This window comes from Halonotius pteroides (assembly GCF_003605635.1).
In the GTDB taxonomy this organism is placed as follows: domain Archaea; phylum Halobacteriota; class Halobacteria; order Halobacteriales; family Haloferacaceae; genus Halonotius; species Halonotius pteroides.
On the sequence record NZ_QMDW01000009.1, the window covers coordinates 1 to 55,126 of the forward strand.

At 62.5% G+C, this 55,126-nt stretch carries 60 protein-coding genes; 19 read left to right on the forward strand and 41 right to left on the reverse strand.

The features are described 5' to 3' along the window. Positions 1 to 225: 225 nt before the first annotated feature. Positions 226 to 408: an HVO_2922 family protein gene (locus DP106_RS07680; RefSeq protein WP_120084491.1), complete on the reverse strand. Its 183-nt coding sequence runs from the start codon at positions 406 to 408 to the stop codon at positions 226 to 228. A 40-nt stretch (positions 409 to 448) separates the two neighbouring features. Further along, complete coding sequence (locus tag DP106_RS07685) at positions 449 to 796, reverse strand: hypothetical protein (RefSeq protein ID WP_120084492.1); 348 nt, start codon at positions 794 to 796, stop codon at positions 449 to 451. A 119-nt stretch (positions 797 to 915) separates the two neighbouring features. On the opposite strand from DP106_RS07685, the gene DP106_RS07690 reads away from it, so the two are divergent. Continuing rightward, positions 916 to 2,106: a redox-regulated ATPase YchF gene (locus DP106_RS07690; RefSeq protein WP_120084493.1), complete on the forward strand. Its 1,191-nt coding sequence runs from the start codon at positions 916 to 918 to the stop codon at positions 2,104 to 2,106. Positions 2,107 to 2,112: 6 nt separating this feature from the next. On the opposite strand, the gene DP106_RS07695 is transcribed toward DP106_RS07690, so the two are convergent. From DP106_RS07695 to DP106_RS07705, 3 genes are all read right to left on the reverse strand, one after another. Continuing rightward, positions 2,113 to 2,637, reverse strand: coding sequence for a CinA family protein (locus tag DP106_RS07695; RefSeq protein ID WP_120084633.1), 525 nt, complete (start codon positions 2,635 to 2,637; stop codon positions 2,113 to 2,115). Positions 2,638 to 2,707: 70 nt separating this feature from the next. Continuing rightward, positions 2,708 to 2,980 (reverse strand): DUF7521 family protein, encoded by a 273-nt coding sequence (locus DP106_RS07700; RefSeq protein WP_120084494.1) that lies wholly within the window; start codon positions 2,978 to 2,980, stop codon positions 2,708 to 2,710. After that, positions 2,980 to 3,363: a winged helix-turn-helix domain-containing protein gene (locus DP106_RS07705; protein WP_120084495.1), complete on the reverse strand. Its 384-nt coding sequence runs from the start codon at positions 3,361 to 3,363 to the stop codon at positions 2,980 to 2,982. The genes DP106_RS07700 and DP106_RS07705 overlap by 1 nt, the downstream gene beginning before the upstream one ends. 265 nt (positions 3,364 to 3,628) lie before the next feature. On the opposite strand from DP106_RS07705, the gene DP106_RS07710 reads away from it, so the two are divergent. Next, complete coding sequence (locus DP106_RS07710; RefSeq protein WP_120084497.1) at positions 3,629 to 3,967, forward strand: ArsR/SmtB family transcription factor; 339 nt, start codon at positions 3,629 to 3,631, stop codon at positions 3,965 to 3,967. After that, positions 3,964 to 4,260: a PadR family transcriptional regulator gene (locus tag DP106_RS07715; protein ID WP_120084498.1), complete on the forward strand. Its 297-nt coding sequence runs from the start codon at positions 3,964 to 3,966 to the stop codon at positions 4,258 to 4,260. The genes DP106_RS07710 and DP106_RS07715 overlap by 4 nt, the downstream gene beginning before the upstream one ends. On the opposite strand, the gene DP106_RS07720 is transcribed toward DP106_RS07715, so the two are convergent. Next, complete coding sequence (locus tag DP106_RS07720; RefSeq protein ID WP_021038327.1) at positions 4,261 to 4,821, reverse strand: TATA-box-binding protein; 561 nt, start codon at positions 4,819 to 4,821, stop codon at positions 4,261 to 4,263. 332 nt (positions 4,822 to 5,153) lie between these two features. Between DP106_RS07720 and DP106_RS16390 the strand changes: the two genes are divergently transcribed. The 4 genes from DP106_RS16390 to DP106_RS07735 all read left to right on the forward strand — a co-directional run bounded on the left by DP106_RS16390 (position 5,154) and on the right by DP106_RS07735 (position 8,036). After that, positions 5,154 to 5,288: a hypothetical protein gene (locus DP106_RS16390; RefSeq protein ID WP_276310069.1), complete on the forward strand. Its 135-nt coding sequence runs from the start codon at positions 5,154 to 5,156 to the stop codon at positions 5,286 to 5,288. Positions 5,289 to 5,464: 176 nt separating this feature from the next. Further along, positions 5,465 to 6,472 (forward strand): ABC transporter substrate-binding protein, encoded by a 1,008-nt coding sequence (locus tag DP106_RS07725; protein WP_120084499.1) that lies wholly within the window; start codon positions 5,465 to 5,467, stop codon positions 6,470 to 6,472. Further along, positions 6,472 to 7,278, forward strand: coding sequence for an ABC transporter permease (locus DP106_RS07730; protein WP_120084500.1), 807 nt, complete (start codon positions 6,472 to 6,474; stop codon positions 7,276 to 7,278). The genes DP106_RS07725 and DP106_RS07730 overlap by 1 nt, the downstream gene beginning before the upstream one ends. Then, positions 7,269 to 8,036 (forward strand): ABC transporter ATP-binding protein, encoded by a 768-nt coding sequence (locus tag DP106_RS07735; RefSeq protein WP_205738904.1) that lies wholly within the window; start codon positions 7,269 to 7,271, stop codon positions 8,034 to 8,036. Before DP106_RS07730 ends, DP106_RS07735 begins: the two co-directional genes overlap by 10 nt. Before the next feature lie 8 nt (positions 8,037 to 8,044). Here DP106_RS07735 and DP106_RS07740 read toward each other — a convergent pair whose 3' ends face one another. Together DP106_RS07740 and DP106_RS07745 are read right to left on the reverse strand one after the other, a co-directional pair. Then, a complete protein-coding gene (locus tag DP106_RS07740; RefSeq protein ID WP_120084501.1) occupies positions 8,045 to 9,196 on the reverse strand; it encodes a DUF63 family protein in 1,152 nt (383 codons plus the stop codon). Positions 9,197 to 9,275: 79 nt separating this feature from the next. After that, positions 9,276 to 10,079 carry an inositol monophosphatase family protein gene (locus tag DP106_RS07745; RefSeq protein WP_120084503.1) on the reverse strand — a complete coding sequence of 268 codons (804 nt, stop codon included), beginning with the start codon at positions 10,077 to 10,079 and terminating at the stop codon, positions 9,276 to 9,278. 65 nt (positions 10,080 to 10,144) lie between these two features. Here DP106_RS07745 and DP106_RS07750 point away from each other — a divergent pair, with 65 nt between their 5' ends. Continuing rightward, a complete protein-coding gene (locus DP106_RS07750) occupies positions 10,145 to 10,357 on the forward strand; it encodes a hypothetical protein (protein WP_133305115.1) in 213 nt (70 codons plus the stop codon). A 24-nt stretch (positions 10,358 to 10,381) separates the two neighbouring features. On the opposite strand, the gene npdG is transcribed toward DP106_RS07750, so the two are convergent. Together npdG and DP106_RS07760 are read right to left on the reverse strand one after the other, a co-directional pair. Continuing rightward, the gene (gene npdG, locus DP106_RS07755) at positions 10,382 to 11,050 is read right to left on the reverse strand and encodes an NADPH-dependent F420 reductase (protein ID WP_120084505.1); all 669 of its coding nucleotides are present in this window, start codon (positions 11,048 to 11,050) and stop codon (positions 10,382 to 10,384) included. Between the two features lie 59 nt (positions 11,051 to 11,109). Next, entirely contained in the window at positions 11,110 to 11,982 is an 873-nt protein-coding gene (locus DP106_RS07760) for a TIGR01548 family HAD-type hydrolase (protein WP_120084507.1), read from the reverse strand. 162 nt (positions 11,983 to 12,144) lie between these two features. Here DP106_RS07760 and DP106_RS07765 point away from each other — a divergent pair, with 162 nt between their 5' ends. After that, positions 12,145 to 12,666 (forward strand): archaemetzincin family Zn-dependent metalloprotease, encoded by a 522-nt coding sequence (locus DP106_RS07765; RefSeq protein ID WP_120084508.1) that lies wholly within the window; start codon positions 12,145 to 12,147, stop codon positions 12,664 to 12,666. Between the two features lie 18 nt (positions 12,667 to 12,684). Here DP106_RS07765 and DP106_RS07770 read toward each other — a convergent pair whose 3' ends face one another. The 15 genes from DP106_RS07770 to cbiT all read right to left on the reverse strand — a co-directional run bounded on the left by DP106_RS07770 (position 12,685) and on the right by cbiT (position 25,490). Further along, positions 12,685 to 13,482, reverse strand: a complete 798-nt coding sequence (locus DP106_RS07770) for a DUF2797 domain-containing protein (protein ID WP_120084509.1) — start codon at positions 13,480 to 13,482, stop codon at positions 12,685 to 12,687. Positions 13,483 to 13,555: 73 nt separating this feature from the next. Then, a complete protein-coding gene (locus DP106_RS07775; RefSeq protein ID WP_120084511.1) occupies positions 13,556 to 14,482 on the reverse strand; it encodes a cation diffusion facilitator family transporter in 927 nt (308 codons plus the stop codon). 114 nt (positions 14,483 to 14,596) lie between these two features. Continuing rightward, positions 14,597 to 15,793, reverse strand: coding sequence for a mechanosensitive ion channel family protein (locus DP106_RS07780; protein WP_120084512.1), 1,197 nt, complete (start codon positions 15,791 to 15,793; stop codon positions 14,597 to 14,599). 93 nt (positions 15,794 to 15,886) lie between these two features. After that, entirely contained in the window at positions 15,887 to 16,753 is an 867-nt protein-coding gene (locus DP106_RS07785) for a class 1 fructose-bisphosphatase (RefSeq protein ID WP_120084514.1), read from the reverse strand. Then, the gene (locus DP106_RS07790) at positions 16,753 to 17,574 is read right to left on the reverse strand and encodes a class I fructose-bisphosphate aldolase (RefSeq protein ID WP_120084635.1); all 822 of its coding nucleotides are present in this window, start codon (positions 17,572 to 17,574) and stop codon (positions 16,753 to 16,755) included. Before DP106_RS07790 ends, DP106_RS07785 begins: the two co-directional genes overlap by 1 nt. Positions 17,575 to 17,817: 243 nt before the next feature. Next, positions 17,818 to 18,189 carry a DUF3209 family protein gene (locus DP106_RS07795; protein WP_120084515.1) on the reverse strand — a complete coding sequence of 124 codons (372 nt, stop codon included), beginning with the start codon at positions 18,187 to 18,189 and terminating at the stop codon, positions 17,818 to 17,820. A 5-nt stretch (positions 18,190 to 18,194) separates the two neighbouring features. After that, on the reverse strand, positions 18,195 to 19,415 hold the full coding sequence (locus tag DP106_RS07800) for a CbiX/SirB N-terminal domain-containing protein (protein WP_120084517.1): 1,221 nt from the start codon (positions 19,413 to 19,415) through the stop codon (positions 18,195 to 18,197). Then, positions 19,412 to 20,134, reverse strand: coding sequence for a cobalamin biosynthesis protein (locus tag DP106_RS07805; protein ID WP_120084518.1), 723 nt, complete (start codon positions 20,132 to 20,134; stop codon positions 19,412 to 19,414). The genes DP106_RS07800 and DP106_RS07805 overlap by 4 nt, the downstream gene beginning before the upstream one ends. Then, on the reverse strand, positions 20,131 to 20,397 hold the full coding sequence (locus DP106_RS07810; protein WP_120084519.1) for a ferredoxin: 267 nt from the start codon (positions 20,395 to 20,397) through the stop codon (positions 20,131 to 20,133). Before DP106_RS07810 ends, DP106_RS07805 begins: the two co-directional genes overlap by 4 nt. A gap of 1 nt (position 20,398) precedes the next feature. After that, positions 20,399 to 21,334 carry a precorrin-3B C(17)-methyltransferase gene (gene cobJ / locus DP106_RS07815; protein ID WP_120084520.1) on the reverse strand — a complete coding sequence of 312 codons (936 nt, stop codon included), beginning with the start codon at positions 21,332 to 21,334 and terminating at the stop codon, positions 20,399 to 20,401. 2 nt (positions 21,335 to 21,336) lie between these two features. After that, a complete protein-coding gene (locus DP106_RS07820; RefSeq protein ID WP_120084522.1) occupies positions 21,337 to 22,230 on the reverse strand; it encodes a precorrin-3B C(17)-methyltransferase in 894 nt (297 codons plus the stop codon). Beyond that, positions 22,227 to 23,228, reverse strand: a complete 1,002-nt coding sequence (gene cbiG, locus DP106_RS07825; protein WP_120084524.1) for a cobalt-precorrin 5A hydrolase — start codon at positions 23,226 to 23,228, stop codon at positions 22,227 to 22,229. Before cbiG ends, DP106_RS07820 begins: the two co-directional genes overlap by 4 nt. Beyond that, positions 23,225 to 24,175, reverse strand: coding sequence for a cobalt-precorrin-4/precorrin-4 C(11)-methyltransferase (locus tag DP106_RS07830; protein WP_120084525.1), 951 nt, complete (start codon positions 24,173 to 24,175; stop codon positions 23,225 to 23,227). The genes cbiG and DP106_RS07830 overlap by 4 nt, the downstream gene beginning before the upstream one ends. Further along, the gene (locus tag DP106_RS07835) at positions 24,172 to 24,891 is read right to left on the reverse strand and encodes a cobalt-factor II C(20)-methyltransferase (protein ID WP_120084527.1); all 720 of its coding nucleotides are present in this window, start codon (positions 24,889 to 24,891) and stop codon (positions 24,172 to 24,174) included. The genes DP106_RS07830 and DP106_RS07835 overlap by 4 nt, the downstream gene beginning before the upstream one ends. Continuing rightward, positions 24,888 to 25,490: a precorrin-6Y C5,15-methyltransferase (decarboxylating) subunit CbiT gene (cbiT, locus tag DP106_RS07840; protein ID WP_120084528.1), complete on the reverse strand. Its 603-nt coding sequence runs from the start codon at positions 25,488 to 25,490 to the stop codon at positions 24,888 to 24,890. Before cbiT ends, DP106_RS07835 begins: the two co-directional genes overlap by 4 nt. 199 nt (positions 25,491 to 25,689) lie before the next feature. On the opposite strand from cbiT, the gene DP106_RS07845 reads away from it, so the two are divergent. Beyond that, positions 25,690 to 26,007 (forward strand): RPA12/RPB9/RPC11 RNA polymerase family protein, encoded by a 318-nt coding sequence (locus DP106_RS07845; protein WP_120084529.1) that lies wholly within the window; start codon positions 25,690 to 25,692, stop codon positions 26,005 to 26,007. Between the two features lie 165 nt (positions 26,008 to 26,172). Here DP106_RS07845 and DP106_RS07850 read toward each other — a convergent pair whose 3' ends face one another. From DP106_RS07850 to cobN, 6 genes are all read right to left on the reverse strand, one after another. Then, positions 26,173 to 27,495: a cobyrinic acid a,c-diamide synthase gene (locus DP106_RS07850; RefSeq protein WP_120084531.1), complete on the reverse strand. Its 1,323-nt coding sequence runs from the start codon at positions 27,493 to 27,495 to the stop codon at positions 26,173 to 26,175. Between the two features lie 87 nt (positions 27,496 to 27,582). After that, the gene (locus DP106_RS07855; RefSeq protein WP_120084533.1) at positions 27,583 to 27,987 is read right to left on the reverse strand and encodes a PIN domain-containing protein; all 405 of its coding nucleotides are present in this window, start codon (positions 27,985 to 27,987) and stop codon (positions 27,583 to 27,585) included. After that, complete coding sequence (locus tag DP106_RS07860; protein WP_120084534.1) at positions 27,984 to 28,235, reverse strand: antitoxin VapB family protein; 252 nt, start codon at positions 28,233 to 28,235, stop codon at positions 27,984 to 27,986. Before DP106_RS07860 ends, DP106_RS07855 begins: the two co-directional genes overlap by 4 nt. Positions 28,236 to 28,276: 41 nt before the next feature. Then, on the reverse strand, positions 28,277 to 29,041 hold the full coding sequence (locus DP106_RS07865) for a cobalt-precorrin-7 (C(5))-methyltransferase (RefSeq protein ID WP_120084535.1): 765 nt from the start codon (positions 29,039 to 29,041) through the stop codon (positions 28,277 to 28,279). After that, on the reverse strand, positions 29,038 to 29,781 hold the full coding sequence (locus DP106_RS07870; RefSeq protein ID WP_120084537.1) for a precorrin-8X methylmutase: 744 nt from the start codon (positions 29,779 to 29,781) through the stop codon (positions 29,038 to 29,040). The genes DP106_RS07865 and DP106_RS07870 overlap by 4 nt, the downstream gene beginning before the upstream one ends. Then, positions 29,774 to 33,655: a cobaltochelatase subunit CobN gene (gene cobN, locus DP106_RS07875; RefSeq protein ID WP_120084538.1), complete on the reverse strand. Its 3,882-nt coding sequence runs from the start codon at positions 33,653 to 33,655 to the stop codon at positions 29,774 to 29,776. Before cobN ends, DP106_RS07870 begins: the two co-directional genes overlap by 8 nt. Positions 33,656 to 33,686: 31 nt before the next feature. Here cobN and DP106_RS07880 point away from each other — a divergent pair, with 31 nt between their 5' ends. Together DP106_RS07880 and DP106_RS07885 are read left to right on the forward strand one after the other, a co-directional pair. After that, positions 33,687 to 35,894: a VWA domain-containing protein gene (locus tag DP106_RS07880; RefSeq protein WP_120084539.1), complete on the forward strand. Its 2,208-nt coding sequence runs from the start codon at positions 33,687 to 33,689 to the stop codon at positions 35,892 to 35,894. Between the two features lie 85 nt (positions 35,895 to 35,979). Continuing rightward, positions 35,980 to 37,233, forward strand: a complete 1,254-nt coding sequence (locus DP106_RS07885; protein ID WP_120084541.1) for a Glu/Leu/Phe/Val family dehydrogenase — start codon at positions 35,980 to 35,982, stop codon at positions 37,231 to 37,233. Positions 37,234 to 37,241: 8 nt separating this feature from the next. Here the strand turns inward: DP106_RS07885 and DP106_RS07890 are convergent, their stop codons facing one another. Continuing rightward, positions 37,242 to 37,646, reverse strand: a complete 405-nt coding sequence (locus DP106_RS07890) for a thioredoxin family protein (protein ID WP_205738905.1) — start codon at positions 37,644 to 37,646, stop codon at positions 37,242 to 37,244. A 105-nt stretch (positions 37,647 to 37,751) separates the two neighbouring features. On the opposite strand from DP106_RS07890, the gene DP106_RS07895 reads away from it, so the two are divergent. Further along, positions 37,752 to 38,663 (forward strand): PLP-dependent cysteine synthase family protein, encoded by a 912-nt coding sequence (locus DP106_RS07895; protein ID WP_120084543.1) that lies wholly within the window; start codon positions 37,752 to 37,754, stop codon positions 38,661 to 38,663. A gap of 29 nt (positions 38,664 to 38,692) precedes the next feature. Here the strand turns inward: DP106_RS07895 and DP106_RS07900 are convergent, their stop codons facing one another. From DP106_RS07900 to cyaB, 4 genes are all read right to left on the reverse strand, one after another. Next, positions 38,693 to 39,139, reverse strand: a complete 447-nt coding sequence (locus DP106_RS07900; RefSeq protein ID WP_120084544.1) for a DUF5804 family protein — start codon at positions 39,137 to 39,139, stop codon at positions 38,693 to 38,695. Between the two features lie 38 nt (positions 39,140 to 39,177). Then, entirely contained in the window at positions 39,178 to 40,308 is a 1,131-nt protein-coding gene (locus DP106_RS07905) for a sensor histidine kinase (protein ID WP_120084545.1), read from the reverse strand. 41 nt (positions 40,309 to 40,349) lie between these two features. After that, positions 40,350 to 41,552: a methionine adenosyltransferase gene (locus tag DP106_RS07910; RefSeq protein ID WP_120084546.1), complete on the reverse strand. Its 1,203-nt coding sequence runs from the start codon at positions 41,550 to 41,552 to the stop codon at positions 40,350 to 40,352. Positions 41,553 to 41,624: 72 nt separating this feature from the next. Beyond that, a complete protein-coding gene (gene cyaB, locus DP106_RS07915) occupies positions 41,625 to 42,170 on the reverse strand; it encodes a class IV adenylate cyclase (protein WP_120084547.1) in 546 nt (181 codons plus the stop codon). 133 nt (positions 42,171 to 42,303) lie between these two features. Here cyaB and DP106_RS07920 point away from each other — a divergent pair, with 133 nt between their 5' ends. Next, positions 42,304 to 43,284 carry an FKBP-type peptidyl-prolyl cis-trans isomerase gene (locus DP106_RS07920; protein ID WP_120084549.1) on the forward strand — a complete coding sequence of 327 codons (981 nt, stop codon included), beginning with the start codon at positions 42,304 to 42,306 and terminating at the stop codon, positions 43,282 to 43,284. A 136-nt stretch (positions 43,285 to 43,420) separates the two neighbouring features. Beyond that, positions 43,421 to 43,549 carry a hypothetical protein gene (locus tag DP106_RS16395; protein WP_276310070.1) on the forward strand — a complete coding sequence of 43 codons (129 nt, stop codon included), beginning with the start codon at positions 43,421 to 43,423 and terminating at the stop codon, positions 43,547 to 43,549. A gap of 307 nt (positions 43,550 to 43,856) precedes the next feature. Here the strand turns inward: DP106_RS16395 and DP106_RS07930 are convergent, their stop codons facing one another. The 3 genes from DP106_RS07930 to DP106_RS07940 all read right to left on the reverse strand — a co-directional run bounded on the left by DP106_RS07930 (position 43,857) and on the right by DP106_RS07940 (position 45,889). Next, positions 43,857 to 44,231, reverse strand: a complete 375-nt coding sequence (locus tag DP106_RS07930) for a YlbF family regulator (protein ID WP_120084551.1) — start codon at positions 44,229 to 44,231, stop codon at positions 43,857 to 43,859. Between the two features lie 76 nt (positions 44,232 to 44,307). Continuing rightward, positions 44,308 to 45,090, reverse strand: coding sequence for a TSUP family transporter (locus tag DP106_RS07935; RefSeq protein WP_120084552.1), 783 nt, complete (start codon positions 45,088 to 45,090; stop codon positions 44,308 to 44,310). A gap of 142 nt (positions 45,091 to 45,232) precedes the next feature. After that, positions 45,233 to 45,889, reverse strand: a complete 657-nt coding sequence (locus tag DP106_RS07940; protein ID WP_120084553.1) for an alpha/beta hydrolase — start codon at positions 45,887 to 45,889, stop codon at positions 45,233 to 45,235. A gap of 126 nt (positions 45,890 to 46,015) precedes the next feature. Between DP106_RS07940 and DP106_RS07945 the strand changes: the two genes are divergently transcribed. After that, positions 46,016 to 46,480, forward strand: coding sequence for an Lrp/AsnC family transcriptional regulator (locus DP106_RS07945; RefSeq protein WP_120084555.1), 465 nt, complete (start codon positions 46,016 to 46,018; stop codon positions 46,478 to 46,480). Positions 46,481 to 46,507: 27 nt separating this feature from the next. Here DP106_RS07945 and DP106_RS07950 read toward each other — a convergent pair whose 3' ends face one another. Further along, a complete protein-coding gene (locus DP106_RS07950; protein ID WP_120084556.1) occupies positions 46,508 to 47,524 on the reverse strand; it encodes an amidohydrolase family protein in 1,017 nt (338 codons plus the stop codon). Positions 47,525 to 47,993: 469 nt separating this feature from the next. Here DP106_RS07950 and DP106_RS07955 point away from each other — a divergent pair, with 469 nt between their 5' ends. From DP106_RS07955 to dph2, 3 genes are all read left to right on the forward strand, one after another. Beyond that, a complete protein-coding gene (locus DP106_RS07955) occupies positions 47,994 to 49,487 on the forward strand; it encodes a proton-conducting transporter transmembrane domain-containing protein (RefSeq protein ID WP_120084557.1) in 1,494 nt (497 codons plus the stop codon). Continuing rightward, a complete protein-coding gene (locus DP106_RS07960; protein ID WP_120084558.1) occupies positions 49,477 to 51,954 on the forward strand; it encodes a DUF2309 domain-containing protein in 2,478 nt (825 codons plus the stop codon). The genes DP106_RS07955 and DP106_RS07960 overlap by 11 nt, the downstream gene beginning before the upstream one ends. 102 nt (positions 51,955 to 52,056) lie before the next feature. Beyond that, positions 52,057 to 53,115, forward strand: a complete 1,059-nt coding sequence (dph2, locus tag DP106_RS07965; protein ID WP_120084559.1) for a diphthamide biosynthesis enzyme Dph2 — start codon at positions 52,057 to 52,059, stop codon at positions 53,113 to 53,115. A gap of 26 nt (positions 53,116 to 53,141) precedes the next feature. Here the strand turns inward: dph2 and DP106_RS07970 are convergent, their stop codons facing one another. After that, on the reverse strand, positions 53,142 to 54,923 hold the full coding sequence (locus DP106_RS07970) for a sensor histidine kinase (protein WP_120084561.1): 1,782 nt from the start codon (positions 54,921 to 54,923) through the stop codon (positions 53,142 to 53,144). Positions 54,924 to 55,126 lie beyond the last annotated feature (203 nt).

Genomic DNA, 55,126 nt, shown 5'->3' on the forward strand with positions numbered 1-55,126 from the left:
GTGGTTCGCCGCCACCCATTCATAGGTTCATTCACCATGGCGAGTCACTCCCATGACTTGTCGACACATTTCGACCGGGTAGCGGTAGCCCTCGCGATCATGACTGGGTAGAACGAGTAGTATTGAACCCAAAAGCTGTCGCTGCCGCACCATTTTGGCCGCGATACCGGCGTACGTCGAATAACGTGAGTAGGAGACGCTGCAAACGGCGGTATCGCTGTCGACTTATTCGGCGTTAGCAACGTCGGCGTTGGCGGCGTTTTGTTTGACACTTTTGAGTCCTTGCGTGCACTTCTGGCGGCTAGCATAGCCCTCACCGCTGTCGGCGATGATGTTGCCGTTTGTGTGGGCAAGTCGCCATTGCCACTGATCCGCGCTGTCGACGAAGAGTTCAAATGTTGCTGTCACGGTGTGGTACTAGATCACACACATATGACTCTACCGGTGGTCAGGACTGTTCGTCTGACCTCGGTGCTGTCAACTCGGCGTCAACAACGGTTCCGTCCGGTTGTAGCGTCACATACCCAAGCGTGACCGTCTCGCCGGGCTCGCCGGTGGCGGCGATCGTTTGCAGCGTAGCCTCTTGATCAAGGTGTTCCCACGTCACATCTGCGACCAGCTGTTGAAACGCCTCTGGATCACGCCAGCCTGAATCGATCTCACTTGGCACGTGGACAACGAACCTGAGTTGGTCATCGGTGACCTGTACGCCGACGACAAACCGATCGCCGTCGTCAGCGGCAGCCGTGTCAGCGTCAGGTTGTCCCGCCGTGTCGTCACGTCCAGCATCATCCATGGGTCTCCGTTCGCCAAGCGACAGCAAAACCGCTGTGGGTTGGCCCTGTCATACGCTACCAGCCGGCGACGCGCCGACGGGTAGAACGGTTTTTGCCCGTCGGTCGACCACCACGGACAATGAGTTATCGCATCGGCTTGGTTGGCAAGCCATCGGTCGGCAAATCCAGTTTCTTCAATGCGGCGACGATGAATGATGTGCCGGAAGGGGCCTACCCGTTTACGACGATCGACCCCAGCGTCGGCGAGGCCTACGTCCGCGTCGACTGTGCGGCCCCAGAGTTCGACGAGAGCTGCAGCCCAAACGTCGGCGTTTGTCGGGACGGCACCCGCTTTGTGCCAACAAAACTCGTCGATGTCGCCGGGCTGATCCCTGGCGCCCACGAGGGCAACGGGCTCGGCAATCAGTTTCTGACCGATCTCAACGAGACCGATGTCCTGATTCATATTGTCGACTTCTCGGGGACGACCGACAGCGAGGGTGAACCCACCGAGGGCCACGACCCACGCGAGGATATCGATTTCCTCGAAACCGAACTCGACATGTGGTATCTTGATATCCTCGAAAAAGGCATTGAGAGCCACGAAACGACATATGAGGGCGCGGATGCAAAGATCGAGGTCGACCTCGCCGAGCAGATGAGCGCGTTTAAAACCAACAAGGATGAGATCAAACAGATCATCCTCTCGCTTGGCCTCGAACTCAACACCGACACGTGGGACGCCGCCGACCGCGAGGCCCTCGCCCGCGAGATCAGAAAGCGAACCAAACCAATGTTGATCGCGGCCAACAAGATGGACACCCCCGAGGCCCAAGCCAACTGGGACGAAATCACCGACGATCCCGGCTACGACCACCTCACGTTTGTGCCAACAAGTGCCCACGCCGAAGGAGCCCTGAAAACGGCCGCCGACAACGGTGTTGTCGACTACACACCGGGCGACGACGACTTCGATATCGTCGGCGACCCCTCAACCGACCAGAGAGCCGGCCTCAAACAGATCCGGGAGTTCATCGTTGACTACGGCGGTACCGGCGTCCAGCAGGCGATCGAAACCGCGCTGTTCGATGTGTTGGGCTGTATCGCCGTCTTTCCGGGAAGCGCAAACGGAAGCGACGACAAAGACGGTGTCTTCCGGGATTGTTTCATTCTCCCTGCGGAGGCGACGACCGAGGACTTCGCGTACTTCCTGCACTCGGATATCGGCGACGGACTCCTCCACGGTATCGACTGCCGAACTGAGCGACAGGTTGGTGCGGATCACGGCCTCGCCCACCGCGACGTAGTCGAGATTGTGTCGACCAACTAAGCTGGCCTACGCCTCGGCGACATCATCGATCGCCTTCGATAGTGCGGTGAGTGCCTTAGTCGCAGTCATCGATTTCACCGCTGTGCGGTCACCATCGAAAACATGGCGAGTCACACGCACAAACGACTCCTCGGTGCCCCATAGAGCGGCGTAGGCAACGCCGATGTAGACGAGACCGACCGGTTTCTCATCCGTTCCGCCGGTTGGGCCGGCAATCCCGGTCGTCGAGATCGCCCACGTTGTTTCGGCGGTATCTCGCATCCCTTGGGCCATCTCGGCGGCAACGGGCTCGCTGACCGCGCCGTGGGTATCGAGTGATTCCCGAGAGACACCGAGTGCGGTCTGTTTTGACCGGTTTGAGTAGGTGACGACGCCGCGATCAACATACGCACTTGCACCGGGGATATCGGTGAGTTGCGAACAGAGCAACCCGCCGGTGAGCGATTCAGCAACTGCCACCGTCTCTTTGCGAGCGGTGAGGCGGTCACCGAGCGTTGCTTCGATGGGTTCGGCGTCGGTGGGGGTACCCATATCGGGTGTCGTCGATCCGGCAGTTTGAATCATCGGATCGGCCACTGATTCTACTGTGGGCGCGGTTCGGTTATTCGATAAACAGTGAGTAGGTGATAATCGAAAAGCCGATCGCCGTCAGCACAGCATTGATAACGACCCCAACATCGAGGCCAACCTCAAGCAGTTGGTGGGCGATCCCGCCGAACAGCGCGCCAAGGGTGACAAACCCGAAGCCGATCATCAGCCCACGGAGAGATGGATCGCCCGTTCGCCGGTAGGCCTTAAACGCAAAGTAGGTGATCGCACTTCCCAACACGAGAATCGAAGCCATGACGCCGATGATAACTGTTTCGAGGTGCATTATGTCTCCTCCCGCATCTGCGTCCAGAGCTCTTCGAGCCGGCGATCGGCGGTCTGCTCGTCGGCCGGTCGCTCAGCGGTGACAACCAGCTGTTCATCGTCGTCGACAGACACGGTAATCTGATCAAAGCCACGGGCATACAACGTCGCATGCTGGCCACTGCGACGGATCTCCGTCGATTCTATCAACAGGTTAGCGTCGGTCAGGTGATCGAGCTTGCGGTACATCGTCGACAGGGGAATATCACACGCATCCGAGAGTTCGTTTGCCGTCATTGGTTCTGAGAGTTCGGTGATAATCGCTCTGGTAGGTTCGTCGCCGAGTGCGTTGAGAACCTCCTCGGTGGTAGGAGCATCGTCCCGTTGTGACGGGTCACGCACCATTATGTGGCTGTTGTGACGAAGCGTGGATAAACGTACTCGTTCGACGACCGGTAGTATGATCCCCACGGTTGGAGACGCTGATCACCAGACGGCTCGTTGGTGTGTGCCCGCCAAACCACGGAGTTCGCGGCCGCGTTTCTGTCCCTGAAACCCGCGTGGGCGATTTATGTACTCCCACCCAGTTGGTTCCACTAGCATCCTCTATGGATCATCCGCTCCACCACCCCGACTGTATTGACCGCGTTCGCCGAGGAGGTGCCAGCTGATGCACACCCTCTCGACACGCCCTGAGCCAACCCCAGCCCAAACCGACGAGACCCGTGTCGTCGAGTTCGATGATGACGCCTTCGGCGACGTGCTGGCAGCGATTCATTCCGAAACCGCCCGTGAGATCCTCCTGAGTGTCCGCGACGAGCCACTGACAGCCTCCGAGATCGCCGACCGCGTCGACACCTCGGTACAGAATGCGAGCTACCACCTCCGAAAGCTTGTCGACGCTGAGCTTGTCCGTGTCTGTGACAACGTCTACTCAGAAAAGGGGTGTGAGATGAAATGCTACCGCGCCGTCGACACGGCGTTGCTGCTCACCACTGAGTCCCGATGAAAAAGTTGAGCGCGTTCCAACGCGATCTACTGTTTGTCGTCGACGGGATGGACGAGCCCTACGGCCTCGGGATCAAAGCCGAGCTTGAAGCCTACCGCGAGACGCCAATCAACCCGGGGCAGCTGTATCCGAATCTTAACTCCCTCGTCGAACAGGGGTATCTCACCAAACAACGGAAGGACGACCGGACGAATCTCTACCTGCCGACAGACCGCGTCGCTGCGGCGATCGCCGACCGACGGAGATGGGAGGCCGAGCAGTGCACCGAAACGACGACACCGCCGTCACCGTAATCAGCCCGACAACCCAAGTTCGGCGATCCGCTCGGTCATGTTTTCGACGCCGGCGGTCGCGTCTTCGGGCTTCTTGCCGCCGGTGATCACGATCTTCCCGCTGCCGAACAGCAGGATGACGACCTCGGGGTCATCCATCCGGTAGACTAGTCCGGGGAACTGCTCGGGTTCGTACTCGACATCCTCAAGTCCTAAGCCGATAGCGAGAGCGTTGAGATTGAGGCTGTCGCCGAGATCCGCACTGGAGACGATGTTTTGTACCGTTATCTCCGGATCATCACCGACCGGGATGCCGAGGCCACGAAGCTTCTCGAAGACGATATCAAGCGCGCCGTGAACCTCATCGGTGCTGGCCGCGCCGGTACAGACGATCTTCCCCGACCGGAAGATCAACGCGGCGGCTTTCGGCTCCTGCGTGCGATACACCAACCCGGGGAAGTTGTCAGGGTTGAAATCTGCCCCCGGGATGTCGGTCGCAAGTGCTTCGAGATCGAGTTCCTGACCGATCCCTGTCGAGGCAACGACGTTTTGAATTTCGATAGTTTCTGTCGGATCGACCATATGTCAGTAGTACGTTCGATGGGTAGGACACGAACCAATATAAAAGTGGTACATAAACGCCTGATAAAAGCGGCCGTCACTATCGTCTGTGCGCCAGCAACGCAGCGTATCCCAGCGATCTAACGGCTTCGTCGACATCAACTCCACAGTGGCTACACCGACGTGGCAGCGAAGATAGCGGCTTATACCCGATCGGTGACCCCCACCAACGATGCGGCAGCAACGATCAAGCACACACCCACTGACGTTGGGCGAACCGCATTCAAAAACGAGGATGCGAACGCTCACCGCCGTATCGCTGGCGAGTGGGTTCAACGGTGTTGTCGACAAGCATGACTCGACAGTTCCTGACCAGCAGATCTGACAGTGCTGTCCACACGGGGCTCACGACCGTCACCAACGGACGGCTTGACGGTGTCTTCGGGAGGATGGTTGCAAACACGACCCGCGTGGTGTTCGCTGGATGATGGACAAAGGAAACAAATATTGCGTGTATATACGACGGTCACTGTGTGGGATGATTGGGTAAAAGCGGGTAACTGTGGCAATAGCGGTGTGTACTCGGGTTTATGACCGCTCAGCGATACCCCTGACGCTTACCGCCATCGGCCGGGATTTACGACTACCACTACAACATGAAATAATGGTAGAGCAGACGCGCTTCTCTCGACGAGCGTATGTTGCCGGCGTTGGATCAGCAGCTACCCTTGGTGTTGCTGGCTGCCTTGGCGGCGGCGATGATAGCGTAACAGTCGCACATATGCCGATTTTCCCGGATCTCCAGTACTATGTTATGGAGTCAGAGGACTATCTCGCGGAGATCGATGCCACAATCGACAACCAAGAGTTCGGCAATGGCCCCGATATCGTCCAGGCCATGGGCGGCGGCGAGGTCGACATCGCGATGTTTGGGGTTGTTCCGGCGATGATCACCATCGACCGCGGCATCGGCGCGCAGGTGACAGCCGCCAACATCAAAGAGCCGATGGCGATCCTGACACACGACGAGTTCGCACCACTGTGGGACGAACACGGCAGCGATGCTTTCGACATCTGGGCCGACGAGAACGGCGAGCAGTTCACGTTCGGCACCTTCCCGCAGGGTTCAGTGCCGGATGTGTTGCTCCGCTACTGGCTCCAACAGGAGGGTGTTGATCCGGAAACCGACGTGACGATCACAGGGATCAGCGGAGCCAACGCCGTGTTTCAGGCGATCGCCAACGGCGAGATCGATGGCGCGTCGATCATGGAGCCGGTTCCCTCCCGGGTCGCTGAGGAGGGGCTCTCCTATGAGACGTTCCGCACCTCGGCGGAGATCATGCCCGGCCAGCCGGCCGCGGTGACGCTGATGACCGATTCGGTTCGGGAGTCACCTGTTGCCACACAGTTTCTCAACCAACACGTTCGGGCGACGACGTTTATCAACGAAAACCCATCGGCGACAGCCGAGATCGTAGAATCCGGTATCGGGATGCCGGCCGAACAGGCCCAACAGGCGCTTGATGGGCCGTTGGCAAACTTCGTCACCGATCCCCGCGAGATCGAGGCTGGCACCGAAATCTTCGCCGAGTTTGCCGCCGACAACGGCCAAACAGACGAACAGCTCACACGCGATCAGATCTTCGACTACAGCATCTACGAGACCCTGTAATGGCTACCGACGTTCAACAGGAGCCCGCGCCGACAACGAACGACGGCGAACTCCCAGTGGTCGGTATCGACCGCCGCCGGGCCGGCTTGGGAACCGTCGGCCTCGCGGGATTCCTCGGTCTGTGGTGGCTTGCAGCGCTATTCCAACCAGCCTACGTGTTGCCATCGCCAGCGGTTGTTGCCGAGGCGGCGGTCGCCGAATTCGCCAGCGGTGAGGTGTTTGTCGCTCTCGGCCAGAGCATCCAACACTGGATCCCCGGAACGATTATCGGCACCACGCTCGGCGTTGCCGCCGGGGTTGCACTCGGCTGGAGCTCACTGCTTGATGATATCTCCTCACCGGTTGTTCGGACACTCCGGCCGGTGCCGCCGCTGGCGTTGATCGGGTTTGCGATCGCCTGGTTCGGGATCAACCACGCCGGGGCTGCCTTTATTATCGCTGTCGGCGCGTTTTGGATCAACTTCTATGCCAGCTACGGTGGCGTCGAGGGCGTCTCCGATGACCTCCTTGATGTGGCTCGGAGTCTCGGTGTCGACGGCGATCTCGCACTCATCAAAACGGTCGTGATTCCGGCGGCGTCCCCGGAGATCATGACCGGGATCCGAACGGGGATCGGCCGGTGTTGGATGCTCGTCGTCGCCGCCGAGATCTTCGGCGTCCCCGGAATCGGGCGGCGAATCCTGCGGGCCTCAAACAATCTGCAGGTTGATGTTGTCATCACCTACATCCTCGTGTTGAGCATAATGTTCCTCCTTGTCGATATGGCCTACCGTGCCGTTCAAAAACGGGTGTTAGTATGGCGATGACAGAGAGCGGCGGTTCGTCGGTGCAGGTCAGCGGCGTCAGCAAACGGTATGCGAGCGAACAGGGATCCGTCCGCGCGTTAGCCGATGTCACCTTTGGTGTCGACCCGGGTGAATTCGTGTGCATTGTCGGCCCCTCCGGGTGCGGAAAAACAACGCTGTTTCGCATTCTGGCCGGCCTCGAACCGGCGACCCGCGGGCAGGTCACGCTCAATGACTCGGTGGTCACCGAGCCGACCCCAAACATGGGCATTGTCTTTCAGGAGTACCACCTCTTCCCGTGGCGAACTGTCCGGGGAAACATCGCCTTTGGGTTAGAGAAGGCTGTCGGCCTCGACGGCACCGATCGTGACCAACGCGTCCAACAGCTGATCGATCTTGTTGGCCTTGCAGGCTTCGAGGATAGCTACCCGAAATCGCTTTCCGGCGGGATGAAACAGCGCGTCGCGCTGGCGCGAGCGTTGGCGATCGATCCAGCCCTGCTTCTTATGGACGAGCCGTTTGGTGCGGTTGATGCCCAAACCAGAGAGCGCTTGCAGGATGAACTCCTCGACATCTGGCAGGAAACCGGGAAGACGATCCTGTTTGTCACACACGATGTCGAGGAGGCGGTCACGCTTGCTGATCGCGTTGTCGTGATGGGGCGTGATCCGGGGCAGCTTCGTGAGATCGTCCCCATTGATATCGATCGCCCGCGATCGCGCACGGATGCGGCGTTTGGCACCTCTGCTGAGCGGGTACGGTCGCTCATCGAGAACTAAGCTGGCGATTAGATCCCAAACGTCGCCCGCAACACGTCTCGCGTTCCAGGACCGAGCCCGACCGCCAACACCGCGATCAACAGCAGGATCGAGTACCGCGGCGACTCCTCGAGCAGGTCAGGCTCAAACACCCAGATGACGAACGTTGCTGCCGCCAATTTAACTATCAGAAACGGCCACGTGTCGCCGGTGACCGCCAGCACAGACGGCGGCAACACCGCCCCGGTAATATCGACGACAGCCGCGTTTACCGGGTGTTTCGGGACGAGATTCGCCCCCGCACCGAGCGCCGGCATCCAGTCGAGGCCGACGACGTTGGCGACGCCGTCAACCGAATGGCCCCACAACAACACCACGCCCATGAGGCCGGTGCCGGCGTTGATCGCCGGCGCGACCCGCTCGATGAGCAGCCACGTCGCCGCCGCCGAGATAGTCGCACCGATCGCCACCACCGCAAGCACCTGGGGTCGTAGACTGACATACGTCGTTGTCACCGCAAGATAGGTGAGATAGCCGACACTTGAAGCAACCAGCAGCACCCCAACTGCCGCGACCGGGTACTCGTAGGCGTCGACGACGCCGCGGTTCTCAAGGGCGACGCCGACGCCGACAGCCCCCAGTGTTATCGCAAACACCGTCACGTAGATGAACGGGCTGATGATGAGCGCGCTCACCGGAAAGGCGATCAGCGGCTCACTTCCCGCGGCGAGAGCGGCGATCCCCGCGTCTTCGATTGTGCGGAGCGCGCCGCCAAACAGCATGAACGGGAACAGCGCGTAGAACAGCGATCGGCTGTCACCGATCGCAAGCCGGCGGAGCAGCAGGTAGACGCCGACGAGCGCGAGCAACAGGACAAGCACATACCCACCCTCCGAGACGAGTGTGTAGCCCGGATACGCGACGATCTCGCCAGCCCGCTCGGCGGAACCACATTCGGCACCTGAGAAGAGATACGACACGTCGCCGTCGCGGATCACCGCACACTGCGCGCCGTTGCCGTCGGCGGCGACCGGCCCCCAGAAATACTGCCAGATGAAGCGGTCGTAAACCAACTCGCGGGCGACCACCGCGCCGACAACGAGAACGGCGGTCAGTGTGCCGACAGCACCGAGCCACAGCTGTTCAGGGTCAGCATCGAACCGTGCGGGGAACCCGGCCATACGAGCGTGTCCGGCCGAGACCAAATTGAGGGTTCCGGTCTCTGGTGGCTGGACAACACACCCGACCAACCGCGACGCCCTACACCGTGTTGTCGATACCGCGGGTTGCGGCCAACAGTGAGTCGTGTAGCCCACCGTTTGAGACAACCAACCCCTCGGAGTCGTGTCGCCACCGGTCGCCGTGGCGATCGGTGACCGTGCCGCCGGCCTGCCGGATGAGATGGACGCCGGCAACGCTGTCCCAGGGATACGAGACAAGGTTTGTGAACCCGCCGTCCAGCGACCCCGCGGCGATCAGCGAAAGGGTTGCCTGCGCGGAGCCGAACCGCCGAAGATCAGCATATCGCGTCACGAGTTCGCGTGTCGCTGCCGCGTACTGTGTGCGGTTGTCAGCGTCCCACAACATCAGCGGCGAGACAGTTGCCAGCTCCGGCTCGCTCGTTTTACTGACGCTGATCGCGGCCCCGTTTAGATACGCCGCCTCTCGGTCGGCGGTGTAGCTGTCGCCGAGTGCAGGTAGTACGACCGCCGCGCCGACCGGTTCGCCGTCCTCGACGGCGGCAACGGCAGTGCCCCACACGCGGTTGTCGTTGACGAAGTTGGTGGTGCCGTCGATCGGATCGACGATCCAGGCCGGCCCTGAATCCGGCACCGTCTTCAGCGCGTCATCTTCCTCACCGACAATCGGTTCGTTTGGGAACTCGGATTCGATGACCTCGATCACCCGGGCTTGGGCGTCGCGGTCGGCCTGCGTCACCACGTCGATATCGCTTGACTTGGTCTCGGTGGCGATATCAGTTCTGAACGACTCAATGGCCAGTTCCGCCCCGGCGGTTGCGGCACGCCTTGTGACTCCTGGTCGGCTTGTGGCGTCTGCGTTCACGGGCTAGCTCTCGGCTGATGGTGGTCTATATCCGTCGGTTCCGACCGTCTTTTGTCGGTCGGCCTGTGTCACTGTATCACGTATCGATGCGGGTATTCAGAAAGCTGCGCCGATGGCTCGCCAACAATATCGACACCGAGGCCAAATCTGCAACAGCTGATTCAGCCGACAGCGACGCACAAACCACAATCGACGACCCGGAAGCCACCTCACTTCGAGCGATCAAACTGCCTGACTCGGAGCGAGAGGCATGCGATGCCGAGGAGCGCGAGCGTTAAGCAGCCGAATCGGTGCTCACCAGCTCAGTCGAAGCGGACGCCAAGATCATGCAACCCGTCGTTGTTCATGGCAACGTTGATCAACAGCGGCGTTAGTGATTCGATCTCGGCGGCGTTGGCGAGTCCACCCGCATCGAGCGCGCGAAGCCCCTCGATATCCTCGGCGAGCCCGCTCACGGTCGCCTTCGCGTCGCCATCATCGGCAACGACGAGTGTGTCAATCCCCAGGTCGGAATCAAGATCCGCTAATCGCCCAGCAGCGAGATTGTGGAACGCGCCAACGACCGGCACCTCGTCGGGAGCTGCGGCGGCTGCGATGGCGGTCACGCTGCCGGCGTCGGGTGGATGGTAGTGAAATCCGTCCTCGTCGCGCTGCATGCCCGTTGCCGGAGAAATGATGATATCCCCTTCGGCCAGTGAGCCGGCGACAGCTTCGATGGTATCAGCGACATGATACGGCGGAACAGCGACAACAACCATATCAGCACGGTCGGCTGCCATCGTATTTTCGAACCCCGTAACCTTCGCGTCGACCCCGCGGTCGGCGAGTTCAGTCTCGTAGTCGTTGGCCGCCTCGCGTGCCTTCTCAGGGTCGCGGGAGCCGATCACGATATCGTGGTCGGTGTCGTGGCCCCATCGGAGTGCCAACCCTTCGCCGATCTCACCGGTGCCGCCGAGTAGTGCGATTCGCATGGTTTCTGTGAGGGCTGTTTAGGGGTAAGGGTTACGCGACCGGCGGGCTGGCCCGGTAGCTAGTCCAGATTCCGCAGATACGCCGGAATGTCGTTGACCGAATCGAGCACCGCGGCCGCGCCAGCATCCTCAAAGGCCGCTCGGCCCTCCTCGCCGGTTAGCCCGCCGGTACGCACGCCGACCCCCTGATACTCGCGGCGGTCGGCTTCGGCGGCGTTGTTCGCGGTTCGTACGTCATCAAGCGTATCCCCGGCGAAGACGACTCGGTCGGCGTCGAACCGTTCGGCGAGTGTCAATAGGGCGTAGGGATGGGGTTTGCCCTGTTCCCAGTTATCCATGGTAAAACGGTGCTCGTCGGCGACCGAGAGGCCAACACGGTCGAGGGCAATCGTCGCCTCTGCGGCCGGTCGACCGGTGACGACACCGACAGCGTAGCGGTCGGTCAGCGTGGTCAACGTGTCGCTGTCGACAAGGACGGGCTCGTCGTGGATATATCCGTCCGCGTCGAACGGTGGTTTCTCGCCTTCCAGTTCCGCAAAGAGATCGCTCCCCAGATACAGTGCCTGAAACACGGTGCGGAGTCGACCCGGCTCCCACGCGTCAGTCACACTCTCATACTCGTCCGTCGTCAACTCGGATTTGAGCACCGTCTTCGTCGCTTCGAGGCCGCCGCCGGCGTCGGCGATGCGGTCGGCAAACGTCGGGACATCCTGCTCGAAGCCCTGCCGTCGAGCGAGGACGTAGAGTGCGATCGCATCGGTGACCAGCCAGTCGTTGTTGAAGCCGCCGGCGTCTTTGAGCGGTTGAATCGCCGTGCGATCAAGCGTTTCGTCGTACACACGGCGCACCGATTCGATGACGGCCCGGCGGTAGGAGTCGGCGACATCGATCAAGACGCCGTCGATATCCAACACGACAGCAAGCTCACGCATTGTTCTGATGATCGCCGGCCGATATAAAAAGCGTACCGAGACACCCGCGTCAAATCACGGGTCGGGCGTCGCCACGGAGCCATCGATCGGCGTCAGACAATCGCACGACGCCGAGGTGGTTGGGGCGTGAAATTTAAGAACCGGCTTGTCGTATAGAGTTTCATGCATGCCGACATCGTGCCGATCGGGGATGTTCCTGCCCACGTCAAGCGCGAGTCGTCGGCTGTCCTGCGATCGGTCTACGACTGTGACGTGACCGTCCACGACAGCCAGTCGATCCCCGACGGCGCGTTCGACCAATCTCGGAACCAATACCGGGCCGAAGACTTCATCGAACTCGTCAGCCGTGTCGGCACCGGTGATACAAACATCGGCATTACCTCCAACGATCTCTATTATCGTCGCCGAAACTACGTCTTTGGGCTTGCGTATCTCAACGGCAACGGCTCGGTGATCTCAACACACCGCCTCCGGACATCCTCTGATGGGGGGATCACAAGCAAGCCGGAAGACGAGGTGTTTGCGGATCGCGTCCGAAAGGAGGTTGTCCACGAGATCGGCCACACCCTTGGGCTGGAGCACTGTGATAACTCGAAGTGTGTGATGAGCTTCTCGCCGACCGTCCGCGAGGTTGACGTGAAAGAGGAGAACCTCTGTGGCTCCTGTAGTCGGATTCTGCGGTAACGTCACCTATTTCCGATCCTACTCAAACGACCCAAGACTCGACTGTAGCTCCCGGCTGCTGCGGCCTTCAATCAACTCATAGCCGACCAGCTCCCGCATATCGGTGGCGTACGTCGATCCGTCGCGGTCGACGATCAGGAGTCGCCCTTTTGTGCCCTGCACGGTGCCGGCGGCGACCGTTTCGGCGACCGGCTGACTATCGAGGGCGAGTCCATACTCGAAATTGAATCGCTCAATCGGGGCAAATTCAGCCAGCAGTGTCTCCCACGCGTCGGTGTCAACCGCTTGCCCGAGCCCAGCCTGTTTGGTCGGCACCCGAACCCGATCCGGAATCTCGGTGGCGATCTCGGCTTCGCGCTCGCGGGCGATCCGGCCGTTTTCAACGGTTGCGATGTGGGCTCCCCGGTCGGCTCCCTGCTCGCGGAGGCGGGTGTCGAGTCGCCATTCTTTCGTGACGCCGACTTTGAACGTCGCCGGCGCAAACGCCGCGAGATAGATCGCATGGTCGTCGTGACAATCCATCTTGTCCTTCAGACAGGTACCGGTACAGCGGGCACAGACCCACGTCTGGTTGTGATCCGGGCAGTACGGCGCGGTAGGATTCTCGCAGGCGATATGGCTGTCATCGTGGATCGTGCCCGCACAGTGCCGATCACCGAGGCTGTAGTCAAGTTCGGTGCCAGGATCGAGCGGCTGATAGGTGATCTCTTCGCTGACCGTGGTGGCGGTATCGGCAGCGTTGGTAGGCGCAGTACTGCCGCTGTTAGGGCTCACTATGAGCCCACCATCGGCGGCATCGTAGCCAACGACCTGCACAACAGTGATTCGCTAGCCGGTAGTAAATTGCTGTCCCTTATCGGGCCGCTCGTCTCTTGTTGTCGCCGTCGAGCTATGACGTGTCGGTCACCGGCTGCGATGGTTCATCGCCGCCGTTTTTCCACTCGCCAAGTCCGGCCGGATCAAGGTGAATGTGGGCGTCGCCAACCTCGCCCATCCCGGTCAGCCGGGTGACGAGATCGGTTTCGATGTCGTGGGCCTCCGCGATGGTCAGCTCACCGTCGACCTCGACGTGGGCTTCGACCTCCAGGACGGTGCCATCGTAGAACACCGTCAGATCGTGGTAGCCTTTGATCGCGGCGTGGTTTGTGATGATCGACTCGATCTCCTCGCGTTTGCCGGCTGTGGGGGCCGCGCCGACAAGATAATCGAGGTTCTCTCGGCCGATCTCGACGCCCTGATAGATGACTAGCAAGCTGACGAGTGCGCCGGCGATCGGATCGAGCACCGGAAACCCCAGTCGAACGCCGACAACGCCGATGATCGCTGCGACAGTCGTGTAAATATCGTTGAGACAGTCTTTCGCTAAGGCGGCCAGCGCGGTTGAATCTACCCCGACGTTGGCCCGCTGGGTATACCAGTAGGCGAGATACATGTCGGCCATGGCAAATCCGAGCGCGCCGAGCAGGTAGTAGCTGAACTCAATGTCGGAGCCGGCGAGCAGGCCGCGAGCGGATTCAGAGAGTAGATAGCCGCCAAGCGCGACAATCACCGCTCCGACGAACAGCGCGGTCAACGGCTCGATACGGGTGTGGCCATGTGGATGGTTGACATCGGCTGACTCGTAGGAGCTGCTGCCCCAGACGAGGACAACGACGCTGGCGACGAGATCGGCCACCGAGTGGGCCGCGTCGGCGACGAGGGCGACTGAGCCGAACACGATGCCGACACCCCCCTCGGCGATAATCTTGGCGGCGTTAGCTGCAACGTTGACCCACGAGGCGTGTCGAAACCGGCGTTTGGCATCCCCGGGGTTCATATGAAAAAGTGTGGCAGAGGTAACTTGAGAGTTCGGGTTTCCCCGGTCTAACTTCGAGTTTTGACCGGTCTACCGACCGAATGCCGCAGAGTAACCGATCAAATCTTTCCGGAGTCAGTCGTTGATATTCCCGCTTGTCGCCGGCTGTGTCACCGTCTCTGTCTCGGTGGTATCACGATTGCTGACCGTGCGCTGTGGGAAGGGGATCGAGATCGACTCGGTGGCAAACCGTGATTTGACGCCCTCGACAACGCCGGCTGTCGCCCGCCACCGACGCTGTGGTGTCGGCGGGGCGATCCAAAACCGGATATCCAGCGTCACCGCTGACCCGCCGAAGGCGACAGGGAAGACCTGTGGCTCCGGGTTGCTTTCGACCATCGTCACCGCCTCGACGGCCTCGCGGGCGATCTCCTTTGCGCGTTCGGGATCATCCTCGTAGTCGATGCCGACCTCAACGTGGATGCGGAGTTTGCCGTCACGGCTCCGGTTTGTGATCGCTTGGTTGGCAACGTTGTCGTTCGGGATGACGACATGTTCGCCGTCGAAGTTTCGCATGATCGTGTTCATGATCGTGATCTTGGTGACGATCCCCTCCTTGTCGCCGATGGCAACCCAGTCGCCGATCTCGAAGGGCCGAGAGAACATGAGCACGAAACCAGCAAGCAGCGACCCAAGGGTCTGGCGGGCCGCAAACCCGATGACCACGCCAAGAATCCCGGCCCCGGCCAGCAGACTGGTGATATCAAGCCCCCAGATACTGAAGATCGCTACCACAGCACCGAGAATCAACGCGACCTGCAACACCCGCGTGAGAATCTGCTCTTGGTGGGCTGTGACGCGTTTCGTGTTGGCTGTATACTCCGTGACGGCATCGCGGATGAAGTCGTTGGCAACAACCGCTGTGAGGAGGACAAGTCCCGTCGTGACGAACTGCCCGATCGCCGGCAACGCGAGTTGTCCAAGTCCGACTAACTGGAGTGCCGTCGATATCTGCCCCCAAACAACGAGCAATACGAACGTTGCCGCCGAGAGGACAGCCAATTGGACGAGTCGAACAAGGATCGTAATCAGGACACCGACCGGTGCGACCGCATCGACGCGTTCGAAGGTCTCGCTGGCGGAGTCGCCAAACCGACCCTTGGCCCACCCCGTCACAAACCGTCTGGTTCGGGTCGCCACCCGTGGGACAAGCAGTCCGGCGATCACCACCGCAAGCAGCGCGATGCCAAGGCTCGCCGCGATCCGCAGTTCCGTCGAGACGCCATCAACCAACAGCGACTCAACTCGCGTGGTGATGCCGGACACCGTCATACAAGTCTCTGACACTAAACGATAAAAACGATGCTGGTGTCGACAGACGCTGGTTGGCTACGACGGCGATACCGCGTTCGTCGTGAGGCCGCCTCAGTCGTGGGCGGCGAGTTTCGCTTCGACGGTGTCGATCAGCTCCTCGTTGCCGAGATGGACGGGCACGCGCTGGTGGAACCGTTCGGGCTCAACCGCAAGAATCGACTGGGTTCCGTCAGAGGAGACACCGCCGGCACACTCCACGATGTAGGCCATCGGAATCCCCTCAAACTGTAGTCTGAGTTTTCCGTTTGCAGCGGATTTCAGCGCGGGATACGAGAAGCTCCCACCGTAGGTCAACACCTGATTTACGTCAGCGACCATCGCTCCGCCGTAGCGGAGCTTGTACTCCTGTTCAACGTCGTCGATAAACGCCGCAAAGCCCTCCGTCCAGTCGGGGACGCGGCCGCCCATACTGTAGACGGTCGGCTCGTCTGGGATCGTCACAGCATCGTTGATCACGTCGATCTCGCCGTCCTCGACGATGGCTTCGGTGACGCTGCCGTCGCGGGCGATATCCATCGTCAAGATCGGCCCGAAGAGGATGAAGCCCGAAGCCAGGAGCTCGTCGCCGCTGGCTGGAAGATCGCCTGCATAGACCGCGATGATCGTTCCCATCGGGCTGTTTGGCTTGATGTTTGAGGAGCCATCAAGCGGGTCACAGGCGATCGAGATATCGCCGCTGCCCACGTCGATCGGCTCGGCTTGCTCCTCGCTGGCGTAGGTACCAACGCCGTCGATGCCGCCGAGTGCCTCTTCGATTAGTTCGTCGGCGTAGGCGTCTGCCTCTAACCGTGTTTCGCCGCTGGGGTTTGTGTCGTCGCTTTTGACGCGCCGCCCCGGTAGTGAGGCGCGAATCTCAGGGGCAAGTTCCGCGAGCGTCTCGAAGATATCGTCGAGGATCACGTCCTGATCGCGACTCATTAGCGTGCCTCAGGGTTGGTTGGTTCGACGCCCATCACGTCGAGTGCTTCGGTCACGCTAGCGTCTTCGAAGATGACCGCTTCGAGGCCATCAAGAATCTGTTCGGGGTTATCGCGCTGGAAGACGTTGCGACCGACAGCCAACCCGTTGGCACCGGCGTCCATCGCGTTGCGAACCGTCGTCAGGAAGTCCTGATCGTCGGTTTTCGAACCGCCGCTCATAACCACCTTCGAACCGGCGGCCTGGGTGACCGCATGCGACATCGCCGCCGGCGAGCCGGGATACTTTACCTTCGTGATATCCGCGCCGAGTTCAAGCCCCAGCCGTGTTGAGTAGGCGATCGTCGAGGGGGTGGTCGCGTTTTTCAGCCCCTGGCCGCGTGGGTATGACCACATGACGACGCCGAGACCGTGGTCGCGGGCGGCTTCTTGGGCATCACGGAACTCCTCGACCATTTCGATCTCGTGGTTGGAGCCGCCGTAGACGGTAAACCCGATGGCCTCCGCGCCGACCTCGACGGCGTTTTCGACCGTCCAGTTGACCGCCGAGTTTGGCTCGCCCATCCAGAGATTTGAGGTGCCGTTGAGCTTAGCCAGCAGGGTTACGTCGTCCTCGTAGGAGGGATAATAGCCCTCGGCGATCCCTTTCTGGACGGCGACCGCTGTCACCGCATCGTGGGTGCCGATCTCGAACACCCGATCCGGGTCGGCCGTTGCGGGGTTCGGTTCAAAGTCAACTGGCCCGTGCTCTAGGCCGTGGTCGTAGGCCACAATCAGGGACTTTTCGTTGCGCGTGATCGCGGAATCAGCACCTGGGATCATCATTTCATGGATCGGTGAACTATACTAAAAGTGCTATGGCACATGTTTGTGGCCTGAGAGATACGATTATGTATCTGTTTCCGATCTCGCCGCCGATATCCCGCTTTTCGGTGCGTTGCTCCGTGTGTACAGCCGCCGTTAATACAATGATTGTTCGTGTAGCTACCGATGGAATCAATCAATCGTCGGAATCCGAAACGTTGCTCGTCGGCTGGCAACGATCCGTCCCCGTCGGCGATCGGCTTACTCCTCGACCGGGAACGCCTCGTGGAGCGTATCGTGGGTGTCGCTCAGCCCCTCAAAGACGCTCTCGCCTTGGGCGGTCAGTCGGTGGATTGCCAGTTCGGCGTCGCGAACGGCCACAAGTCGCCCGCGAAGATAGTCGTACTCCGGGTCGTCTGGGTCTGCGGTGGCGATCTCTTCTTCAAGATCGACGAGAGCGGCATCGAGATGACGCTCGATCGCCGACAGCGTTTCCGCCTCGGCCAGCGCGCCGATCGGGCCGGTGAGATGGCCCTCCAGTTCGTTCTCTGCATGCTCGCGGGCCGCGGTGTCTTCGGTTCCCAGTACGTTCATCAAGCCGAGTTTGAGTGCTTCGAGTTCGTGACAGCTCATATGGCTTACAGTGTTTGATCAACTAAGTCGCTGACGATGCGGTCGCGGTCAAGATGCGACGAGACAATGCGTTCGGTGTCATCCGCGTCGACGCCGCCGTACCAGACGTTTTCGGGGTAGACAGCGACGATCGGCCCTTCGCCACAGCGGCCGAGACACGAGCTTCGGGTGATGCGGGCGTCACACTGCTCGGAATCGCGGGCTGCCTGCCGGAGGCCCTCAAGAACAGCCGGCGCGCCGTCGGCCGCACAGGTCTGGTTGGTACAGACCGTGACGTGTTTTTCCGGGGCGTCGTGGGTGTGTGGCTCGTCGTCGATATCGCTGCGATCGGCGTGGGTCTCTTGATGGGTCAGCGCACGCAACATCGCTCGCGCGCCGCCGGTGTCCTCCTCGTAGCCGGTGAGATCGACCTTGTACTTGCAGGTGTCACAGGACATTTCGACGCTATCGGTGCGGGCCTCCTGCCAGCGGTCGCCGAGTACGTCCAACAATCGCGAATCAGTGCCGAGTGGGTCGCCAGCCAGCGCGTTGACGTACGGGTACTCGTCGTCGAACTCGTCGGTCCACTCCCGAATCCGACCGGTCAGGACGCCGTCGCCGAGCATGTAGGGGACAACGACGACGGCGTCCGGTCGCTGTTTGGCGAGTGTCGACAGCGAGTCGTCCAGCGTCGGCTCGGTGATCCCGATGAAGGAGGCTTCGACGGTGCTGAACTCACGGCCCTCATGTAGGAGGCGGGCGAGCTTGTGGAGATCAGCGTTGGCGTCGGGATCACTGGAGCCGCGGCCACAAACAACGACGGCGACATCGTCGTCTTCACGATCGACGCCGAGTTCTGACTCGACGGCGGCCGCGCGGTCGTCAAGCAGGTCGACGATAGCCGGGTGGATCCCGAGGTGTGCGCCGTTGTTGATCTCGACTTCCTGGGCTGAGCGTGCCCGCTGGACGGCCAACGGCACATCATTTTTGACGTGACTGGCCGCAAACAGCGAGAGCTGGACGACGGTGACCGAGCCGACGGAGCCGGCCAGTCCCTCGATGCCGTCCTCGATGGCTGGCTCGGCGAGCTCCAGAAAGGCGGCATCAACCGGGATCTCCAGGCGGTCTTCGAGCATCGCCGCTAGCTCGCGGACCTGCTCGTTTGACTTCTCGCGGCGGGAGCCGTGGCCGACCAGCAGGACGGCCTCGTTGTCGACGCTTTCGATGGTGTCGTGGAGCTGACTCATGCTTCGAACTGTGAGCGATCAAAGTCGACATCGGTTGCCTGATCGAGACTCTGCACCAGTTTGCGGCGGCGACTCGGCGCGAACAGGCCTGTTGCCGCCGTCTCCTCGTAGAGCCACATGCCGAACTCGGCGGCTGCGTCGTCGTCGACACCGAACCAGTAGCCGCCCGAAGAGGTCTCCGATAGCTCCCCGTACGGCGCCTCGGCAGGGCAGTCATCGAGCAGCTCCTGGACGAGTTCGAGCAGCGCGGCGTCGTCGTGGACAAACGAGACACCGACGGTGCCGCTGGAGGACTTGAAACAGATGGTGCCACAGCCCTCCAGGATGCCGCGCAGTAGATCGCGGCGGTGATCGGCGAACGCCCCGAAGCGGTAGTTGCCGCGGCCATCGACCGGGAGGCCGAGCGCGCCGCTCATCCCAAAGAGATCGTCGCCCGTAACCGCGACCGTGTACTCGTCTTCACTCTTCGTGATATCGGTGTTGTGCGCGTAGTCGCGGGTGGTTTGCTCGTGGTCGATCTCGCTGCCGACGATCTCGCTGAGCGTCTCGGCGGCGGCCTCGTCGTTGGTCGTCACGGTGAGGCGGTCACGCTCGATATCGCCGTTGCCGGCGACCCGGCCCCAGAAGTAGGCCGTCGCCGGGTGGCCCGCCAGCAGGTCGTCGGGAACGCCGACGCCGAGCGGTGGCCGGTCGGCTTCGGCCTCCTCGGTGGCGGTCATTTCTCGACCTCCTCGACGACGATGGCGTTGGTCGGACAGGCCGCGGCGGCCTGCCGGGCCTCGTCGATCCGATCGTCGTCGAAGGTGGCGATCACGTCGCCGTCTTCCTCTCGGATCTCGCCGTCGCCGTCGTACACTGGATCGCCCGCGGGGTCGATGGTGGCGAGGCCGTCGTCGTCCTCGACAAACCGCGGATCGCGAGTCAGGCAGGCGAAGATACCGTCGCAGGGCTCCTTCTTGAGGGTGACTTCGTAGGTTGTCATGTTAGTAATCGTATTTCGTCTCGTAGCCACGCGGTGTGACCATCCGGTCGTCCCAGACGTAGGTCTCCTCGTTGCCGACGAGGATCGTCGTCGTCATGTCGATGATCTCCGCTTCGCCGAGCGCCTCGAGCTCGCCGAGCGTCGTGATCATTACTTCCTCGTCCTCGCGGCCCGCGCCGTGAACGATGCCGACCGGCGTATCGGGGTCGCGGTGAGCGAGCAGGATCTCACAGCATTTCTGGAAGTTCTCGCGGCGCTTGCGGCTCCAAGGGTTGTAGATGACGATGGTGAAGCTCTCGCCGGCCGCCGAATGGAGCCGGGATTCGATCTCCGGCATCGGAACCAGATGGTCGGACAGTGAGATCGACACCGTGTCGTTGACCAGCGGCGCGCCCAGCAGCGCACTGCATGACTGGGCGGCGGGGACGCCGGGGACGACCTCGTAATCGACCATCGAGGCGGTCGCCCCCTTCGATTCGATGATTTCGAGGGCCAGCCCCGACAGGGCGTAGACGTTGGGGTCGCCGCTGCCGATGATCGCCACGTCGTTGCCGGCGAGCGCGCGGTCGATGGCCTCCTCCGTCCGGGAGACCTCGCCACACATCGGCGTGTCGTAGAGTTCGTCGGCCTCCTCGGTGATCTCGTCGGGCAGGAGTTCGATATAGGTCGTGTAGCCGACGATGTGTTCGGCCTCCAGCAGCGCGGCGCGAGCGCGCTGGGTCATCCCCTCTGGATGACCGGGGCCGAGACCGACGGCCGTCAGCTGGCCGGGGTCGGCGTCGAAATCGTCGACCGTCGACCCGATCTTCTCGTCGACCGACTCCTGTTTCGACGAGCCGTCGCTGGATTTCGCCGTACAGCCGCCAGAGTCGTCGCCTGTTGATTCGGTTGCCTGTTCCGTTGTCGTTTCCGCCGTCGTGTTGGTGTCCGTACTCATGGTTAGAAATCCTCCACGTCACGCCCGCCGCGCGGGGTGACAAGGAACGTCCGGTAGTCGTTGCTCCAGGTTTCCGTTTCGTGGTTGCCGATGATCAGCGAGGTGCCCATCCCTGACACCTTGTCGTCGTGGGCGGTCGCCTCGCCGAGTGTCGTGATGACGTGGCTCTCGCCGTTGCGGCCGGCGTCGTCGCGGCCGGCGTCGTTGACGATCGAGACCAGCGCGTCGTCAGTCCGCTCCTCGCGGACGATGTCGACGGCCCTCTCGTAGTTACGCCAGCAGTTGTAGAGGACGATGACGAAATCGCTGATCGCGGCGGCGCGCAGTTTCTCCTCGATCTCTTCCCACCCGCGCCACTTGTCCGAGAGTGAAATCGTACAGAAATCGTTGCACAGCGGCGCGCCGACCATCGCCCCGCCGCCAAGCGCGGCGGTGACGCCGGGGACGATCTCGATGGGAACGTCCGTCGCGGCTTCCTCCTCGGCCATCTTGAAAATCAGGTCGGATTTGCCGTACACCGAGGGGTCGCCACCTGAGACGTGGGCCACGTCGTCGCCGGCGCGGACGCGCTCGAAGGCGACCTTCGCCAGCTCGATCTGTCTGCCCATCGTCGAGCGGATGATCTCCTGTTCGTGGCCGTTCTCGCGGGTGACTCTACCCTCGTCGTCGACCTCCTCGGCGGGCGGCAGCGTGCCGTCTTCCCGCAAAAACGCCTGATAGAGGTCGGAGGCGATGACGCAGTCGGCTGTTTCGATGACTGTCTTTGCGCGTTTGGTCATGTCGGCCGGCAGGCCAGGGCCGATGCCGACCACCGAGAGGACGCCGAGGTCGTCGGGGCGGTCGGCCGCCGTCGCCGCGGTGTGCTTCCCGTCGGCATCGACTGAGTCGCTGCTCATTGGCCGATCGCCACCGTCACCTCGTTGTCGTAGCTCTGTTTTTCGAGCAGGAGTTCCTGCTCGCGGCCGCCGGCGATGGCCGAGGCCTCCGAGATGCCCGGCCAGCCGATCAGTTCCTTCGATTTCGATGGGCTCGGTCCCTCGTGGTCGAGCAGGGTCTCCTTGTTGAAGACGACGACGCCGAGGTCGAGTTCCTCGGCGGCTTCGAGCAGCCCCTCCTCGTCTTCTTTTCGCGTTGCCGTCGCAACGAACTCCACATCGTCCATCTGGTAGTTGGTTTCGGCGAGGGCGTTCTCCCACGCCGTGATGAACGAGTCAGCGGCCGCGCCGGAGACGCTGCCGGTGCCGAGGACGATTCCCTCGTCTTTGTTCCGCTTCAGAACGGTCACGTCGTCGCCGACCAGCACGGCTTGTGGGCCGTCGAGCCGGGCGACGGGGCCGAGTTCGTCGTCCAGCACGGCGAGATTGGTCTGGATCGTCGAGCGGCCGTTGACGACGTGGGTGTCCATCGCCTTCGCGCGGGCTTCGACACCCTGCTTGCCGGCGGCCTCGCTCGCGGTCGTCATCGCCGGGATCGCGCCCATCGTGGCGAGATCCTGGGCGACCTGGTTCGCGCCGTGGTGGCCGCCGGTGATCGGGATCGCCCACGTGAGTTCCTCGTCGACGACACAGATCGCGGGGTCGTCCCACTTGTCGTCGAGCAGGTGGGCGGTTTTCCGCATCGCAATGCCGCTGGCCATCAGGCCGACAAAGCAGTCGTACTCGCCCCAGTGCTCGTCGAAGACCTCGCCGTGGTACTCGATAATGTCGATGGACTCGTAGCGGTCGCCGAGTTCGGCCTCGATCTCTTCGGCGGTGTCCATCTTCCGACCGAAGGAGATAATCGCGATCTCCTCGGCGACCTCGCCGTCGCTGTCGGGCGTGCTACAGTGGCCACCGCTGTCGGAGTTGTCGCTCGTCTCGCTGTTCGTCGTCGTGGATTCGTTATCCGTGCTCATTGGGTTGTCTCCGCTGGATCGGTCTGTTCGCTGTCCGTTGATTCGTTCTCTGCATCAGCCTCGCCATCGCTGTCGGGGCCACGATCAGCCCAGCCATCGTAGAGGTAAGATCGCTCGTAGCCCGCGCCGGTCACGGCGTCGCCGATGATCACCATCGCGGAGGCGCGGTAGCCGGCCTCCTCGATCTTGTCGCCGATGGTGCCGATGGTACCGACGAGTACGTCCTCGTCGGGCCAGGAGGCGTGGTAGACGACGGCGACCGGAATCTCGGGGTCGTGGCCGTCGTCGATGAGTCGATCCATCGTGTCGGCGACGGCGTGGGTACCGAGATAGATACAGGTCGTCACGTCGCCCATCTCGACAAACTCGCCGATGTGGTCGTCCTCTTCGGTCAGCGTCTTGCCCTGCGGGCGGGTAAACGCGACGTGGTTCGAGACCTCGTTGAGCGTAAGCTGGGTTCGCAGGGTCGCACTCGCCGCAAACGCCGAGGTGACACCGGGGATGAAGAACGTCGAGACGCCTTCATGTTCGAGGGCGTCCATCTGTTCGAGCGCCGCGCCGTAGATCGCCGGATCGCCGCTGTGGAGTCGGACGACGTTGTCGCCGGCCTCGTGGGCGTCCCGCATCAGCGGGATCAACTCCTCGAGATCCTTACCGATTGAGCTGACCGTCTCGGCGTGGTCGCAGTATTCCTCGAGGAGTTCGCTGTTGACCAGCGAGCCGGCGTGGACGACAAGGTCGGCCTCTTCCAACAGTTCCTTGCCGGCGACCGTCAGCAGGCGTGGGTCACCGGGGCCGGCTCCGACGAACGGAATTCCCTCCTGCTCGTCGCCGGCATTGTGCTCAATGATCCGGTCGTCGAGTTCGGCGCGTCGCTGCTCGCCTTGGGCGTTGATAGCCGATTGTGGATCGGTGTCGTCGCCGTCAGTCTCAGCTGGCTCGCTCATGCGCGCTCCCCCACCCCGGTCGCGTCGCCAAGCTCCTCGAATCGGGCGGTCGCGGGTTCGATATCGAGGTCGCGCTTGACCGCATACGCCAGCGTGTAGTAGTCGCGCTCGTCGATGTCCGCTGGATCGTCAGTGATGACCGTCTCGCCTTGCTCCATGTAGAGCCGACGCCCGTAGGTTACGTCGTAGCCAGCGGCGACCAGCTTCTCGTGGGTCGCCGGTGCGTCGGTGATCTTGAACAGGATCATCCGGTCGGGGCCGGTCGGCGCGTGGCCGTTGGCAGCCTCCCGTAGCGCGAGCCCCGCGCCGGCTTCGATCTCGACATCAAACGCGGTCGCAAACGCCGTCATCGCGCTGACGCCGGGGACGATCTCGACGTCAACGTCGGGATGGAACGCATCGAGCGTTCGCCGCAGATGGCCGAACGTCGAGTAGACGTTCGGGTCGCCGAGCGTGACGAAGGCGGCGTCGTTGTCGCTGGCCTGCGGGGCAATCTCTGCGGCGGCCTCTTTCCACGCCGCCCGTAGCTTCTCCTCGTCGCGTGTCATCGGGAAGTCGAGGTCGCCGATTTTCGATTCCGGAACGTGGTTCAGCGCGACCGTCCGCGAGAGCCGGCCGGGCGAGTAGACCACGTCAACGCTTTCCAGCACCTCCTTGCCGCGCACTGTCACCAGGTCGGCCTGGCCGGGGCCGAGGCCGATACCGTAGAGTGTCACCGTGTGGCCTCCGCTGGTTCGCCGTTGTCGCCGTCGCTTTCGTCGTCACTGCCGCTCGCACTGCCAACGAGCATGTAGACCGGGTTGTCGGAGTTGAAGCTCGTCGCGCCGGCGAGTTCGTAGCCGTGGCTGACCTGGAACTGGACGACCTCCTCTAAGATCTCTCGCTCGCGGAACGCCTCGGTCGCCTGGCCGGCGATTTCGAGCCGCGAGACGTTCATGACGATCCGGTCGACCTCGGTGTTGACGGCGTGATCGAGGACGGCCTCGAAGTTCCGGCTGCCGCCGAGAAAGAGGGCGTCGGCGTCCTCTGGCAGCCCCTCGGGGGCTTCGGCGTTTCGAAGGTCGATATCGGCGCTGATTGACTCCTTGTTGGCCGCAAGGTTCTGTTCGGTCACGTCGAGACGGTCGGCCTTGCGTTCGAGCGCGGTCACGCGGCCGGCGCGGCGAGCGGCTTCGATGGTGACCGCGCCGGTACAGGAGCCGACCTCAGCGAAGTGATCATCCGGGCCGAGGTCAAGTTTGCCGAGCGTGACCGACCGGACTTCCGACTTGGTCGGCCCCGCTTTGGCGTCATGTGGCAGTGCGATGGGCATCATCACGACTCTCAAACCGAACCAATAAAACAATTGTGCTTGGGGTAGAGAAAGTTAGCTTGTATCCGGATCACACTGACTACCGGAACCTAACGGTGTCCCGTTGCCGATATCGCAGCACAGACAGCACGAACAAGTGTCTGGCACTCAGAGCGGTCAGAAATTAATAGATATATCCGACACCCATACATGCACAACCTATATGAAATTCTGTGATGAGTGTGGGTCGCTGATGCACACGGAAGGTGACACCTGGGTGTGTCGCTCCTGTGCAAACGAGGAGTCGCGGGACGCCGAGGCAGAAGCGGCGATGACGACCCGAGATGGACAGCAGAACGACGAAGCCCCCGCCGTCGCCGACGCGACCCAAGAGGCCAGTGAGACGGTTCAGGAGTCCTGTCCGGCCGAGGACTGCGACAGTGATCGGGCCACCTCCGAGATGATGCCGAAACCGGGCGGTTCCTACGAGGTTCGGCTGTTCACCTGCGTCGAGTGCGGTCACAAGTGGCGCGCGTCCTGACGGCGTCTTCTTCCTGCTGGGTCGTGGGCTTCACCCGCTGCATCTCCCTCTTGTACTCGCTTTCTCAGATGACGGTTGGCAACGAATATCAGGTGGCCATTGCCGCCCCAAACCTGCCTTTTCGCCTCCCTCGACGTCATCAGTACTCCGCTGACCACGCCCGTCTCACGGCTCGATCCGGTCGAGAAACCGGTCAAAGGCCCCGCTCGCGGCGTGCACGTGAGCGTAGGTCCCGAGCGAGTCGTAAGCCATGAGACCGTCGTGGTCGCCGTCGATGCCGTCGCCACGGCGCACGTCGAATGCGAAGCGGGCGTCGCTGTCGACGCTGGCCTCCGAGTAGTGGAACTCGTGGCCACGGAGCGTTTCGCCACGGTCGGCCGTGAGCGTCCCTGTCGTCGCATCGAGTTCGATGTGATCGAGTGCCTGATACCGGTCACACATCGTCACGTCCGCCGGGAGAATCCCAGCCATCGCGTGACCCTCGCCGTCAGTCGTCGTCAGCGACTGCGCCATCGTCATCAGACCGCCGCACTCGCCGAACACCGACAGACCCTCGCTGGCGCGGTCGGCGAGATCGTCCAGCGTCGGCGACGACGCCAACTCTTCGGCGTGGAGTTCTGGATACCCGCCCGGCAGATAGACGCCATCGCAGTCGGGGAGTGGATCGCCAGCGACCGGCGAGAACGTCCTGACGGTTGCCCGCTCGCGGAGGCGTTCGACCGTCGCGGGATACCGGAAACAGAAGGCCGCGTCGCTGGCGACGGCGACAGTTGCGCTCGTCGGCTCGGCTGCGGGCGAGCCGGATGCGTCCATTTCGGCGTCGCTGCCTCTGGGTTCGCGCGCAACCTCGACCAGCCGTTCGGTTTCGAGGTTTTCGGCCGCCTCGTCGAGTGCGTCGTACGGGAGGGCGGCCTCGTCGCCCATTTCGAGACCGAGATGCCGATCCGGGATTTCGAGGTCGCTAGACGGTTGAATCCGCCCGAAATATGCCATCTCGTCCGGCAGCGCGTCCCGAATCCCCTCGGCGTGGCGGCCGCCGTGGGCGCGCTGTGCGACGACGCCCGCCACGTCGATCTCGCGGTCGATGGTCGCCGCATACTCTCGAAAGCCGTAGGCCGTGGCGGCGACGCTCTCCATGCCGGCCTTGGCGTCGACGACGAGCACGACCGGCAGATCGAGGGCTTCGGCGACCATCGCAGTGCTTGAGCCATCGCCGTCGTAGAGGCCCATCACCCCCTCGACGACGCAGATATCGCCCTCGCCGCGGGCGTAGTTGCGAGTAAGGCCGGCGTCGCCTTCGAGCCACAGGTCGAGCGTACGGGAGGGCCGGCCCGCAATCGCCTCGTGGTGGCTCGGATCGATGAAATCGGGGCCGGCTTTGGCTGGCTGGACGGAGTAGCCCGCGCCGTCGAGTGCGCGAATGATGGCGAGCGTGGCGACCGTCTTGCCGACGCCGGAGCTGACGCCGCCGAGGACGAAGCCGTTCATGCTGGTCTCTGGCTGGCTGACTGTGAGTGATACATTGTTGCGGTATACTGTGGTTGCCACCGAGTCATCAAAACCTGTTCGAAGCTCTCAGGAGTCCTTTCGGTAGGCATCGATATCGACGACGCGCCGGGTCTCGGGATGCGTGCAATCGCTGTCACTGGAGACGAGCGTCGCGTCCAGTTCGTCGGCGACTGCCACGACGAGCGCGTCAATCGCAGTCAGGTTTGGGCCTTCCGGGCCGATCTCGTCGGCGATCTCCGCCGCCCGGACGGCCGTCGATGCGTTTGTCTCGACGACATCGACCCACGAGAGTTCGGCGCGTGCGTCCTCGATATCCGTGGGCGCGCTGCTGTGAACGGTGCCGAGCAGGTATTCGGTATAGATCGGTGCCGGAGCGACGAACTGTTCCTCGGCGTGATCAAGCAGGTACTCTGCGGCTGCCTCGACACCGTTGCCGTAATCGATCAGAAACGATGCATCGAGAACTCTCATTCGTCGGTTCGGGCCTCTGTCATCGCCGATACGCGGGAGTCAGACTCTTGGTTTCCTCGCTCGTGAACCGCACGCATCGCCTCGGCACGATCCGTGCCGCTGAACGCCCCGAAGCCGGCGAGCAGGTCGCGGTCGTCGTCCAATAGCCGTTCGAGCACGTCGTTGAACGATTCGCCCTCGTGCCGCCGCTGTTCGAGTTCGCGTTTGACTGACTCGCTAACACGAATCTGTTTGTTGGCTGTACCCATTGTATGTCAACGTAGTCGTTGACACGAATTAATCGTTTGGCTCACTCGACGTCTCGACGGACTGCCAGCACCGACAGATCCGAAAACGGCGTTGAGTCGGCTCCAGACCCGCCGGCATGGTCGGCAAGGTCGCCCAGCGAACGTCGACTGATCGACTCGTCGTCGTGAGTGAGCCTTTCGAGTACGAGCGCGTCCAGCGCGGAATCAGCACCTGCGTTGAGCAGGTTGGCCGCGATATCGCCGGGCATCCAGTCGAACGGCCGCGGCAACACGAGCAGGTGTCTGTCGCCGACGGCGGCTGTCAGCCGCGCGACATCGTCGCTGATGTCGCCACTCTTGTGCAGCGTGACGAACTCGGTGTCCTCCATCGGCGTGCGGGCGCGACTCGCCGCGATCTGGAGCGACGAGATACCGGGAATCACGCGAACCGGCCGGTCGACCACGTCCTGCACCTTGCCGACGAACTGGTAGCCGGAGTGGTTTGGATCGCCCATCAGCACCGCCGTCCCGCGCTCGCCGCTGGCAACGCGGTCGGCGAACGTCGTCAGGGCCTCCCGTTCGTCCTTGTAACCGCAGGTCAACAGGTCGGCGTCGGTTTCATGGGTGATGAAGTCGACGACGGTCTCGAAGCCGACGACGACATCAGCGTCTTCGATAGCCTGCCGCCCCCGCGGCGTGAGATAGTCGAGATTGCCGGGGCCGATACCGACCGCGTGAACGGGGGCAGCGTCAGCATCGAGCGTTTCGGGTGCAGCCGCTGCAACGGTCGCCGGATCGGGGCCGGAATCGAGGTCGTACCCGCTCATGAGTTCGACTCCAGATCGATCTCGCCGTCGCGGGCGTCGCTGGCGACGTGGATCAACTCGTTTGTCAGCGCGGCCGCCAGCCCGCTGCCGCCGCGGCGACCGACGTTCGTGATCGCCGGCACGTCGTACTCGGCAGCGACCTCACGGATTCGCTCGCGGCTCTCGACGGCTTTCACGAAGCCGACCGGCGTGGCGACGACGACGGCCGGTCGGGTGCCGTTTTCGATACAGTCCGCGAGCGCGAAGGCGGCCGTCGGCGCGTTGCCAACAACGGCGATGGCGTCCTCGTAGACGCCCTGCTTGTCGAGTTCGAGCACCGACGCGGCCGTCCGTGTCATCCCCGTCTCCTTGGCGAGTTTTGCGCCGTTGCCGATGGCCTTGCGCTTCTCGCAGTTGTGGCCGCGGCCCGTCACGCCGGCTTTCGACATCGTGATATCGGTGACGATGGTCGTCTCGCCGTTGACGGCGCGTGCGCCGGCCCGGATCGGCGCGGCGGCGTCCGCGTTGCCGTCGCTGTCGGTGCCGGTGAACCGGAGTAGATGCTGGAACTCGATGTCGCCCATCGAATGGACGGCCTTCTGGCGGAACCGATCAGCAAGCGTCTCGTCGGGGACGAACCCCCGGACGATATCCATGCTCGTTTCGGCGATATCCATCGCCTCCTCGGTCGTCGCGCCGAGGTCGGCGTACTCGTCGTCGACGCCGTCGCTGTCGCCTGATGCCGCGTTCTGTTCAGTCATCAGCAGCCTCCGGGGCTGGGTCGCTCGCTCGTGCTTCGAGGTCGCCCTCCACGCTGAGGTTGATATCGCGGAGCTGATCGACGGTTTCGTCGTCGGCGTCCCACAGCTCGCGGTCGATGGCCTCCAGCAGCGTGTCGGTGATCGATTCGAGCGCCCAGGGGTTCACGTCGCGCATCCATTTCTGTCTGTCGTCGTCGAGAGCGAACTTCTCGGCGACGTCTTCCCAAAGCGTGTCGCTGATGACGCCGGTGGTGGCGTCCCAGCCGAGCACGACGTCGACCGTCGTCGAGAGGTCGCCCGCGCCCTTGTAGCCGTGATCCTCCATCGAATCCAGCCAGTCGGGATTGAGGACGCGGGCCCGCATCGCCTTCCGGACTTTCTCCTCGTTGGTATACACGTCGACGTTCTCGGGGTTCGAGGAGTCGCCGACGTAGGAGGCGGGTTCGCTGCCCGAAATCTCGGAGACAGCCGAGATAAAGCCGCCGTGGAAGGCGTACCAGTCCGAGGAGTCGAGTTCGTCCTGCTCCATCGTGTCCTCGATTTTGACCGTCGCATCGACGCTCGATAGGCGTCGCTCGAAGCTGTCGTGGGCCTCGCTGACCTTCCCACGTTTGCCCATCGCGTAGCCACCCCACTGGACGTACACGTCGGCCAGATCCGCGCGGTCGTCCCAGTTGCCCTCGTCGACGGCCTTGTTCGTGCCCGCGCCGTAGCCGCCCGGCCGGGTCGTGAAGACGCGCTCGGTCGCCGCGCTCTTGGCCTCGTCGGGATCGAGCCCTTCGGCTTCCAGCTCGTCGGCCTCCTCCTCGACGTGTTTCTTGATGTAGTTCATCTCGTGGGGTTCGTCCAGATCGACGACCGCCGAAACGGCGTCGTGAATGACACCGGCTGCGGCGGGGAACGCATCGCGGAACAGTCCCGAGACGCGTGTCGTCACGTCGATTCGTGGGCGGCCGAGTTCATCAAGGTCGATTGGCTCCACATTGTCGATCCGGCCAGCGTCCGTCCAGACCGGCCGCACGCCCAGCATCGCCAGCACCTGACCGATGGTCTCGCCCTTCGTTCGCACCGTGGGCGTCCCCCAGGCGACGACGCCGATCTCCTCGGGATATTCGTCGTGTTCGTCGTGGTGGCGGTCGAGGACGCCCTCGGCGACGTTTTTTCCGACCTGCCACGCGTATTTCGCCGGCACCTTGCGCGGATCGAGTGTGTAGAAATTGCGCGCTGTCGGCAGCAGATCGACGCCGCCACGCGTCGGCGCGCCGGAACCGCCTGGCGGGACGTAGTCACCGTTGAGCGCGTCAGCGGTTCGGGGAATTTCGTCTTCGGCTCCCTGCACTCGCGGGGCGGCCTCCTCGCAGATGAACGCGAGTGCCTCCCGGAGGTCGTTGTGTGCGCCGGAACTCGCCCGCCCGTCGCCGAGCGTGTCGATATCGACGACGAGTAGATTGATGTTGACCTCGTCGTCGGGGCCGGCTTCTCGCTCGGAGTCCGGCACATCGAAGTCGTTGGCTGCGAGGGTTTCGACCAACTGCACACAGGTCTCGTGGACATAGTCGGCCGCCTCGGCGTATGTCATCCCGAGATCGTCGGCGTACTCGCCGGGACGGTTTCGCATCGCGTCGTAATCGACGCCTAGCGCGCCGGCGACGCTCTCGCGGAGGCTCGGCGTGTCGCCGTTTTCGAGCCGCGTGAGCGCGACCAGATACTCGACCAGCCGGTCGTCGACCGGCGGTTCGCTCATCGTATGCAGGCCGAGCCGGATCTGGGTCGTCTTTACGTCCGTCAGGTACTCGTGAACCCGCTCGACCAGTTCGTCGATCCCGACTTCGTCGCCATCGACATCGCCCTCGGCGAGCGTCGAGCCGGCCTCGTCGGGGCCGCGAACCTCCATCTGTTCGTCGATTTCGCCGCTCGTCCCGAGTTCGACCGCGAGATCGAGGTCGTCGACGCGCTCACGGATGAGGTCTTCGAGCTGTTCGCCGCTGTCGCTGCGGGCGTCTTCCATCCCCGCCTCGCGGTACTCATTGGCGAGTTCCTCCAACTCGCTGAGTTCGTCGTAGGTGCCGGCGTTGGCCATGACCGGCGTCAGGTAGTCGACGATGGCAGCGTAGGAACGACGCTTCGCCTGGGTTCCCTCGCCGGGGTTGTTGACGATGTACGGATAGACGTTCGGCAGATCGCCGATCAGCTGGTCTGGCGCGCTCGCGCCGTTGAGCCCGACGGTTTTACCGGGCAGCCACTCCAGCGAACCGTGGGTACCGAGGTGGACGACGGCGTCGGCCTCGAAGCTGTTTCGCAGCCAGGCGTAGAACGCGTAGTAGTCGTGTGGCGGCTGGAGATCCGAATCGTGATAGACCTTCGCGGGATCCATCCCGAACCCGCGCGGCGGCTGGACGGTGACGAGCACGTTGCCGAACTCCGCGCCAGGGATCGCAAACGGCCGGTCGGGTGGGTCGCCCCACTCCTCGGTGATGTTCTCCTGAAATCGCTCGTCGGCGTCGGCGAACCACTCGCGGTACTGGTCAGTGGAGACGACATCGACCGAGCGGTCACGCACGTCCTCAGGGGCGACCCAGCGGTTGTCCAGTGTGAGCTGGCTGGTGAGCGTGTCGATCAGTTGCTGGCCCGACGCTGGGCGGCTGTCGCCGAGGTCGTAGCCGCGAGCGTCGAGTTCCTCAAGAAGGTTGATCGTGCTCTCCGGGGAGTCGAGCCCGAAAGCTGTCCCGATACCGTCGTCGCTCGGCGGGTAGTTGTGCAGGACGACGGCGACGGTTTTGTCGTCGTTGTCGAGATAGCGGAGTCGCGCCCAGTTGACCGCCAGCCGGGCGGCGTGATCGACGCGCTCTTGGATCGGGAAGTGGTGTTTCGGCGCGCTGCCGATGTCGGCGGCGTCGTCCATACGCTCCTTGCCGGAGATCGGATGGGTGATGACGTTGCCGTCGAACTCGGGGAGTGCGACCGAGAGGGCGAGTTCGAATCCCATCACGCCGGTGTCGCTGGCCTCGTAGCGCGACCGCGAGCGCATCGTCGTGATCGTCTGGAGAACGGGTACGCCGAGGCGGTCGAGGAAGACATCCTCGGCCGAATCGCCCTCGTCGCTCGCCGAGCGGCCGCGTTCGTCCATCGACAGCGAGAACATGAACGAGGAGAGGACGGCATCGACGACTGGCTCGCCGTCTTCCAGCAGCCAGTTGTCGGTCACCCACTCGGCGTTCTCCTGGCCCTCCTCGTCGGCGGCCGGATTACAGAAGACCGGAAGGGCGTTCGCACCCTGCGATTCGAGCGCGCGAACCTGTGAATCGACGTAGCGGGTGTTCTCGTGTGTCCAGTGAGATTCGTAAAACCAGATCGCAACGGTCGGTTTCTCGGGGTCGAACGTCTCGCGGAGGGCGTCGTACTCGATGCCGGGGTGGTCGGGGTGATAGACGCCTTCGGTCGGGAGCTCTGTCGGGTCGTCGTACTCGGTCTCGACGCCGCCGTACTCGCTGGCGAGGAACCGACAGCAGTGTTCGACGTTTATCGTGCCGCCGCGTTCCAGGTACTCGTAGATGTGGTCGCGGTCGGCGTCGGCGACGGAGGTGTCCTCGAAGGCGAAGGCGTCGCCGGTTCCCTTGACGATCAGCGGGACGCCAAGTTCGCGCAGGCGATCGACAGCGTACTCGTAGCCGGGCATGCTGTCCTCGCCGCCGTGGAGCCAGAGAACGACCGCCGCCGCATCTTCGCAGTCGTCGACGAACGCCTCCACGTCCGTCTGGTCGTCGAGGTCGCCCTCCGAGCGGACGATGAGATCGATACCATCGAGTCGGCTCGCCGCCCGCTGGACGGAGCCGAGTTCGTTTTCGGTTGCCGTATAGAGGCCAATCCGTGTCATCTTTATAAACCAGCGTTGTAGTAACGCAAGTATGGTTGCAGACCCGGCGATCAAAAAACTGTCGTCAATGCCTTTCCCGGCTATCGTCGGCCAGGATGATCTCAAACAGGTGCTGTTGCTCGCTGCGGCCCACGACGACCTCAGCGGCGCGGTCATCACCGGCGAGAAAGGCACCGCGAAATCGACCGCCGTGCGCGCCCTCGTCGATCTGCTGCCCGAACAGCAGGCTGTCGCCGACTGTCCCTACGGCTGTGCTCCCGACGACCCAGCTAGCCAATGTGAGGACTGTCGCGCCCGCGATCGCGATGATCTTACCGTCGAGACACGACAGGTGCCGCTGGTCACGCTGCCGCTTGGGGCGACCCGCGACCGCGTTGTCGGTACGCTGTCGGTCGAAGACGCGATGGCCGGCGACGCCGAGTTCGACCCTGGCCTGCTCGCAGCGGCTAATCGCGGCATCCTCTATGTCGACGAGATCAATCTGCTCGACGACCACCTGGTCGATGTTTTGCTCGATGCGGCGGCCAGCGGTGTCAACACGGTCGAACGCGACGGGATCAGCGTCTCTCACCCCGCGGAGTTCACGCTGATCGGGACAATGAATCCCGAAGAGGGTGACCTCCGGCCGCAGCTCCGCGACCGCTTCGACCTCCAGGCGACGGTGACGGGGTGTCAGGATCTTGCCGATCGTGTCGACATCATCGATCGCGCGCTTGCTGAGGGCGACGACGAAACCGTTGCCACGGAGTACGGCGATGCGGTCGCTGATCTCCGCGAGTCGTTGCGAGTCGCCCGCGAGTCAATCGACTCCGTGTCGCTGCCGACCGAGTTCAAGCAATCGATCGCCGAACTCTGTACGGAAGCCGGCGTCGACGGTCACCGCGCCGACATCGCCACGGCGCGAGCAGCGATCGCCTCGGCCGCGCTGGATGGACGCCCGAAAGTCATCGAATCCGACGTACAAGCAGCGGCGAGATACACTCTCCCCCACCGACTCAAGAGCCAACCCTTCGAGGAGCCGCCCGATCCAGAAGAGTTGCTTGACGATCATTTCGACGACGAGGACACTGGTGGTGAGGATGATGCTGAAAGTACTGACGACAGCGATGTCGACGAATCAGGCGATGCCGAGGGCGCAGATTCAGCGGACGAAAACGAGGAGGCCGGTGGATCCGACGACGGCAACAACAGCACACGCGACGATGAAGCCGCTGACAACGGCGGTCGCGACACCGACAGCGAGGGGAGTGATGAGAATAATCAAAGCAAAGACCCAGCCCCCAGCGGGGCCGATAGTGGGTCGGATAGCGGGCAAGCCGATACTTCGGAACGCGGTGGAGACAGCGACGATGGAGACGACCCGGGATCGACTGAAAGCGACGATGAAACCGAGGGCACACCGCTCGTTCCCGGTCAGCAGCGGGCCGGCGTCGGCGACGCAACCGCGCCCGATATCGACGACACGGTCGACGAAGCCGATAGCGGCGAAAACAGCGGATCACCGGGACAACGCAGCCACCAGCAACAGGCTGGCGGTCGTGGAACGCGCGTCCGCACCGAGCCAGCGACGGGCGAGGCCCCGGTCGATGCCGCCGCGTCGGTGCGGACGGCCGCGAGTCGTGGCCACAACCGAGTCGAAACCGACGACCTCCAGCAGTCGGTGCGGGAGTGCGAGCAAGCAGCGAGTATCGTGTTTGCGGTCGACGCCAGCGCGTCAATGACGCCAGCGATGGAGACCGCGAAGGGCGTCGTCCTCGAACTCTTGCGGGACGCCTACGAGCAACGTGACGAGGTCGCCTTCGTCGCCTTTGGCGGCGACGATGCGGAGGTCTTGTTACCGCCGACCCGGAGCGTCTCGCTGGCCGCGCGGCACCTCAAATCGTTGCCGACGGGCGATCGAACGCCGCTGCCGGCCGGCCTCTCGACGGCTGCCACAGTCCTCGACGACGCCGACTCCTCACTTGGTGTGGCTGTCATTATCACCGATGGCCGGGCGAATGTCGCTGACGGGAGCCCAACGCAAGCGACACGCCGGGCAGCCGAGCAGTTGGCCGGTGTCGCTACCGCTGTTGTCGTCGTTGCGGCCGGTACTGCTGGTCGTGGGCTCATCCCGACAATCGTTGAGGTGGCTGGCGCGGAGACGGTGCCGCTGTCGAAGCTATCGCCACAGGTGGTCACTACTGCGGTGGCGCAGGCCCAGCAGGCCGGTGACGCTGGGCCGTCACAGCCTGAGTCCTGAACACAGTTGTCCAGCCGCCGTGTGACAGCTGTCGATCGGCCACAAACGGCGATACAATTAACCCTCCTGCAGCCGCTTTTTCGCTATGGCTGACCAAGCCAACCCTTTTGAAAGCCTACAGACACAGATTGAGGCGGCGGCCGCCTACACCGATGTGTCATCTGATATTATTGAGCGACTCAAACACCCCGAACGAGTCTTAGAGACGAACCTCTCGATCGAGTTGGACGACGGCACGGTCGGGGTATTCAAAGCATTCCGCTCACAGTACAACGGCGACCGCGGGCCATATAAAGGCGGTATCCGGTATCATCCGGGCGTCACCCGCGATGAGGTCAAGGCACTCTCCGGCTGGATGGCCGCAAAATGTGCGATTGTCGATATCCCGTACGGTGGCGGGAAAGGCGGGATCGAGATCGATCCCGGGGAGCACAGCGAGAGCGAACTTGAGCGGCTCACCCGTGCGTTTGCGACCGAACTCCGTCCACTGATCGGCGAGGATCGAGACATCCCCGCGCCGGATGTCAACACCGGCCAACGAGAGATGAACTGGATCAAAGACACCTACGAAACGCTGGAGCAGACGACTGCTCCAGGTGTCATCACCGGGAAAGCCATCGACTCCGGCGGCTCCGAAGGGCGTGTTGAGGCGACCGGTCGGTCAACCATGCTGGCCGCTCGGGAGGCCTTCGAGTGGCTCGGTCGTGATCTCGCCGATGCGACCGTTGCCGTTCAGGGCTACGGCAACGCTGGTGCGACCGCCGCTCGGCTTATCGACGAAGCCGGCGGAACTATTGTTGCCGCCTCTGATTCGACCGGCGGCATCTACGATCCGGCTGGGTTTGATGCTGCTTCGGCCGCCGAGCACAAAGCCGAGACCGGCACCGTGGTCGGCTACAACGACAGCGAGGAGATCACAAACGAGGAACTGCTCACGCTGGATGTTGATCTGTTGGTTCCAGCGGCCCTCGAAAACGCGATCAACAGGTCGCTGGCCGCCGATGTCGAGGCTGACCTGATCGCCGAGGCCGCAAACGGGCCGATCACGCCCGCCGCCGACTCGGTGCTGACCGAGAAGGATGTCTACGTTGTCCCCGATATCCTCACCAATGCCGGCGGCGTGACCGTCTCATACTTCGAATGGGTGCAGAACCGACAGCGGTTCTCGTGGACGGAAGCACGCGTCAACGACGAACTTGAACGGGTTATCACGACCGCCTTCGATGATCTCATCGAGGCGTTTGATGCTACCGAGACGCCGAATCTCCGCACCGCGGCCTACGTTGTGGCGATCGAACGGATCGTCAGCGCGTACGACCAGGGTGGCAACTGGCCGTAACGGCCGCGTCACTCCCCTGTGGTGGCTGTTTCAGCGGTGGTTCGTTCGTTGAGGGTACGCCCAAGCGTTACCGCGATCGAGTCGGGGGCTGATTCGACAAACCGAGCGATTTCCTCACCATCATGCTCGACGACAACAGTCGGGATGTACTCAATCCCATATTCGTCGACGCCCGGCCCGGTCTTCGAGCCGTCATCGTTCTTTTCAACCGGGTAGTGTTCGATCCGGTCATTGTCGACACCGGCGTTATTAAGCGCCGCGCCGAAGGCCGGTAGCTGCTCCTGACAGTCGATACACCAGTCGCCGCCCCAGACGTGAAACGTGTAGTCGGCGGCCGCCAGCGCGGTGATCGCGTCCTCGCTGCCGTGGGTTGGTTCCCATCCGTCGGCCGGCGTCATCGTTTCTAATTCCATAGCCGTTGTTGCCCGCCGCGAAATAAAACCCTCCCGGCGTCGGTGGTCGCGGTCGGTGTAGCCTCGGTCGTCATGCGTTTAGGCCTGAAACGCAAACCGCCGCCAATGGACGACACTATCGTAGACACCATCGGCTCGCCGTTAGTCGAGGTCGACGCCCCCGAGGGCGCGACCATCGCCGCGAAGATCGAGTCCCAAAATCCCGGTGGCTCCGCGAAGGATCGCGCCGCGCTGTGGATGATCGAGGCCGCCGAACGCGACGGTGAGCTCACCGGCGACGACACCATCGTCGAACCGACAAGCGGCAACACCGGCATCGGGATCGCCATGGTTGGCGCGGCGAAAGGCTACGATGTCCAGATCGTGATGCCGGCCTCGAAATCCCCCGAACGCCGGTCGATCATGCAAGCCTACGGGGCTGATCTTGAGCTCGTCGAGGGTGATATCTCCGACGCCAAGGATCGCGCTGATGAACTGGAAACAGAGCAGGGTTACGTGCAACTCCGCCAGTTCGATAACGCCGCGAACCCACGATCCCACTACGAGTCGACCGGCCCCGAAATCCTCGATCAGGTCGGCGACCGCGAGATCGACGCGCTCGTCGCGGGTGTGGGCACCGGCGGAACGATCACCGGTATCGGCCGCCGGCTCCGCGAGGCGTTCCCTGAGATAGAGATCGTCGCGGTCGAACCTGATGACTCTGCGGTCATTTCCGGTGACGAACCAACCGGCGATAGCTTCCAAGGGATGGGGCCGGGGTTTATCAGCCCGAATCTTGATACCGATCTGCTCGATGACGTTGACATCGTCTCCGCTGACGACGCCGAAGCCGAGTGTCGTCGCCTCGTGAGCGAGGAGGGGATCTTTGTTGGCCAATCAAGCGGGGCGTCAAACCTCGCTGCCAAGCACCTTGCCGAGCGATTGGTTGAGGATGGCCACGACGAGCCACTCGTGATTACGGTTTTCTGGGACAGCGGCGAACGCTACGTCTCGACAGGAATGTTCGACCCCGAGTAACCGGCCTGATGGCGAGCGGGCGGATTAGCTCAAAATTCGTCTTCGCTCACCCGAACAACCACCGTTTCGTCGATATCCCGCAGATCATACTCCGGGATCTCGCCGTCGACACGGGTCACGTACATCGGCTCGACAAGTTGGTCGTCATCGACACCGTAGACACAGAGCCGTTGGTCGGTTTCCTCCGGTGGCAGTTCACGATCGCGGACAGCGGTCGCGAGATCGCGTGAGAGCCACTCGGTCTCGCTAATGCTCGGCTCTTCGACGAGGGCGGTGTCGGCGAATCGAACCAGATACCAGTTGAGGTCGTTAAGCAGGGCGACCGCGGCCCCGAGGCTGACCGTCTCAAGCGCGATAGCGTTCTCGAAGGGCTGGCTCAGGTCGTAGGTTGATAAGGCGGCGCGTGCCGTCTCCCGGGAGAGCAGCTCGTATCTGAGATCAACGTCGTCGCTCCCAACAAGACAGACACGGGTCACGCTCGGGGACAACAGGCCCCACAGTAAAGCGGTTTCGGCTACTCGGGATCGGTGCAAAACTCGAAGCGCGCGCCGCCGCTATCGGCATCAGTCACTGAGACTGTCCAGCCGTGGGCTTGGGCGATCCGCCGGACGATCGCCAACCCAAGTCCGCTGCCGGTACCCGAGCTTGAGACGCCGGCCTCAAACACATCTCCCCGTTCGTCCGCCGGGATTCCATCGCCGTTGTCGGCAATGTAAAATCCCTTGCCGTCGGTGAGTTCCCCGACGGTAATCGAGAGGCCGTCTAACACGGAGTCGGCTGGCTCGTCGTCGCCGTAATCGTCCGGCAGGCCGGCGGCGATCGGGTTACCGCTGTCATCGCTGTCGTCGCCGTCGCCCCCGTGTTCGATCGCGTTCCGGAAGAGATTCTCCAGCAGTCGCAGGAGGCGTTCCGGATCGGCATCCAGCTGCATCTCGGTGGCGACAGACAGCGTCTCGTCGTCGCCGCCGACGGTCTGCCACGCCTGGGTGGCGAGATCCTCGATGCCGACCGGTTCTGGATCGGTGACCTCGTTGCCACCGCGGGCCAAGGCGAGTGAGTCCTCGATGATCTCCGACATCCGGTCGTGGGCGAACTCGACGTGGGCGATCAGCTCCTCGTCGACGGCGTCGTTGTCGCCGATGAGTTCCATATTGCCTTTGGCGACGGTCAGGGGGCTCCGGAGGTCATGGGAGACGACAGAGGCAAACTCCTCAAGCCGGTCGACCTGCCGCTCAAGTTCCGCGCCGCGGCGTTTGGTGCGTCGGCGCTCAACATCGAACAACCCAAAGGCGATGCCGAGGGCGGCTCCCCGGGCGGCGGCGGTCGTGAGTGCCCGAAGCAACTCGATCTCCGCGGCCCCAGCCGCATACAGCGACAGCGCGGTCAGCAGCTCAAAGCCGCCGATGGCAACGCTACCGGCGAGACACCACCCGGCTAGCCTGACGATATCCCAGTCGGGGCGGTCGGTGGTCTGGGCCCAGTAGCCCGCGCCGATAACCAGCACCGAAAATACCAGCGAAAGCACCCCATCGGTGATCAGACCGACAGGAAAGTTGTAAGCGCCCTCGGTGATCCCATAGACCGTCAACTGGGCGGTCGCAACGCCGATCCCGGCGATCACCCCGATGCCCAGTTGGCGGCGCATGCCTCACTCACCTGCCGGCAGTCTCAAAACGGTACCGCTTTTCAGAACGTCGACAGCTCGCCATCGATGACCTGTCGGGTAATCTCGGTCACGTCGCCGAGTTCTCGGTCGATGATCGCCTCGATCTCATCCGTTCGATCAGCGAGGGCAACGCCGTCGTCAGTGACGACCTGTGTGTCGGCAACGTGTGGCTGATCGATCGGTTGGCCGATCTGGCTCAACAGGCGTAACTGAAGATCACGGATCCCATCAACCTCGTCGACAACCGCTTCGGCGATCTTCGTCGACAGCAGATTGTAGATCTTGCCGATGTGGTTGACCGGATTTTTGCCGCTCGTGGCCTCCATACTCATCGGCCGATTCGGCGTAATAAGGCCGTTGGCGCGGTTGCCGCGGCCGACCGAGCCGTCGTCGCCCTGTTCGGCGGAGGTGCCGGTAACGGTGAGATAGATCGAGCCCGCCTCGTAGTCGTCGGCCGTGTTGACATCGACCGTTACCTCGCGGTCGGTGATCTCCTCGGCGAGATCGGTAACATACTCTCGAACCCCCTCGACGGCGTCGATGTAGGCGTCAAGATCGGCAATATACGCATCAACCATGGCGGCGGCAACGGTGATCGTGATGTGGTCGCCCTCGCGTTTGCCCATGAGCTTCACGTCAGAGCCGAGCTCCGGGTTGTCGGCGACGTACTCGGTGTTGAGCTTGCGCTCGGCCGTGTGGACGATCTCCTCGGTTTCGGTCAACGGCGCGTGACCGACGCCGAAGGAGGTGTCGTTGGCCATCGGCACCGTTGTCCCGTCTTCACCGAAGACTTCCTGTAGATCGCCGGAGCCTTCGCCGAGTTTGACATCGACGATCACGTCGGTTCCGGGGTCGAGTTCCGGGATCGTCTCATCGAGATACTCCCGGGCCGCGGCCAAGGCGGTTGAATCAACCGGGAGCTGCTGGCCGTTGTACTCTGTTGTGGCGCGGCCAACGATCAGCAGATAGATCGGCTCGATGACCTCGCCACCGTCGAAGGCGGGGGCGGCCCGTCCGGCGACCAACTGCGTCTCGTCGGTGTTGTAGTGCAGCACCTTGCCAACGCGGTCAAGATACAGTGTCGAGAGTGCGCGGGAGACCGCCTCTGCAACGCCGTCGCTGATCGAATCCGGGTGGCCAACGCCCTTGCGCTCGACGATCTCAACCGACTGATCCTCGACCGCCTGCCGGTCGAGTTCACTAACCTGTATATTACGACTCATTGCCGGCTCTTTGCTATCGGTCGTGCTATAACTTGCGGAAACTTCTCGACGGCACAAAATAACTATGAGACATTAGTCGTCGGCAGCAAGCAACAGCCCAAGATACGAGGTTCGGATCTGCTCGTCGGGGTCGAGCCCGAGTTGTTCCAGGAGGTCGATCGCGTTCTCACGGGCAGCTTCGACCTCGGATTCGGGCACCTCGCGTTCGATCTCGGCGAACTCGCCGAGGCCATCGACCGCATCGAGGACGACGGTATACTCCTCGAAGCTGTAGTACGTCCGGTCTTTTGCGACGGTGGCAGCGGGCTCGAAGCCCAGCCCTGCAAGCACACCTTGGAGTGCCTCGTCGTCGTCGACAACTGTTTCGTGTTCCTCCCGCGTTTTTGAGGCTGCCTCAACCAACGGCCCCTTGTAGGTGAGTTTTGTGACAGCATCGCCGTCGGATTCCTCCTCTCGACGGATGCGGAGGGCTTCATCCGTCTCCGCGAAGGAGCGATGCGGGGCATCATAGTAGGTATCAACCTGTCGGCGCGACTCGACGCGGTCGGCCCCCGCGGCCGTGAGTGCCTCCCGGAGGGACTCGTGGTCGACCCGGAGTTTGAGTTCGACTTCGTACACGGCCGTCCCGACTACGCGGAGGTGAAAAACTCCTGTGGCTTGTGAGGTTCGGCCGTCTGGGCAGCCTGCCGTTGGCACAGCGCCGTGGCCTCGAACCGTGCTTCTTAAGGGTACCTCGGCAGTGTATCGGGGTATGAGTGAAAACGAGGCCGAGGCGACTGACGCCGACGACGCCGACGCTGAGGGGCTGCAAGACGGCGATTTCGTCGAGCTTGACTACACGCTTCGAACGACCGACGACGACGATGTTATCGATACGACCCACGAGTCGGTCGCCGAGGAGGCCGGTATCGCCGACGAGGAGAACCGCGATTTCACCCCGCGGACGATCATCGTTGGCGACGGCCACGTGTTCGAATCTGTCGATGAGTCGCTACGCGGCAGCGAGGTCGGCGACAGCGACAGTGTGACTGTCTCACCCGAGGAGGGCTTCGGCGACTACGACCCCGAGGAAGTCCAGACGGTCAGCGCCGACAAGATCCCTGAGGACGACCGCTACCCCGGCGCGACGGTACAGATCGACCGCCAGCAGGGCCACATCGAAACGATCATCGGCGGCCGCGCTCGCGTCAACTTCAACCATCCACTGGCCGGCGAAGAGCTCGAATACGACTACGAGATCGCCGCCGTCGTCGACGACCGCGAACAGCAAGCCGAGGGGATTCTCGGCATGCACCTCCAGGCGGTGCCCGACCTCTGGATCGAGACCGACGAGGTCGACGAGGAGGTCACCGTCGAACCCGATGAGGACAGCGAGACTCCGGAGGAGTCTCTGGCAGACGGCGAAGCCGTCGACGACGAGGATGCCGAGCCGACGACGGAAACCCAGACCGTCGAGAAGGAAACGCTGTACATCGAGGCGACTCAGCAGCTGACGATGAACCAACAGTGGATGATGGGGAAAACCCAGATCGCCCAGGAGATCACCGACAAACTCGGCCTTGACCGCGTGATCGTCCAGGAGATCCTCGACGGCGGCGGCATGATGGGCGGCATGGGCGGTATGATGGGCGGCGGCATGGGTGGCGGCGATGTCGAGGAGGCCCTCGACGATGTCGACCTCGATGACGTCGACCTCGACGCCGACGAACTTGCCGAAAGTCTCGACGAGTAAGTTCGCTCGCGGATTCCATTTTGCTGGTGCCGTGTTCCGTCGTATTTGAACCATATTTTATTACCACCGATATCGAACAGTCGTCGAATCGATCTCAGCGACGAGATACTGAGTGTGGCTGTTGTCGCCATGGTCGATGAGCGATAACTGGACACTCGAATCGGTGTCGAACCCACCGTGGCACGCTGTTGGCACCAAGCAGCCGAATCCGATCAGTGACCGGCGGCCGAACCCCAGCGAGCACCCGATCGGCGGCATGCAATGAGACGGCACAACACCGCACACAGACGGTCAGTTCGGTTGGTGACCGGCTCGGTGGCAACCGCCCACAGCGTGTTGCGTCTACGATGACTGCGCTTGTGGCTGCCGTGGCAGCCCGTACCGCTGGTTTACTCACACCAGGGGTGGCGACCGCGAGATGCATACCCTGGGTGGTTGCGGATTAGTATCTAAAGCTCCGGCTTGTGATCGGAGTGTAGCTGTCGCCGGCAACCACATGCATGCAGTTGTCACTCGGCAGGTTCGGAACGCAAAGACTGTAGCGTGACCACTAGCCAGCCGGTGCTGAGACCTCAGTCCTGACAGCAGCCGCCGGCCTCGCCGCCGAAATCAACCGCCAGCGGTTCGGAGATCGCCTTGTTGACCGCTTCGAGTTTGGTCTGGAGCTCCTCTTGGGCTTCGAGATACTCCTCCATCAGCGGCATGCTGTGGAGTTCTTCTTGGGCGTTCTGCACCTCACGCATCGACTGGCGGTCGGCTGTCCCGGCCTCTCGATCGAGCATGAACTGGTGGCGAAGCTCCTCAAACTCCTTGATCGCCTCCTGGGTTTCGGCGTCGTTTTCGACTGCCTCGCTGGCCTCGCGGAACGCCGTGTGTTCCGGACTGTCAGCGATCTTCTCGCCGAGTTCTCGACCCAGATCTTCCAGTGACGCGGTTTCAACGCTCATAGTCGGTGTTAGTAATCGATTCGTTTCAATGTGCCGGACGGGTGGTCACGGAGCTTGCAGCATCGAACCCACCATGTCAGGCGATCCCGAGCCCACCGAGCACGAGTCGAACTCCGATGACCGATAGCAGGCCCAACACTGCGATCGCACGATGACGACTGTCTACCCGCCGGCGAAGCCGTCGACCGATCGCAACGCCGAGCACAGAGGGAACGACCGCCGCCACCGAGAGCGCGACGACCGCCGCCGACGGATACAACCCCAAGGCCCCGGCCGCGACGACGCGAACCGCGTTGATCCCGAGAAACACCATCGCGACGACGCTGACAAAGAGGCCATGCGAGAGGTCAAACGACCGGAGGTAGGCGACAAGCTGAACCCCGACGTTGGTCGCGCCGAACAACAGCCCGGAGACGCCACCGACAACGAGCATACCGACCGTCCCCCCGCGGTCGATATCGCTGCCGCCGCCGAGGGAGGGCAGCGGCAGCGTCGACTGCCGGGAGCCCACGAACGCCAGCGTGAGAAGGCCCAACCCGACGCGGACTGGTGCGCTTGGCAGGCGGTCGATAACGGCCATCCCGATGATCGTTCCTCCCAGAGCTGCGAGCATCAACGGCCAAAACCGCCGGCTACAACGGGTTAGCTCCGGGGCTGAGAGCTCGCTGACGAGCGTTGCGTTCGCCGACAGGATCGGGATAATCATGAGGACGACCGCGGTTGCGGGCTCGATCACCGTTGCCAACGCCATCGTGCCGACGAGCGCAAACCCAAAGCCGGCTACGCCGTTGACCGCCCCCGAGACCAACAACACAACCACGAGGATGACCAGCAACGACGGCGAAAAGCTGGCGATCATCGGTGTCTCCTAACTGAGATGGTCGCAGTGCTGGCGGTCGGTCTTGCTGTCGTCGCTGGCGCGGGAGGATTCACCACAGTCAGCAGTCGCGCCGAGTTGAAATATGTCTCCCCCGATTGTGCACGCGGCATGCCTTGCCGCCCTACGACACCTGCGCGGTAACGAACTCGACGATAGCCTCGTGTTCGGCGGGGCCGATCCCGTGGCCGCCGGCGTAGCTCGCGTACTCGACGGCCGCCCCCAGCGTCGCAAATCGGTCGGCAGCGGCCTCTGTTCGGGTAGCGGGGATGATCTCGTCGGCGTCGCCAGCCGCGAGCAACACCGGTGTGTCGGCGATCCCGGCGGGGTCGACATCGCTGTGTGAGGCCGGCAGGTAGCCATGCAGGGCGACAACCCACTCGTAGTGGTCGGGGGCATCAAGCAGCAGCGAGAGGCTGGTGATCGCCCCCTGGCTGAACCCAAATAGGCCGATGTGGTCGGCGTCGATCCCGTAGGCCTCAACGGCGGCGTCGATACTTTCGGTGATCAGTTCGCGGCTGCGTTCGAAGTCAGCCGCGTCAGGTTGGCTCTGATGGAGTCCCCCACCGGAGAGGTCGAGGTCGTACCATGTGTAGCCGCCCTGCAGGCGATTCGGGGCCTGCAGGCTCACGATATGAAGGCTGTCCGGGAGCGATCGGGCGACGGGTAACAGATCCTCCTCGTTGGCACCGCGGCCGTGCAGTACGAAGACCGCGGGGGCCGGCTCATCGCTCGGGTCGTCAGGGGCGATATGAACATGTTCGAGTGGTAGATCGCTCATAGTTCCTCAAGCCGGGCGGGCCACATTAATACGGGAGTAACATCGATGCCACCGATCTGCGGTCAACACCGACACCGCCGGCCACGCGGGGCGAAGTTATTTGCGGATACTGGCTTATCACCACCCATGAGCGAGACACCCATCGACGAGGTTGACCAAGCGATCCTCCATGCCTTACAGGCGGACGCCCGCAATCTCTCGTCGGCCGACATCGCCGAGCGAACCGACACCGCCGACAGCACGGTTCGCAAGCGTATCCAGCGGCTCGAAGCCGACGGTGTGATCAAAGGCTACAGCGCGGATGTCGACTACGAGCAGTCAGGATACCCCCTCCGCATGTTGCTCTACTGTACGGCGTCGATCGCCGACCGCGGCGACCTGATCCCGGATATCTTGGCTATCGACGGCGTCATCTCGGTACAGGAGTTGGTCACCGGCGAAAAGAACTTGCTTGTCACTGCGGTCGGTGAATCTGACGGCGATATCACGCCGGTCGCCCAGGAGCTGCTCGATATGGGTCTGACCGTCGCCGACGAGGTGCTGGTTCGGAGCCACACAACAACGCCGTTCAGCGAGTTCGACTCGAAGTAGCTCGTCTGCTGTGTGCAGCCTGTCTGATCAGACGACGACCGCTTGGACATCTCGTCCGGTTGCCCGACGGACGACAGCCGAGATCGGATTGACTGTTCCGGAAAGATTGTCGGATTCCCCGTCAAGAACGAGCAGCGCTGCCCGCCGGCCGGGCTCGATCACCCCGCAGTCGAGATCGGCGATCTCCGCCCCAGCCTGCGTCGCCATCCGCAGCACCTCGCGGTCGCTCACGTCGTAGGTTTTCGCCGTAAACGCCATCTCGCGAAACATCGACGGCGAGTTGAGCATGACGTTATCGGTTCCAAGCGCGACAGTTGTGTGATCAAGCAACGCACGGATCGGTGGCCGCCCGACGTCGAGGACGGCGTTCGCGCGTGGACAGACCGCAACCGGAACCGCTTGGTCGGCCACCCGTTCGAGATGCTCGGATGTGGCATGCACCATGTGAACCAGTAGTTCCGGCTCGTAGTCCAAGGCCGGGTGGATGTCGGTCGCATCCGGCTCACCGGCGTGGATGGCGAACGGTTTGTTCGCCTTGCGGGCGGCCGCACGCTCGTCGGTAAACTCGTCGTCGTTCGCGCCGCTGGCTCCGTAGCCGTCGGCGAGGTCGAGGACTGACGCCGGGCCGCTGCCGAAGATGACCGCGTCGGTTGCTGTCTCGCTGGCGGCTGTTCGAAGGGCCTCGGTGCCCGGCTCACCTGACTCCCGGAAATCGAGGTGTGCCACCGTGCCCGTCTCTTCCATGAGTTGAAGCGTGCGGCGCATCGCTGTGATGAGCTCCTTGCGGCTGGCGGCGGCGAGTCGCCGGTGTTTCTCACTATCCGGTGGCGCGACCGCCGCATCCAACGAGAGGCCGACACCGGCTTCCTTGGCCACCGAATCGCCGATGTGGGTGTGGGCGTTGACAAACGCCGGCAGGACGATATCGGTCGAGTCCGTGGCCGTCTCCTCGACGGCCGTAATCTGGCCGTCGTCGATGACGACCCGGCCACGAACCGGCCCAAAGCCCTCCCCGGCGAGGATCGTCCCCTCAAACTGTTGCATACCTCAGTCCACCAGTTCAGCCCCGATATGTGTTTCCACCACCGACGAACGAACGCTCTGGTCAAATATTCATCTGATACGAACGGATTGGTAGTAAAAGGGGATACAAGCGATTTTTCGATCAGACCTATCGAAAACACGGCGGCCAGGATGGCTGACGACGACCTCACACCGCTGGTGTCGGCGTTGGATATCAAGCCAACGACCCGCTATGGGCGACCCCGGAGGATGCCACACCTTCGGCCGGCCGTCAACCATCGCCGATGTTGACCCGGTAGTTCGCCGGTGTCGACGGTGAGCCCCGCCGATTTGCTCGCCTGGCGAAACCGTAATGTTCTATAATATAGGTTTTAAGAACAATTTGATCGAATAAATAGATTTATTGCACAGTTTGTTCTATATATGAGCGAATGCGACCAGCATCCATCAGAGGCGGCGTTTCTGACGGATCGGGTGGTCGACCCAACCCATGACAGACGGAACCCAGCGTAGATCAGTCGGATCGCTTCCCGAACCGAACGCCGCGTCATCGCGTGTGCCGGCCGCCCTTACCCGGTTCGTGTGGGCGATGTGGCTCGGCACGCTCGCCGTTGTGGCTGGTTTTGTTCGAACCGATCCGGCGTGGGCGGTTGATGGGCTCGTTGCCATCGATGGGCTGACGGTCGTCATGTGGTCGGTTGTCACCTTCTTCAGCGGGATTGTCCACAGCTACTCACGCCGGTATCTGGACGGCAACCCGAACAAAACGCAGTTTTTCGTGCGTATCTTCGCGTTCACGATAGTTGTGATGGTCGTTGTCGCCGCCGACCACATCGCCCTGTTCGCGGCGGCATGGCTGGCGATGGGGCTGCTCATGGCCGAGCTGATCGGCCACGTCGATGGTTGGCCGCAGGCGCGGGCGGCTGCCCGGAGTGCGCGTCGGTACTTCGTCGGGGGGAGCCTCTTGGTCGCTTTCAGTCTCACACTCCTTTGGTCGGCGACAGGCGCGACCAGTGTGACCGGGATTCTTGACGCCGTCGGCGGCCTGTCGACGACAACCGCCCTGTTGGCGGCCGGCGGCCTCGTCGTGGCGGCGATGATCCAGTCGGCACTGATCCCCTTCCACACGTGGGTGTTGTCGTCGATGACCGCGCCGACGCCGGCCTCCGCGCTGATGCATGCCGGCTTTGTCAACGCCGGCGGCGTCCTGCTCGTGCGGTTCGCGCCGGTCGTCACGGTTGAGCCGACGGTTATGCTTGCGATCGTCGCCATCGGCGCGGCCAGCGCGCTCGGCGGGAAGCTTCTGAAATCTGTCCAGCCGGATATCAAGGGCCAACTCGGCTGCTCGACGGTCGGCCAGATGGGCTTTATGCTCATGCAGGCCGGCCTCGGCTTCTTCCCGGCGGCTATCGCCCACCTCATTCTCCATGGGTTCTACAAAGCCTATCAGTTCCTCTCATCCGGCGGGGCGGTCGAACATACGACCCCTCAGTCGGTGAGCGATCACACAGTCGGCTTCAACGGCGTTGGCAGCATCATCGTGACCCTAGCGACCGGGCTGCTCGGCGGCGCGCTCTTTGCGGTTCTCACCGGCAAGGGCACGCTCGCCAACGGCGGCATCCTGCTGACGTTCTTTGTGACGTTTGCGACGTTGCATGCAGCCCGTAGCGCGGTCAAACACACCACGCTCCCGGCGACGCTTCGCTACGGGGCCGTTCCGTTGGTCTTCTTCCCGGCGATCATCGTCTACGGTGCGGCCTATGAGGCGATCTCATTCCTGTTGGCCGATCTCCCGGTGGTCACGGCGACAACCGAGTTGACCCTCCTGCATGGCGCGATCGCCGTTGTCTTTGTCGGCACGTACCTCGCCATCGAGACGGGGGTTCACGAGGAGAGCGGCCGTCTCTATGTGGCACTGCTGAATCTGAGCCAACCGGTTGCTGACACGCTGCTGACGACCACGGAGGACTACAATGAGTACTGAATCCACGATCGATGACAGTATCGACGCCGCGGCAACCACGGTCGGCTCCCTCTGGCCAATCCACTCGTTTGTGACAGCCAACCCGTTGTCGGGGTTTGAAGACCAACCCTTCGAAGAGGCAGTCGCGCAGGCGACCGATCTGTTGGGTGGCCGCGGCTACCCCAGCGCGGAGACGTTCCGGACAGCACTCGATTGCGGTCAGATCGACACTGCGATCCTCCGGTCAGAACTTGCATCGCGTGGCTACGAGGCCAAGCCAGACACACTGCTCGACCGGTTGGCCGACGCCGACACCAACACCGATTCCGACACCGCCACCAACGATGATATCGACCGTGTTGATGCGGTTCTCACCAAGTGGCTGGCGGCCTTTCTCGACGAGGGCCGGTCACACTGGTCGATGCCGAACCGCGAGGCGGGCTTTTATACCGCCTTCCGCGGGCTGGCCGACCACGACGGCGAGATCCCAAACAACGGCGTCGTTGCCGACCTGCCGGCCTCGCCGACAGCGGCCATCGAGGCTGTGGTTGACTCACACCCAGAGCACCAGTGGGAGTCGATCATCGAGGAACAGCTGGCCGCGTTGCCTGGCTGGACGGGTTTTATCAAGCAACGGGCTACCGACGACGGCGAGTGGCAGTCGGCGTACCCGATCACGCTTGCGGGCTACCTCGCGGTACGGCTGTCGTTGCTGGACGGCTTCGGTGTCGACATTGAGCCATCAGATACTGAACCGACACCTGACGCTGTCGACGAGATCGCCGCGGCGTTTTTGAGCGCGTGGGAGGCGACCTACCGCGATGAGCTGGCTGATGTTGTCGCCGCCGAAAGCGCGAGCAAGCAGATCGGCGACAGCACGGCGGCCGACGACAGCGAGACGGCCGCTGAGAACGGGGCGGCCGCCGAGGGGGCGTCTTCAGCCCGCCCGGATGCACAGCTGACCTTCTGTATCGACACACGCTCGGAGATCATCCGTCGTCACATCGAGGCGACCGGGAACTACGAAACCCACGGCTACGCCGGATTCTTCGGCGTCCCGATCGAGTACGACGGCTATGACGCAGACGTGTCGGTCGATGCCTGTCCGCCGATTCTCGATCCACAACACCGGATCACCGAGCTTCCAACCGACGACGAGACCCAAGCCACCTACGACCGCTTGGCGGGCATCAAAGCGGCCGCTGCGGAGGCCATCGAGACGCTCAGAGCTAACGCGGCGAGTGCCTACGGATACGTTGAGAGCGCCGGCAGCGGCTACGGCCTCGCCTTAGCGGCGCGCACGCTCGTCCCCGGGCGTGTCCATGATCTCTTGGATGCCGTCGACGACGCCGAACCCGACACCCACGAGTTCTGCGAGCCGATGGTGCACCACCAACACACCTACGCCGGCGACCTCCCGGTCGGGCTGACCGCCGACGAAAAGGTTGAGTACGCCGCCACGGCCTTCGATCTGATGGGCATCGAGACGTTCGGCCGCGTGGTTGCCTTCGTCGGCCACGCCAGCGAGACGGTGAACAACTCATACGAGTCGGGGCTGGACTGTGGGGCCTGTGCGGGCAACCCCGGCGGGCCGAACGCCCGCGTTCTGGCAGCGATCTGCAACGACGACGAGGTACAGGCTACACTCCGCGAGCAAGGCCATGAGATCCCGGATGACACCGTCTTTGTGGCCGGCGAACACACCACCACGACCGACGAGATCGAACTGTATGACGGCGACGTGCCTGCAAGCCACGCCGACGAACTCCAGCAGCTCCGCGTGGATCTCCGGACGGCCCGCGAAGCCGCGACCGCCGAACGCGCCGACACGATGGCTGCTGACACCACCGATGGCGTCGGCGAAACTGAACGCCGCGCGGCCGACTGGGCCGAGACCCGCCCCGAGTGGGGGTTGGCCGGCAACGCCGCCTTCGTCATCGGGCCGCGGGAACTCACCGCGGATGTTGATCTTGACGGTCGTGCGTTTCTTCACTCCTACGACCACACGACCGACCCTGATGGCGACGCCCTCGAAGCGATCCTCACGGGGCCGATGGTCGTCACCCAGTGGATCAACAGCCAGTATTACTTCTCGACGGTCGATTCCGGCGTCTACGGCAGCGGCTCGAAGATCACCCACAACCCTGTCGGCAACGTCGGTGTCTACCAGGGCAACGGCGGCGATCTTCTCGCCGGGCTCCCGCTGCAGTCGGTGGCTGCCGGGCCCGACGAGCCATACCACCAGCCGCTCCGTCTCTCGACGGTCGTTCACGCGCCGGTTGCCAATGTCACCGACATCCTTGCCGACCACGAGGAGCTCACAACCCTGCTGGACAACAGCTGGCTGTCGTTGACGGTCGTCGATCCAACCCGCGAGCACGACGCCTTCCACTACGACGGCGACCTATCGTGGACAAGCGGCACAGAGATCGACCCGACTGCCGATGAGGCCGACCCGGCGACGCCAACGGCTGCTGCTGACGACTAACGGTGCCAACCTGCTTTTGTCGGTGGCCACCGGCGATGAAATGATCGTGACAGTGTAGCGATAACGCCGTGGTTATACGGCTTCGACAGATATGAGACTGTAATGAGCCACGACGCCAGCGACGATGGCTACTCCGAGGGTGACCTTCGAAACACGGGGATGGATCTCCGCCACGATCGTGAGTGGGATTACGAACTCGAACGCATCGTCGACGAGATTGAGGAACGCGATGCCGAGAAGGTCGGCCTCCAGTTCCCCGAGGGCCTCAAGCGCCGCGGCCCAGCTGTCGCCGACGATCTCCGGGAAGTCGTTGACGACGATGTGACGATCCTCCTTTCGGGCCAACCGTGTTACGGAGCTTGTGATCTCGATACCTATCTCATGCGCCGGACGGACGTGTTTGTTCACTTCGGGCACTCCCCGATGAAGGAGTCCGATCAGATCATCTATGTCCCGCTGTTCTCCAACGTCGATCCCTTCCCGATTCTCGAAGACTCGCTGGACGAACTCCCCGATCCCGACGACGACCCCGCAGTCGGTCTCGTGACGACCGCCCAGCACATGAACCGCTTCGGCGAGATGGTCGAATGGCTGGAGGAACGCGGCTATGAGGTACATACCCGCAAGGGTGACGACCGCCTGACCTACGAGGGACAGGTACTCGGCTGTAACTACGCGTCCGCCGATATCGACGCCGACCAGATCCTCTACGTCGGTGGCGGGAAGTTCCACCCGATGGGGCTGGCGATGGAACATCAGGACAAACATGTTGTCATCGGCGACCCCGTCAACAACGTGGTGACGATCGCCGATCCCGACCAGTTCCTCAAAGAGCGGTATGCGACCGTTCACAAGGCGATGGACGCCGAGAAGTGGGGTGTCATTTTCTGTACCAAGATCGGGCAAGGTCGCTGGGAGAAAGCCGAGGAGATCCTCGAGAACAACGAGAACGCCTACCTGATCACGATGGACGAGGTCACCCCTGACCGCCTGTTGAACTTCGATATGGATGCCTTCGTCAACACCGGCTGTCCGCGGATCACAACCGACGACGGCCCGCAGTTCCACAAGCCGATGGTGACCCCCGGCGAGTACGAGATCGCTATGGGCAACAAACCGCTGGACGAACTCGAATTCGACACGTTCCACGGCACGTGGTGAGGCGGTCGGCGGTCGTCAGCGACCGATTACTCCTGTGATACTTCTCTCTCGCTTTGCGCTTTGTCGTCAACAGCAGACCGAACTCCGGTGATCTCGAATCTGGCCCCACCGTCGTTGCTGTCGGTCACGGTGATCTCCCAGTTGTGGGCGGTGACAATATCCTGTACGATCGCCAGCCCGAAGCCGGTGCCACCGCTCGCAGCGGTGTAGCCGCTTTCGAATACGTCGTCGTGGTTGGTCGCGTCGATCCCGGTGCCATCATCGGCCACATAGAAGCCGGATCGCTGCCCGGCATCGGAGGCCAACTCGCCATCGCCAAGCACGCCCACACGCACCGTAACCGGTGTCTCATTATGTTCGGCGGCGTTTACATAGAGATTCTCGAAAACCTGTACCAACCGATCACGGTCGGCTGCAATCTCGATGTCCGCAGGGACGGACACCCGAAGTGTACACTCATCAACATCGCTGTACGTCCACGCTGTCCGGGCCGCTGCCGCAAGGCCGACCGGCCCGGTTGCGTCGATCGTCTGATTCGTTCGGGCCATCGTGAGCAGATCATCGATCATCGACTCCATCCGTGTCAACGCCGCCTGGGCGTCCTCGATCTCCTCGCTGTCGGACGCCCAGCCGGCGATCTTGAGTCGGCCTTTCGCCACGTTGAGTGGGCTCCGGAGGTCATGGGAGACGATGCTGGCGAACTCGTCGAGATGCTCGTTTTGCTCGCGGAGCTGTTGTTCACGCGCCTTGCGTTCGGTGATCTCGTGGAGTCGTATCAGTTGTCCGGTCTCTGTGTTGGTTCCGTCTTCGATCGGCATGCTGTCGACGGTAAATGTCCGTTCTGTCCCGGCTTTCGAGAGCGTTGTCTCGCCTGATCCAGCTGTGGTAAACCAGTCGACTGGCTCGGGAAACGGTGCAAAAAACCTTGCTGCGGCCATCCCACGCCACCCTGCTGGGGCGTCGACCAACTCTCGCGCCGCGGGATTGCAGTCGACGACGCGCTGGTGGTCGTCGAGCATGACCACCGGATCAGCCAACTGTTCGACAAGCTGTTTCCGCCCGATAGGGGCGACTGCAAGCAGTCGATACCGAAATATCGCGACCGCGAATGCGACAGCGGTAACGCCAAAGGAGACATGTGTGAGATTCCACTCTGGTGGGAGAAGTCCCGCAAAGAGTAACGAGTTGACGCCTAGTATCGCGCCGATACCGACCGCAAGGGCAACTGCTTGTCCGCGGTATATATCGCCTCGATTGGCCAGAAGATACCGAACGACAACTCCACCACTTCCGATCATCAGTACGTATCCGTACAGTTGAAGGCCCCGAAATGCCGGTTTGAGCGTGAGATCGAGAACCACCCACTCCGAAAAGGTGACCCCAGCGATCGTCATCGGCCCTTGGGTGGTAAGCCCATCGTGTGCAATCATGACCGTTGGGTTGAACAGCACGGCTGTCGCAAGAACTCCAATCGTCGCTACTGCAACCCCTGCTGTCTTTCGGTTTACCCAGCGGGTGTTTTCTGTATATGCCAGCGCAAACCACGCCACCGAATAGAACAGCCCGGGAACAAGAACGACATTGCCGAAATTATTCCCCGCAAAGATGAGAGCCGGGACAGTTACAACATTGATGAAGATGGCCGTGAGTTGCCACACACAGATCACAAACAAGAGCACGATGAAGGCGCGAAGCTCCGGTGTCCGTCCGCGTCGATGATACTGCCGGAGCGAGTAGACCAGCAGCGACGCCGCGACCAGCAGGATCCCCACGAAGACGGGCACCTCCGGTTGCAGTTGAAACGTCATACTTGCGCGACTGCTGTGCAGTTATTCCAGCTGAACAATCAAAATAGTATTGAATAGTTAAGAAATATACATTTGCTGTTCAAATTTTACACCGCATACTCCGGCAAGCGTCCTCAGCCCATTGCGTAACTGTCGGGTGTACACCGGATGGTCTTGAAAACGGCCGCTGTGATCGGTGTGTCTCGCATCTCTCAGTCTCACCG

Bases quoted from the DNA above. Each gene is read 5' to 3' on its own strand.
- DP106_RS07685 (WP_120084492.1), bottom strand. From the start codon at position 796: ATGGATGATGCTGGACGTGACGACACGGCGGGACAACCTGACGCTGAC.
- DP106_RS07690 (WP_120084493.1), top strand. From the start codon at position 916: ATGAGTTATCGCATCGGCTTGGTTGGCAAGCCATCGGTCGGCAAATCC.
- DP106_RS07695 (WP_120084633.1), bottom strand. From the start codon at position 2,637: ATGGGTACCCCCACCGACGCCGAACCCATCGAAGCAACGCTCGGTGAC.
- DP106_RS07700 (WP_120084494.1), bottom strand. From the start codon at position 2,980: ATGCACCTCGAAACAGTTATCATCGGCGTCATGGCTTCGATTCTCGTG.
- DP106_RS07705 (WP_120084495.1), bottom strand. From the start codon at position 3,363: ATGGTGCGTGACCCGTCACAACGGGACGATGCTCCTACCACCGAGGAG.
- DP106_RS07710 (WP_120084497.1), top strand. From the start codon at position 3,629: ATGCACACCCTCTCGACACGCCCTGAGCCAACCCCAGCCCAAACCGAC.
- DP106_RS07715 (WP_120084498.1), top strand. From the start codon at position 3,964: ATGAAAAAGTTGAGCGCGTTCCAACGCGATCTACTGTTTGTCGTCGAC.
- DP106_RS07720 (WP_021038327.1), bottom strand. From the start codon at position 4,821: ATGGTCGATCCGACAGAAACTATCGAAATTCAAAACGTCGTTGCCTCG.
- DP106_RS16390 (WP_276310069.1), top strand. From the start codon at position 5,154: ATGACTCGACAGTTCCTGACCAGCAGATCTGACAGTGCTGTCCACACG.
- DP106_RS07725 (WP_120084499.1), top strand. From the start codon at position 5,465: ATGGTAGAGCAGACGCGCTTCTCTCGACGAGCGTATGTTGCCGGCGTT.
- DP106_RS07730 (WP_120084500.1), top strand. From the start codon at position 6,472: ATGGCTACCGACGTTCAACAGGAGCCCGCGCCGACAACGAACGACGGC.
- DP106_RS07735 (WP_205738904.1), top strand. From the start codon at position 7,269: ATGGCGATGACAGAGAGCGGCGGTTCGTCGGTGCAGGTCAGCGGCGTC.
- DP106_RS07740 (WP_120084501.1), bottom strand. From the start codon at position 9,196: ATGGCCGGGTTCCCCGCACGGTTCGATGCTGACCCTGAACAGCTGTGG.
- npdG (WP_120084505.1), bottom strand. From the start codon at position 11,050: ATGCGAATCGCACTACTCGGCGGCACCGGTGAGATCGGCGAAGGGTTG.
- DP106_RS07760 (WP_120084507.1), bottom strand. From the start codon at position 11,982: ATGCGTGAGCTTGCTGTCGTGTTGGATATCGACGGCGTCTTGATCGAT.
- DP106_RS07765 (WP_120084508.1), top strand. From the start codon at position 12,145: ATGCATGCCGACATCGTGCCGATCGGGGATGTTCCTGCCCACGTCAAG.
- DP106_RS07775 (WP_120084511.1), bottom strand. From the start codon at position 14,482: ATGAACCCCGGGGATGCCAAACGCCGGTTTCGACACGCCTCGTGGGTC.
- DP106_RS07780 (WP_120084512.1), bottom strand. From the start codon at position 15,793: ATGACGGTGTCCGGCATCACCACGCGAGTTGAGTCGCTGTTGGTTGAT.
- DP106_RS07785 (WP_120084514.1), bottom strand. From the start codon at position 16,753: ATGAGTCGCGATCAGGACGTGATCCTCGACGATATCTTCGAGACGCTC.
- DP106_RS07790 (WP_120084635.1), bottom strand. From the start codon at position 17,574: ATGATCCCAGGTGCTGATTCCGCGATCACGCGCAACGAAAAGTCCCTG.
- DP106_RS07795 (WP_120084515.1), bottom strand. From the start codon at position 18,189: ATGAGCTGTCACGAACTCGAAGCACTCAAACTCGGCTTGATGAACGTA.
- DP106_RS07800 (WP_120084517.1), bottom strand. From the start codon at position 19,415: ATGAGTCAGCTCCACGACACCATCGAAAGCGTCGACAACGAGGCCGTC.
- DP106_RS07805 (WP_120084518.1), bottom strand. From the start codon at position 20,134: ATGACCGCCACCGAGGAGGCCGAAGCCGACCGGCCACCGCTCGGCGTC.
- DP106_RS07810 (WP_120084519.1), bottom strand. From the start codon at position 20,397: ATGACAACCTACGAAGTCACCCTCAAGAAGGAGCCCTGCGACGGTATC.
- cobJ (WP_120084520.1), bottom strand. From the start codon at position 21,334: ATGAGTACGGACACCAACACGACGGCGGAAACGACAACGGAACAGGCA.
- DP106_RS07820 (WP_120084522.1), bottom strand. From the start codon at position 22,230: ATGAGCAGCGACTCAGTCGATGCCGACGGGAAGCACACCGCGGCGACG.
- cbiG (WP_120084524.1), bottom strand. From the start codon at position 23,228: ATGAGCACGGATAACGAATCCACGACGACGAACAGCGAGACGAGCGAC.
- DP106_RS07830 (WP_120084525.1), bottom strand. From the start codon at position 24,175: ATGAGCGAGCCAGCTGAGACTGACGGCGACGACACCGATCCACAATCG.
- cbiT (WP_120084528.1), bottom strand. From the start codon at position 25,490: ATGATGCCCATCGCACTGCCACATGACGCCAAAGCGGGGCCGACCAAG.
- DP106_RS07845 (WP_120084529.1), top strand. From the start codon at position 25,690: ATGAAATTCTGTGATGAGTGTGGGTCGCTGATGCACACGGAAGGTGAC.
- DP106_RS07850 (WP_120084531.1), bottom strand. From the start codon at position 27,495: ATGAACGGCTTCGTCCTCGGCGGCGTCAGCTCCGGCGTCGGCAAGACG.
- DP106_RS07855 (WP_120084533.1), bottom strand. From the start codon at position 27,987: ATGAGAGTTCTCGATGCATCGTTTCTGATCGATTACGGCAACGGTGTC.
- DP106_RS07860 (WP_120084534.1), bottom strand. From the start codon at position 28,235: ATGGGTACAGCCAACAAACAGATTCGTGTTAGCGAGTCAGTCAAACGC.
- DP106_RS07865 (WP_120084535.1), bottom strand. From the start codon at position 29,041: ATGAGCGGGTACGACCTCGATTCCGGCCCCGATCCGGCGACCGTTGCA.
- DP106_RS07870 (WP_120084537.1), bottom strand. From the start codon at position 29,781: ATGACTGAACAGAACGCGGCATCAGGCGACAGCGACGGCGTCGACGAC.
- cobN (WP_120084538.1), bottom strand. From the start codon at position 33,655: ATGACACGGATTGGCCTCTATACGGCAACCGAAAACGAACTCGGCTCC.
- DP106_RS07880 (WP_120084539.1), top strand. From the start codon at position 33,687: ATGGTTGCAGACCCGGCGATCAAAAAACTGTCGTCAATGCCTTTCCCG.
- DP106_RS07885 (WP_120084541.1), top strand. From the start codon at position 35,980: ATGGCTGACCAAGCCAACCCTTTTGAAAGCCTACAGACACAGATTGAG.
- DP106_RS07890 (WP_205738905.1), bottom strand. From the start codon at position 37,646: ATGGAATTAGAAACGATGACGCCGGCCGACGGATGGGAACCAACCCAC.
- DP106_RS07895 (WP_120084543.1), top strand. From the start codon at position 37,752: ATGGACGACACTATCGTAGACACCATCGGCTCGCCGTTAGTCGAGGTC.
- DP106_RS07905 (WP_120084545.1), bottom strand. From the start codon at position 40,308: ATGCGCCGCCAACTGGGCATCGGGGTGATCGCCGGGATCGGCGTTGCG.
- DP106_RS07910 (WP_120084546.1), bottom strand. From the start codon at position 41,552: ATGAGTCGTAATATACAGGTTAGTGAACTCGACCGGCAGGCGGTCGAG.
- DP106_RS07920 (WP_120084549.1), top strand. From the start codon at position 42,304: ATGAGTGAAAACGAGGCCGAGGCGACTGACGCCGACGACGCCGACGCT.
- DP106_RS16395 (WP_276310070.1), top strand. From the start codon at position 43,421: ATGAGCGATAACTGGACACTCGAATCGGTGTCGAACCCACCGTGGCAC.
- DP106_RS07930 (WP_120084551.1), bottom strand. From the start codon at position 44,231: ATGAGCGTTGAAACCGCGTCACTGGAAGATCTGGGTCGAGAACTCGGC.
- DP106_RS07935 (WP_120084552.1), bottom strand. From the start codon at position 45,090: ATGATCGCCAGCTTTTCGCCGTCGTTGCTGGTCATCCTCGTGGTTGTG.
- DP106_RS07940 (WP_120084553.1), bottom strand. From the start codon at position 45,889: ATGAGCGATCTACCACTCGAACATGTTCATATCGCCCCTGACGACCCG.
- DP106_RS07945 (WP_120084555.1), top strand. From the start codon at position 46,016: ATGAGCGAGACACCCATCGACGAGGTTGACCAAGCGATCCTCCATGCC.
- DP106_RS07950 (WP_120084556.1), bottom strand. From the start codon at position 47,524: ATGCAACAGTTTGAGGGGACGATCCTCGCCGGGGAGGGCTTTGGGCCG.
- DP106_RS07955 (WP_120084557.1), top strand. From the start codon at position 47,994: ATGACAGACGGAACCCAGCGTAGATCAGTCGGATCGCTTCCCGAACCG.
- DP106_RS07960 (WP_120084558.1), top strand. From the start codon at position 49,477: ATGAGTACTGAATCCACGATCGATGACAGTATCGACGCCGCGGCAACC.
- dph2 (WP_120084559.1), top strand. From the start codon at position 52,057: ATGAGCCACGACGCCAGCGACGATGGCTACTCCGAGGGTGACCTTCGA.
- DP106_RS07970 (WP_120084561.1), bottom strand. From the start codon at position 54,923: ATGACGTTTCAACTGCAACCGGAGGTGCCCGTCTTCGTGGGGATCCTG.